The 52,686-nt window shown below is 73.5% G+C and carries 65 protein-coding genes and 1 pseudogene (2 of these 66 only partly in view); 26 read left to right on the forward strand and 40 right to left on the reverse strand.

Annotated elements, in window-relative coordinates:
• Both ABZ934_RS00270 and ABZ934_RS00275 read right to left on the reverse strand, forming a co-directional pair.
• Positions 1-141, reverse strand: partial view of a VWA domain-containing protein gene (locus ABZ934_RS00270; protein ID WP_361306881.1) — the 5' portion only. The gene continues 1,134 nt to the left of window position 1, outside the view; only the first 141 of its 1,275 coding nucleotides appear in the window; the start codon lies at positions 139-141; the stop codon falls past the left edge of the window.
• A gap of 234 nt (positions 142-375) precedes the next feature.
• The gene (locus ABZ934_RS00275) at positions 376-615 is read right to left on the reverse strand and encodes a chaplin (protein WP_361306883.1); all 240 of its coding nucleotides are present in this window, start codon (positions 613-615) and stop codon (positions 376-378) included.
• A gap of 268 nt (positions 616-883) precedes the next feature.
• Between ABZ934_RS00275 and ABZ934_RS00280 the strand changes: the two genes are divergently transcribed.
• The gene (locus ABZ934_RS00280) at positions 884-1,657 is read left to right on the forward strand and encodes a 3-hydroxybutyrate dehydrogenase (RefSeq protein WP_361306885.1); all 774 of its coding nucleotides are present in this window, start codon (positions 884-886) and stop codon (positions 1,655-1,657) included.
• A gap of 75 nt (positions 1,658-1,732) precedes the next feature.
• Here ABZ934_RS00280 and hypE read toward each other — a convergent pair whose 3' ends face one another.
• From hypE to ABZ934_RS00355, 15 genes are all read right to left on the reverse strand, one after another.
• Positions 1,733-2,818 carry a hydrogenase expression/formation protein HypE gene (hypE, locus tag ABZ934_RS00285; RefSeq protein ID WP_361306887.1) on the reverse strand — a complete coding sequence of 362 codons (1,086 nt, stop codon included), beginning with the start codon at positions 2,816-2,818 and terminating at the stop codon, positions 1,733-1,735.
• Positions 2,811-3,980, reverse strand: coding sequence for a hydrogenase formation protein HypD (hypD, locus tag ABZ934_RS00290; RefSeq protein ID WP_361306888.1), 1,170 nt, complete (start codon positions 3,978-3,980; stop codon positions 2,811-2,813). The genes hypE and hypD overlap by 8 nt, the downstream gene beginning before the upstream one ends.
• Complete coding sequence (locus ABZ934_RS00295) at positions 3,977-4,381, reverse strand: HypC/HybG/HupF family hydrogenase formation chaperone (RefSeq protein ID WP_361306889.1); 405 nt, start codon at positions 4,379-4,381, stop codon at positions 3,977-3,979. The genes hypD and ABZ934_RS00295 overlap by 4 nt, the downstream gene beginning before the upstream one ends.
• On the reverse strand, positions 4,350-6,782 hold the full coding sequence (gene hypF / locus ABZ934_RS00300) for a carbamoyltransferase HypF (RefSeq protein WP_361306891.1): 2,433 nt from the start codon (positions 6,780-6,782) through the stop codon (positions 4,350-4,352). Before hypF ends, ABZ934_RS00295 begins: the two co-directional genes overlap by 32 nt.
• A complete protein-coding gene (gene hypB / locus ABZ934_RS00305) occupies positions 6,782-7,597 on the reverse strand; it encodes a hydrogenase nickel incorporation protein HypB (protein ID WP_361306893.1) in 816 nt (271 codons plus the stop codon). Before hypB ends, hypF begins: the two co-directional genes overlap by 1 nt.
• A complete protein-coding gene (locus ABZ934_RS00310) occupies positions 7,576-7,998 on the reverse strand; it encodes a hydrogenase maturation nickel metallochaperone HypA (protein WP_361306895.1) in 423 nt (140 codons plus the stop codon). Before ABZ934_RS00310 ends, hypB begins: the two co-directional genes overlap by 22 nt.
• A gap of 138 nt (positions 7,999-8,136) precedes the next feature.
• Positions 8,137-8,280 carry a hypothetical protein gene (locus ABZ934_RS00315; RefSeq protein ID WP_361306897.1) on the reverse strand — a complete coding sequence of 48 codons (144 nt, stop codon included), beginning with the start codon at positions 8,278-8,280 and terminating at the stop codon, positions 8,137-8,139.
• On the reverse strand, positions 8,277-8,783 hold the full coding sequence (locus ABZ934_RS00320) for a hydrogenase maturation protease (RefSeq protein ID WP_361306899.1): 507 nt from the start codon (positions 8,781-8,783) through the stop codon (positions 8,277-8,279). Before ABZ934_RS00320 ends, ABZ934_RS00315 begins: the two co-directional genes overlap by 4 nt.
• Positions 8,780-10,201 (reverse strand): hypothetical protein, encoded by a 1,422-nt coding sequence (locus tag ABZ934_RS00325; RefSeq protein WP_361306901.1) that lies wholly within the window; start codon positions 10,199-10,201, stop codon positions 8,780-8,782. The genes ABZ934_RS00320 and ABZ934_RS00325 overlap by 4 nt, the downstream gene beginning before the upstream one ends.
• On the reverse strand, positions 10,198-10,917 hold the full coding sequence (locus tag ABZ934_RS00330) for a DUF6084 family protein (protein ID WP_361306903.1): 720 nt from the start codon (positions 10,915-10,917) through the stop codon (positions 10,198-10,200). Before ABZ934_RS00330 ends, ABZ934_RS00325 begins: the two co-directional genes overlap by 4 nt.
• A complete protein-coding gene (locus ABZ934_RS00335; protein ID WP_361306905.1) occupies positions 10,914-11,582 on the reverse strand; it encodes a DUF5947 family protein in 669 nt (222 codons plus the stop codon). Before ABZ934_RS00335 ends, ABZ934_RS00330 begins: the two co-directional genes overlap by 4 nt.
• Positions 11,579-12,100, reverse strand: a complete 522-nt coding sequence (locus tag ABZ934_RS00340) for a hypothetical protein (protein ID WP_361306907.1) — start codon at positions 12,098-12,100, stop codon at positions 11,579-11,581. Before ABZ934_RS00340 ends, ABZ934_RS00335 begins: the two co-directional genes overlap by 4 nt.
• On the reverse strand, positions 12,097-13,875 hold the full coding sequence (locus tag ABZ934_RS00345) for a nickel-dependent hydrogenase large subunit (RefSeq protein WP_361306909.1): 1,779 nt from the start codon (positions 13,873-13,875) through the stop codon (positions 12,097-12,099). Before ABZ934_RS00345 ends, ABZ934_RS00340 begins: the two co-directional genes overlap by 4 nt.
• 90 nt (positions 13,876-13,965) lie before the next feature.
• Positions 13,966-15,021, reverse strand: a complete 1,056-nt coding sequence (locus tag ABZ934_RS00350; protein ID WP_361306911.1) for a hydrogenase expression protein HypE — start codon at positions 15,019-15,021, stop codon at positions 13,966-13,968.
• Positions 15,022-15,087: 66 nt separating this feature from the next.
• Positions 15,088-16,857: an enoyl-CoA hydratase-related protein gene (locus ABZ934_RS00355; protein WP_361306913.1), complete on the reverse strand. Its 1,770-nt coding sequence runs from the start codon at positions 16,855-16,857 to the stop codon at positions 15,088-15,090.
• Positions 16,858-17,149: 292 nt separating this feature from the next.
• Here ABZ934_RS00355 and ABZ934_RS00360 point away from each other — a divergent pair, with 292 nt between their 5' ends.
• The 4 genes from ABZ934_RS00360 (at position 17,150) to ABZ934_RS00375 (ending at position 19,703) form a co-directional block, all read left to right on the forward strand.
• Positions 17,150-18,097, forward strand: coding sequence for an NmrA/HSCARG family protein (locus tag ABZ934_RS00360; RefSeq protein ID WP_361306915.1), 948 nt, complete (start codon positions 17,150-17,152; stop codon positions 18,095-18,097).
• A 165-nt stretch (positions 18,098-18,262) separates the two neighbouring features.
• A complete protein-coding gene (locus ABZ934_RS00365) occupies positions 18,263-18,466 on the forward strand; it encodes a cold-shock protein (protein ID WP_136215879.1) in 204 nt (67 codons plus the stop codon).
• 338 nt (positions 18,467-18,804) lie between these two features.
• The gene (locus ABZ934_RS00370; protein WP_361306917.1) at positions 18,805-19,326 is read left to right on the forward strand and encodes a DUF5133 domain-containing protein; all 522 of its coding nucleotides are present in this window, start codon (positions 18,805-18,807) and stop codon (positions 19,324-19,326) included.
• A gap of 62 nt (positions 19,327-19,388) precedes the next feature.
• Positions 19,389-19,703 carry a hypothetical protein gene (locus tag ABZ934_RS00375; protein WP_361306919.1) on the forward strand — a complete coding sequence of 105 codons (315 nt, stop codon included), beginning with the start codon at positions 19,389-19,391 and terminating at the stop codon, positions 19,701-19,703.
• A gap of 407 nt (positions 19,704-20,110) precedes the next feature.
• Here the strand turns inward: ABZ934_RS00375 and ABZ934_RS00380 are convergent, their stop codons facing one another.
• Positions 20,111-20,404, reverse strand: a complete 294-nt coding sequence (locus ABZ934_RS00380; protein WP_361306921.1) for a hypothetical protein — start codon at positions 20,402-20,404, stop codon at positions 20,111-20,113.
• A 171-nt stretch (positions 20,405-20,575) separates the two neighbouring features.
• Between ABZ934_RS00380 and ABZ934_RS00385 the strand changes: the two genes are divergently transcribed.
• Both ABZ934_RS00385 and ABZ934_RS00390 read left to right on the forward strand, forming a co-directional pair.
• Positions 20,576-20,782, forward strand: a complete 207-nt coding sequence (locus tag ABZ934_RS00385) for a hypothetical protein (protein ID WP_361306923.1) — start codon at positions 20,576-20,578, stop codon at positions 20,780-20,782.
• Between the two features lie 110 nt (positions 20,783-20,892).
• Positions 20,893-21,585, forward strand: a complete 693-nt coding sequence (locus tag ABZ934_RS00390) for a UdgX family uracil-DNA binding protein (protein WP_361306925.1) — start codon at positions 20,893-20,895, stop codon at positions 21,583-21,585.
• A gap of 38 nt (positions 21,586-21,623) precedes the next feature.
• Here ABZ934_RS00390 and ABZ934_RS00395 read toward each other — a convergent pair whose 3' ends face one another.
• The 6 genes from ABZ934_RS00395 to ABZ934_RS00420 form a co-directional block, all read right to left on the reverse strand.
• Entirely contained in the window at positions 21,624-21,938 is a 315-nt protein-coding gene (locus ABZ934_RS00395) for a DUF3040 domain-containing protein (RefSeq protein ID WP_361306927.1), read from the reverse strand.
• A gap of 35 nt (positions 21,939-21,973) precedes the next feature.
• Positions 21,974-22,522, reverse strand: coding sequence for a DUF6328 family protein (locus ABZ934_RS00400; RefSeq protein WP_361306930.1), 549 nt, complete (start codon positions 22,520-22,522; stop codon positions 21,974-21,976).
• A 23-nt stretch (positions 22,523-22,545) separates the two neighbouring features.
• The gene (locus ABZ934_RS00405; RefSeq protein WP_361306932.1) at positions 22,546-22,896 is read right to left on the reverse strand and encodes an STAS domain-containing protein; all 351 of its coding nucleotides are present in this window, start codon (positions 22,894-22,896) and stop codon (positions 22,546-22,548) included.
• 128 nt (positions 22,897-23,024) lie between these two features.
• Positions 23,025-23,426 carry a hypothetical protein gene (locus tag ABZ934_RS00410; RefSeq protein ID WP_361306934.1) on the reverse strand — a complete coding sequence of 134 codons (402 nt, stop codon included), beginning with the start codon at positions 23,424-23,426 and terminating at the stop codon, positions 23,025-23,027.
• Positions 23,427-23,466: 40 nt separating this feature from the next.
• Positions 23,467-24,387, reverse strand: coding sequence for a Rieske 2Fe-2S domain-containing protein (locus ABZ934_RS00415; RefSeq protein WP_361306936.1), 921 nt, complete (start codon positions 24,385-24,387; stop codon positions 23,467-23,469).
• Between the two features lie 28 nt (positions 24,388-24,415).
• A complete protein-coding gene (locus ABZ934_RS00420; protein ID WP_361306938.1) occupies positions 24,416-24,925 on the reverse strand; it encodes a DUF5709 domain-containing protein in 510 nt (169 codons plus the stop codon).
• Positions 24,926-25,176: 251 nt separating this feature from the next.
• Between ABZ934_RS00420 and ABZ934_RS00425 the strand changes: the two genes are divergently transcribed.
• On the forward strand, positions 25,177-25,377 hold the full coding sequence (locus tag ABZ934_RS00425; RefSeq protein ID WP_361306940.1) for a hypothetical protein: 201 nt from the start codon (positions 25,177-25,179) through the stop codon (positions 25,375-25,377).
• A 39-nt stretch (positions 25,378-25,416) separates the two neighbouring features.
• Here ABZ934_RS00425 and ABZ934_RS00430 read toward each other — a convergent pair whose 3' ends face one another.
• The 3 genes from ABZ934_RS00430 to ABZ934_RS00440 all read right to left on the reverse strand — a co-directional run bounded on the left by ABZ934_RS00430 (position 25,417) and on the right by ABZ934_RS00440 (position 26,675).
• Positions 25,417-25,791 (reverse strand): hypothetical protein, encoded by a 375-nt coding sequence (locus ABZ934_RS00430; protein WP_361306942.1) that lies wholly within the window; start codon positions 25,789-25,791, stop codon positions 25,417-25,419.
• A 91-nt stretch (positions 25,792-25,882) separates the two neighbouring features.
• Positions 25,883-26,257, reverse strand: a complete 375-nt coding sequence (locus ABZ934_RS00435) for a hypothetical protein (RefSeq protein ID WP_361306944.1) — start codon at positions 26,255-26,257, stop codon at positions 25,883-25,885.
• A gap of 106 nt (positions 26,258-26,363) precedes the next feature.
• Positions 26,364-26,675 carry a plasmid stabilization protein gene (locus tag ABZ934_RS00440; protein ID WP_361306946.1) on the reverse strand — a complete coding sequence of 104 codons (312 nt, stop codon included), beginning with the start codon at positions 26,673-26,675 and terminating at the stop codon, positions 26,364-26,366.
• A gap of 252 nt (positions 26,676-26,927) precedes the next feature.
• Here ABZ934_RS00440 and ABZ934_RS00445 point away from each other — a divergent pair, with 252 nt between their 5' ends.
• A complete protein-coding gene (locus ABZ934_RS00445; RefSeq protein ID WP_361306948.1) occupies positions 26,928-27,203 on the forward strand; it encodes an isoamylase early set domain-containing protein in 276 nt (91 codons plus the stop codon).
• Between the two features lie 45 nt (positions 27,204-27,248).
• Here the strand turns inward: ABZ934_RS00445 and ABZ934_RS00450 are convergent, their stop codons facing one another.
• Positions 27,249-28,262 (reverse strand): DNA topoisomerase IB, encoded by a 1,014-nt coding sequence (locus tag ABZ934_RS00450; protein WP_361306950.1) that lies wholly within the window; start codon positions 28,260-28,262, stop codon positions 27,249-27,251.
• Between the two features lie 107 nt (positions 28,263-28,369).
• Here ABZ934_RS00450 and ABZ934_RS00455 point away from each other — a divergent pair, with 107 nt between their 5' ends.
• The 6 genes from ABZ934_RS00455 (at position 28,370) to ABZ934_RS00480 (ending at position 31,482) form a co-directional block, all read left to right on the forward strand.
• Positions 28,370-28,756, forward strand: a complete 387-nt coding sequence (locus tag ABZ934_RS00455) for a VOC family protein (protein ID WP_361306952.1) — start codon at positions 28,370-28,372, stop codon at positions 28,754-28,756.
• 173 nt (positions 28,757-28,929) lie between these two features.
• On the forward strand, positions 28,930-29,436 hold the full coding sequence (locus ABZ934_RS00460; RefSeq protein WP_361308630.1) for a hypothetical protein: 507 nt from the start codon (positions 28,930-28,932) through the stop codon (positions 29,434-29,436).
• Between the two features lie 205 nt (positions 29,437-29,641).
• Positions 29,642-29,860 (forward strand): hypothetical protein, encoded by a 219-nt coding sequence (locus tag ABZ934_RS00465; protein WP_361306954.1) that lies wholly within the window; start codon positions 29,642-29,644, stop codon positions 29,858-29,860.
• A gap of 98 nt (positions 29,861-29,958) precedes the next feature.
• Positions 29,959-30,120, forward strand: coding sequence for a hypothetical protein (locus ABZ934_RS00470; protein WP_361306956.1), 162 nt, complete (start codon positions 29,959-29,961; stop codon positions 30,118-30,120).
• Positions 30,121-30,665: 545 nt separating this feature from the next.
• Positions 30,666-31,199 carry a type 1 glutamine amidotransferase domain-containing protein gene (locus ABZ934_RS00475; RefSeq protein ID WP_361306958.1) on the forward strand — a complete coding sequence of 178 codons (534 nt, stop codon included), beginning with the start codon at positions 30,666-30,668 and terminating at the stop codon, positions 31,197-31,199.
• A 16-nt stretch (positions 31,200-31,215) separates the two neighbouring features.
• Positions 31,216-31,482, forward strand: a complete 267-nt coding sequence (locus ABZ934_RS00480) for a GlsB/YeaQ/YmgE family stress response membrane protein (protein WP_361306960.1) — start codon at positions 31,216-31,218, stop codon at positions 31,480-31,482.
• Positions 31,483-31,579: 97 nt separating this feature from the next.
• On the opposite strand, the gene ABZ934_RS00485 is transcribed toward ABZ934_RS00480, so the two are convergent.
• The gene (locus ABZ934_RS00485; protein ID WP_361306962.1) at positions 31,580-32,815 is read right to left on the reverse strand and encodes an aromatic acid exporter family protein; all 1,236 of its coding nucleotides are present in this window, start codon (positions 32,813-32,815) and stop codon (positions 31,580-31,582) included.
• 166 nt (positions 32,816-32,981) lie between these two features.
• Here ABZ934_RS00485 and ABZ934_RS00490 point away from each other — a divergent pair, with 166 nt between their 5' ends.
• A complete protein-coding gene (locus ABZ934_RS00490; RefSeq protein WP_361306964.1) occupies positions 32,982-33,542 on the forward strand; it encodes a hemerythrin domain-containing protein in 561 nt (186 codons plus the stop codon).
• A gap of 61 nt (positions 33,543-33,603) precedes the next feature.
• Here the strand turns inward: ABZ934_RS00490 and ABZ934_RS00495 are convergent, their stop codons facing one another.
• Together ABZ934_RS00495 and ABZ934_RS00500 are read right to left on the reverse strand one after the other, a co-directional pair.
• Positions 33,604-33,741 (reverse strand): hypothetical protein, encoded by a 138-nt coding sequence (locus ABZ934_RS00495; protein WP_361308747.1) that lies wholly within the window; start codon positions 33,739-33,741, stop codon positions 33,604-33,606.
• Between the two features lie 137 nt (positions 33,742-33,878).
• Positions 33,879-34,280 (reverse strand): annotated as a pseudogene (locus ABZ934_RS00500) (GAF domain-containing protein); the annotation flags it as partial.
• A gap of 92 nt (positions 34,281-34,372) precedes the next feature.
• Here ABZ934_RS00500 and ABZ934_RS00505 point away from each other — a divergent pair.
• Positions 34,373-34,777: an ATP-binding protein gene (locus ABZ934_RS00505; RefSeq protein WP_361306966.1), complete on the forward strand. Its 405-nt coding sequence runs from the start codon at positions 34,373-34,375 to the stop codon at positions 34,775-34,777.
• A 142-nt stretch (positions 34,778-34,919) separates the two neighbouring features.
• The gene (locus ABZ934_RS00510; protein ID WP_361306968.1) at positions 34,920-35,504 is read left to right on the forward strand and encodes a DUF5133 domain-containing protein; all 585 of its coding nucleotides are present in this window, start codon (positions 34,920-34,922) and stop codon (positions 35,502-35,504) included.
• Between the two features lie 64 nt (positions 35,505-35,568).
• Here ABZ934_RS00510 and ABZ934_RS00515 read toward each other — a convergent pair whose 3' ends face one another.
• The 4 genes from ABZ934_RS00515 to pgm all read right to left on the reverse strand — a co-directional run bounded on the left by ABZ934_RS00515 (position 35,569) and on the right by pgm (position 38,787).
• Entirely contained in the window at positions 35,569-35,754 is a 186-nt protein-coding gene (locus ABZ934_RS00515) for a CsbD family protein (protein WP_361306970.1), read from the reverse strand.
• A gap of 58 nt (positions 35,755-35,812) precedes the next feature.
• Positions 35,813-36,079, reverse strand: a complete 267-nt coding sequence (locus ABZ934_RS00520; RefSeq protein ID WP_361306972.1) for a DUF4235 domain-containing protein — start codon at positions 36,077-36,079, stop codon at positions 35,813-35,815.
• A gap of 112 nt (positions 36,080-36,191) precedes the next feature.
• Positions 36,192-37,076 carry an oxygenase MpaB family protein gene (locus ABZ934_RS00525; protein WP_361306974.1) on the reverse strand — a complete coding sequence of 295 codons (885 nt, stop codon included), beginning with the start codon at positions 37,074-37,076 and terminating at the stop codon, positions 36,192-36,194.
• A gap of 70 nt (positions 37,077-37,146) precedes the next feature.
• Entirely contained in the window at positions 37,147-38,787 is a 1,641-nt protein-coding gene (pgm, locus tag ABZ934_RS00530) for a phosphoglucomutase (alpha-D-glucose-1,6-bisphosphate-dependent) (RefSeq protein ID WP_361306976.1), read from the reverse strand.
• 326 nt (positions 38,788-39,113) lie between these two features.
• On the opposite strand from pgm, the gene ABZ934_RS00535 reads away from it, so the two are divergent.
• The 3 genes from ABZ934_RS00535 to ABZ934_RS00545 are packed head-to-tail and all read left to right on the forward strand — an operon-like array spanning position 39,114 to position 41,712.
• Positions 39,114-39,965 carry an SDR family oxidoreductase gene (locus ABZ934_RS00535; protein WP_361308632.1) on the forward strand — a complete coding sequence of 284 codons (852 nt, stop codon included), beginning with the start codon at positions 39,114-39,116 and terminating at the stop codon, positions 39,963-39,965.
• 28 nt (positions 39,966-39,993) lie between these two features.
• Positions 39,994-41,196 carry an amidohydrolase gene (locus ABZ934_RS00540; protein WP_361306978.1) on the forward strand — a complete coding sequence of 401 codons (1,203 nt, stop codon included), beginning with the start codon at positions 39,994-39,996 and terminating at the stop codon, positions 41,194-41,196.
• Between the two features lie 15 nt (positions 41,197-41,211).
• Positions 41,212-41,712 (forward strand): YfcE family phosphodiesterase, encoded by a 501-nt coding sequence (locus ABZ934_RS00545; RefSeq protein ID WP_361306980.1) that lies wholly within the window; start codon positions 41,212-41,214, stop codon positions 41,710-41,712.
• 31 nt (positions 41,713-41,743) lie between these two features.
• Here ABZ934_RS00545 and ABZ934_RS00550 read toward each other — a convergent pair whose 3' ends face one another.
• The 5 genes from ABZ934_RS00550 to ABZ934_RS00570 form a co-directional block, all read right to left on the reverse strand.
• Entirely contained in the window at positions 41,744-42,106 is a 363-nt protein-coding gene (locus ABZ934_RS00550) for an STAS domain-containing protein (protein ID WP_361306982.1), read from the reverse strand.
• 77 nt (positions 42,107-42,183) lie between these two features.
• Positions 42,184-43,410 (reverse strand): PP2C family protein-serine/threonine phosphatase, encoded by a 1,227-nt coding sequence (locus tag ABZ934_RS00555; protein WP_361308634.1) that lies wholly within the window; start codon positions 43,408-43,410, stop codon positions 42,184-42,186.
• A 125-nt stretch (positions 43,411-43,535) separates the two neighbouring features.
• Positions 43,536-45,128 carry an NAD(P)/FAD-dependent oxidoreductase gene (locus tag ABZ934_RS00560; protein ID WP_361306984.1) on the reverse strand — a complete coding sequence of 531 codons (1,593 nt, stop codon included), beginning with the start codon at positions 45,126-45,128 and terminating at the stop codon, positions 43,536-43,538.
• Positions 45,115-45,570, reverse strand: coding sequence for an SRPBCC family protein (locus ABZ934_RS00565; RefSeq protein WP_361306986.1), 456 nt, complete (start codon positions 45,568-45,570; stop codon positions 45,115-45,117). Before ABZ934_RS00565 ends, ABZ934_RS00560 begins: the two co-directional genes overlap by 14 nt.
• A 60-nt stretch (positions 45,571-45,630) precedes the next feature.
• Entirely contained in the window at positions 45,631-46,692 is a 1,062-nt protein-coding gene (locus ABZ934_RS00570; RefSeq protein WP_361306988.1) for an SDR family NAD(P)-dependent oxidoreductase, read from the reverse strand.
• 1,070 nt (positions 46,693-47,762) lie between these two features.
• Here ABZ934_RS00570 and ABZ934_RS00575 point away from each other — a divergent pair.
• The 5 genes from ABZ934_RS00575 to ABZ934_RS00595 form a co-directional block, all read left to right on the forward strand.
• Positions 47,763-48,725, forward strand: a complete 963-nt coding sequence (locus ABZ934_RS00575; protein WP_361306990.1) for a UDP-glucuronic acid decarboxylase family protein — start codon at positions 47,763-47,765, stop codon at positions 48,723-48,725.
• 69 nt (positions 48,726-48,794) lie between these two features.
• Complete coding sequence (locus ABZ934_RS00580) at positions 48,795-50,471, forward strand: carbamoyltransferase C-terminal domain-containing protein (protein WP_361306992.1); 1,677 nt, start codon at positions 48,795-48,797, stop codon at positions 50,469-50,471.
• Entirely contained in the window at positions 50,468-51,544 is a 1,077-nt protein-coding gene (locus ABZ934_RS00585) for a glycosyltransferase (protein ID WP_361306994.1), read from the forward strand. Before ABZ934_RS00580 ends, ABZ934_RS00585 begins: the two co-directional genes overlap by 4 nt.
• Positions 51,545-51,570: 26 nt before the next feature.
• Positions 51,571-52,176 carry an HAD-IIIA family hydrolase gene (locus tag ABZ934_RS00590; protein WP_361308636.1) on the forward strand — a complete coding sequence of 202 codons (606 nt, stop codon included), beginning with the start codon at positions 51,571-51,573 and terminating at the stop codon, positions 52,174-52,176.
• Positions 52,173-52,686 carry the start of a glycosyltransferase family 9 protein gene (locus ABZ934_RS00595; protein ID WP_361306996.1) on the forward strand. 566 nt of this gene lie beyond the right edge of the window, so 514 of the gene's 1,080 nt are visible here — the first part of the coding sequence; it begins with the start codon at positions 52,173-52,175; the stop codon falls past the right edge of the window. Before ABZ934_RS00590 ends, ABZ934_RS00595 begins: the two co-directional genes overlap by 4 nt.

Genomic DNA, 52,686 nt, shown 5'->3' on the forward strand with positions numbered 1-52,686 from the left:
GCTGACGTCCAGGACCAGTTCGACTTTGGGGGGTTCCTTGGAGACGGGTTCACCGGCGGAGGCGGTCGCCGGGAAGAGCCCGACGGCCATTGTGGCCAGCAGGCCGCAGGCCCCGGCCGCCACCCATTTTCTTGTGATCATCGCCGGATCGTATTGAGGATGGTCCGCCAAACCAAAACGTCCGCGCCCGCGTTGACGGCGACGGTGCCCCGCGATCCGTGCGACGCGGTATCGGGCCGGCCCGATTCACCTGAGGGGCTCCGCGGCCCGCGGGGCGGGGGCGTCCCCGGGGAACACGCCCTCCCATGCGGCGGGCCCGTCACCCGCCGCCGGAGCGGTGGGTGACGGGCCCTTGAGCCACGACCGATCGAAGGGTCAGGCGTTGACGCAGACGGTGCCGCCCGCCGGGTTCAGCGCACCGATGACGCTGACCGAGTTGCCACAGAGGTTGATCGGGACGTGGATCGGAACCTGGACCACGTTGCCGGAGAGCACACCCGGCGAACCGACGGCCACGCCCTCCGCCTCGGCGTCGGCCGACGCAACCGAGGCTCCGCCGACGACCAGGGCACCGGCAGCCAGGGCCATGGCGACACTCTTCAGAACACGCGACACGAGGTGTCTCCTTCAGACGCATCCAGCGACCCGCGACAAGCGCGCCGCACGGCCCGGTTCAGGTCCGCACTCCTTCATTCGTCCGCTACCGGGTCCCGGCTTTACCCCTGGGGCCGCTTTCCCGCGAAGGGATGAGCCCGACCGGCGCAGCCTCGGACAGGCGTCCGGATCTCCCGCCACGGATGGCGGTGCGCGCCACAGCGGCCCGGCGGGCTGTGTGGGCGCACCCCATGGGCTCCGCCCGACGCCGCGCCTACTGTGTGCAGCCATGACGAGGACACTTCCCACCCCGCCCCCCTCCGATCTGCGCGGGCGGGTGGCCCTGGTGACCGGCGGCGGCAGCGGCATCGGGCGGGCCTGCGCCCACGCCTTGGCCGCGGCCGGCGCGACCGTACACGTGGTGGACATCGCCGAGGAGGCCGCGAAGACCGTCGCGGCGGCGATCGGCGGCCGGGCGCACATCGCGGACCTGGCGGACGCGGCGGCCATCGGCGCGCTGCCCCGCGAGGTCGACGTGCTGGTCAACAGTGCGGGACTCCAGCACGTCGCCCCGATCACGGAGTTCGCCCCGGAGCGGTTCGCGCTCATCCAGCAGGTGATGGTCACCGCGCCGTTTCTGCTCCTGCGGCACGTGCTGCCGCACATGTACGAGGCGGGCTGGGGCCGGGTGGTGAACATCTCCAGCGTGCACGGCCTGCGGGCCAGCGCCTACAAATCGGCCTATGTGGCGGCGAAGCACGCCCTGGAGGGACTGAGCAAGGTCGCCGCCCTGGAGGGCGCCCCGTACGGCGTCACCAGCAACTGCGTGAGCCCGGGATACGTCCGCACCCCCCTGGTGGAGGGTCAGATCCGGGACCAGGCGCTCGCGCACGGGATCAGCCCGGAGGACGTGCTCGGCGAGGTGCTCCTCGCCCGCTCCCCGGTCAAGCGACTCATCGAGCCGGAGGAGGTGGCCTCGGCGGCGCTGATGCTGTGCGGCCCCCACTCGGGGTCCATCAGCGGGAGCTCGTTGGTCATCGACGGTGGCTGGACCGCGCGCTGAGCGACCCCGCCGACACGCCGGCGAGCGGCCCCCGCGGACGGGGCCGCTCGCCAAGCGTGTCGGGCAGGGTCCGGCTCAACAGATGCGCGGCAGTTGCTCACCGATCGGCAGGTCCACCACCCGGGTGCCGCCGAGGCCCGTGCGGGCGACGACCAGGCCGGGATGCGCCTCCACGGCCTCGCCGATCACCGCCGCGTGACGGCCGAGCGGATGGGCGCGCATCACCTCCAGCACGGCGTCGGCGTGCTCCCGGGGGACGAACGCGACCAACTTGCCCTCGTTGGCCACGTACAGGGGGTCGAGGCCGAGGATCGCGCAGGCGTTGGCGACCGGGTCCGGGATCGGGACCGCGGCCTCCCGGATGACCACACCCGCACCCGAGGCGGCGGCGATCTCGTTCAGGGCGGCCGCCAGACCGCCGCGGGTGGGGTCCCGCAGGACGTGGAGGTCGGGGGTGACCGCGAGCATGGCGTCCACGAGGCCACCGAGCGCGGCGCAGTCGCTCTCGATGTCCACGCCGAACTCCAGGCCCTCGCGCACGCTCATGATGGCCACGCCGTGCAGTCCGATCTCACCGCTGACGATCACGACGTCGCCGGGGACGACGCGCTGCGGGCGCAGGTCCACGCCGTCCGGGATCAGCCCGATCCCGGCGGTGTTGACGTAGACGCCGTCGCCGTGCCCGGCTTCGACCACCTTCGTGTCGCCGGTCGCGACCTCCACCCCCGCCGCGCGCGCCGCGTTGCCGAGAGCCCGGGCGACCTGGGCCACCACCGACATCTCGACGCCCTCTTCCAGGATGAAGCCGCAGGACAGGTAGGCGGCCCGGGCCCCGCTCATGGCCAGGTCGTTGACGGTGCCGTTGACGGCGAGGTCGCCGATGCTGCCGCCGGGGAAGAACAGGGGGCGCACCACGTAGGAGTCGGTGGAGAAGGCGAGCCGGACCCCGCCCAGGGAGAGCGCGGCCGAGTCGCCGAGCCGCGCCAGCGTCTCACCCCCGTAGGCGGGCGCGAAGAGGTGCTGGACCAGTTCGGCGGAGAGCGCGCCGCCACCGCCGTGGCCCATGACCACACGGGGGCGGTCCCGCAGCGGGGCCGGGCAGGTCCACCCGGTGATGTCGGGCGTGGCCGCGGACTGCGCGGGCAGCGAGGTCTCAGGCAACGGGGCTCGTCTCCAGCGGTGCGGTGCTCGCCTGCGGGGCCGCGGGGGCGGGCGGCGTCGTACGGACGGGGGTGAGTTCCAGGCGTCGGTAGAGGTAGTACGCGGCGCAGGCGCCCTCGCTGGAGACCATGGTGGCCCCGAGCGGGGTGCGCGGTGTGCAGGTGGTGCCGAACGCCTCGCACTCGTTGGGCTTGATGAGGCCCTGGAGGACCTCGCCGCTGCGGCACTCGGCCGGCTCGCGGGTGGTGATGCCGGTCACCGCGAAGCGGTGCTCGGCGTCGAACTCCCGATAGCGCTCGGACAGTCGCCAGCCGCTGTCGGGGATGACGCCGATGCCGCGCCAGGCCCGGTCGGTGACCTCGAAGACGTCCTCCAGCATGGCGAGCGCGGCGGGGTTTCCCTCCGGGCGGACGGCGCGCGCGTAGGCGTTGTCCACGGTGTGCTCGCCGCGCTCCAACTGATGGACGGCGCGCCGCACGCCTTCCAGGATGTCCAGCGGTTCGAAGCCGGTGACCACGATCGGCACCCGGTGACGGGCGGCCAGTTCGGGGTACTCCCCCATGCCCATCACGCTGCACACGTGGCCGGCGGCCAGGAAGCCCTGCACGCGGCAGCTCGGCGAGCGCATGATCGCCTCGATCGCCGGGGGCACCCTGACGTGCGAGACCAGCAGGCTGAAGTTGGGGATGCCGAGCTTCTTCGCCTGGTACACCGTCATCGCGTTCGGCGGAGCGGTGGTCTCGAAGCCGATCCCGAAGAAGACGACCTCGCGCCCCGGGTTCTGCCGTGCGATCTTCAGGGCGTCGAGCGGGGAGTAGACGACCCGTACGTCACCGCCCTCGCCGCGCACCTGGAACAGGTCGCGGCCCGTTCCCGGGACGCGGAGCATGTCGCCGAAGGAGCAGAAGATGACGTCGGGACGGGAGGCGATCTCCAGCGCCTTGTCGATCACCTCCAGGGGCGTGACACACACCGGACAGCCCGGCCCGTGAATCAACTCAACCAGGTCCGGCAGGAGTTGGTCGATCCCGTGTCGGATGATGGTGTGGGTCTGACCGCCGCAGACCTCCATAAGCGCCCACGGCCGGGTGACCGTGGCATGGATGTCGTCCAACAGCCGGCGGGCGAGATCGGGGTCCTGGAACTCTTCGATGTACTTCACTGCCGCGCCTCCTGCGGTACGTGCTCTCCGGCCGGTCCCTCGATCCGACTCTCTTCCACGGCCCGACGCCCTTCGCCGGTCGCGCCCCCCGCATCGGGCGGGGCGGCCTCCTCGAACGGCCAGGCGCCGCCACCCGCCTGCGCCGCCTGCTCCCAGGGGTCACCGAACTCCTCCTGGAGCATCCCGAGTTGGGCGAACAGCTCCAGCGTCTGCCGGGCGGACTCCTCGTCCAGCCGCTGGAGGGCGAATCCGACGTGGACGATGGCGTACTCGCCCACCTGGAGGTCCGGCAGGTACTCCAGGCACACCTCCTTGACCACCCCGCCGAAATCGACGGTGGCCATGCGGGTGCCGTTCTCCTCCGCGATCTCAAGCACTCTGCCGGGTACCGCCAGGCACATGGGCTTCTCCTCGCTGTGGGTGTTCCGTGGTGTGGCCGTGCGCGTCCGCGGCGTGGCCGCTCACGACCGTGGTGTCGCCCCGCGCGGCGGCCACCATGAGCTGGCCGAGCGCCAACCCCCCGTCGTTCGGCGGGATTAGTCGGTGGCGAAGTACCGTGAAGCCGCTCTCCCGCAGCCCGGCGGCGCAGGCCGAGGCCAGCACGCTGTTGCCGAATACCCCGCCGGTGAGGGCGACGGTGTCCGACCCGTGCCGTTGGCGCGCCGCCGCGCAGACGGTGGTGACGAGCGAGGCGACCGCGCCGTGGAAGCGGGCCGCGATCAGTGGCGGTGCGGCGCCCGCCCGCAGGTCGGCCACGACGGCCCGCAGGAGGGGGGCCGGGTCGGCGACGAGTGGGGCGTCCGCCGCGGTGGGCGTCGCGGGCGTCAGGGCGAAGGCGTATCCGGGTTGCGCCTCGGGGGCGCTCAGCGCCGCGGACTCCAACTCGATCGCGGCCTGGGCCTCGTAGCCGGCGTGGTGGCAGATGCCCGCCAGCGAGGAGACGGCGTCGAAGAGCCGGCCCATGCTGGAGGTGGGGGCGCAGTTCACATTACGACTCAACTGAACCGCAAGCAGGCGCAGTTCGTCCGCCGGGCAGGCGTCGACGCACGGCAGGTCGGGGGTCCAGTCGATGCCGGCCGCGCGCAGGTGGGAGAGCGCCATGCGGTACGGGCGCCGTACGGCGGCGTCACCGCCGGGCAGCGGCACGTAGGCCAGGTGCGCGAAGCGGGTATAGCCGGCGTAGTCGGCGAGGAGGAACTCGCCGCCCCATACGGCGCCGTCGTCGCCGTATCCGGTGCCGTCGAAGGCGACGCCGATGACCCGCCGGCTGCCGGTCAGGCCGTGTTCGGCCATGGCGGACGCGATGTGCGCGTGGTGGTGCTGTACGCGGAGCAGTGGACGGGAGGCGGCATTGCGGGCCGCCCATCGTCCGGAGCGGTAGCCGGGGTGCCGGTCGGCGGCGAGCAGTGCGGGGGTGACCCCGGTGATGCTCTCCAACTGGCCGACCGCGCGCTCGAAGGCGTACTGCGTGGCCAGGTCGTCCATGTCCCCGATGTGGGCGGACGGCCAGGCCCGGCGCCCTTCTGCGAGGCAGAAGGTGTTCTTGAGGTCTCCGCCGACGGCCAGTGTCGGGGGGACGGGCGCGGGGAGCGTGAGGGGCAGCGGCGCGTACCCGCGGGAGCGCCGCAGGACCAACGGTTCGCCGTCGCAGACGCGCACGACGGAGTCGTCGCAGGGCACGTGGATGGGGCGGTCGTGCGTGAGCCAGGCGTCGGCCAGCGGGCCCAGTCGTTCCAGGGCTTCGGCGTCGTCGGTGACGATCGGTTCGCCCGCCAGGTTGCCGCTGGTCATGACGAGCAGTCGGGGGCCGGGCGGGTCGCCGGGCAGGCCGAGCAGCAGGTGGTGCACGGGCGTGTACGGGAGCATCACGCCGAGGTCGGGGCTGCCCGGGGCGACCCCTTGGGCCACCGCCGGGTCGCCCGGGGTTCCGGGGCGGCGGCGCAGCAGTACGACGGGGCGGACGCCGCCGGTGAGCAGGGCGCGTTCCTCGGGCCCGATCGTGACGAGGGCCGCGAGGTCGTCGAGGTCGCGGGCCATGAGGGCGAACGGCTTGTTCCCGCGGGCCTTGCGGCGGCGCAGGGCGGCCACCGCCGCCTCGTCGGCGGCGTCGCAGGCGAGGTGATAGCCGCCGAGGCCCTTGACCGCGAGGACAGCGCCCCCGGCCAGCAGCCTGCGGGCCTCGGCCACCGGGTCCACGTCGGGCACCTCCCGGGGCGGTGTCCCGGTCAGCAGCCGCAGCCGGGGTCCGCAGGCGGGGCAGGCGACGGGTTGGGCGTGGAAGCGGCGGTCGGCGGGGTCGGTGTACTCGCGGGCGCAGTCCGGGCACATCGGGAAGGGCGCCATGGTGGTGTGGGCCCGGTCGTAGGGCAGTCCGGTGACGATGGTGAAGCGCGGGCCGCAGTGGGTGCAGGTGACGAACGGGTGGCGGTGGCGCCGGTCGGCGGGGTCGGCCAGTTCGGCGAGGCAGTCGGCGCAGGTGGCGACGTCCGGGGAAACCAGCGTACGGGCGGGCCCGCCGCTCCTGGAGGCGATGATGGTGAAGCCGGCGCCGCCGGTGAGGGGGACCTCGCAGTGGTCGACGGCGTCGATGAGCGCGAGGGGCGGGGCGTCCGTCGCGAGCCGGTCGCAGAACTCGGTGACCGCCGCCCGGGCGCCTTCGACCTCCGCGACCACGCCGTCCGGGGTGTTGGTGACGTGTCCGGCCAGGCCGAGCGAGGTGGCGCGGCCGTAGACGTACGGGCGGAAGCCGACGCCCTGGACCACGCCCCGCACCGTGACCCGGCGGCGTTCGACGGCCTCCATCAGCGGGTCCGCACCACGGGAGGGCGCGCGGGGGCGGCGTCGTGGTGGTGGTGCCCATGGTCCGCGTCGGCGTCGGCGTCGTGACGGTGGTCATGGGTGTGGCCGGGGCCGTGATGGTGGTCGTGGCCCCGGGCCGCCATCACCGGTGTGTGAGCCGGGCCGCCGTCCCCGACGGCGAGCGCCCGCTCCAGCAGGGTGCCGAGGCCCTCTCCCGTGCGGGCGGAGGTGAGCGCCACCTCCACACCGGGGTTGACCTGCTGGACGTTGGCCCGGAAGGCGGCCTCGTCGAACTCCACGGCATCGGCGATGTCGGTTTTGGTGACCATCACGAGTTGGGCGAGCCCGAAGGCGGTCGGGTACTTGAGCGGCTTGTCCTCGCCCTCGGTGACCGAGGCCAGGACGACCCGCAGGGACTCCCCGAGGTCGTAGGAGGCCGGGCACACCAGGTTGCCGACGTTCTCCACGAACAGCAGTCGGGTGTCCTCGGGCAGCCACCCGTCCAGGTGCCTGCTCAGCATCGCGGCTTCCAGGTGGCACAGCCCGTCGGTGAGGACCTGCTTGACGGGGACGCCCGAACGGCCGAGGCGCAGCGCGTCGTTCTCGGTGGCGAGGTCGGCGGTGAGGGCGGCGACGGGTACCCCGCGCCGGCGGGCGAGGTCGAGCTCGCGCTCCAGCAGGGCCGTCTTGCCGCTGCCGGGGCTGGATAGCAGGTTGACCACGGTCGTGCCGCGTGCGGTGAGTTCGGTGCGCAGGCTCTGCGCGGCCGCCTCGTTCTTGGCCAGTACCGCCTGTTTCAGGTCGACCACTCGGCACATGGTTCAGCGCTCCTCGGAGATCGGTGGGCGGGGCCCGGTTCACGTGCCGGATCCTCTTCCCAGGTGACGCTGAGGATCTGCAGCTCGCGGCCGGAGAGCAGTTCGACGTCCGTTGCGGTGCCGCAGCCGGGACAGCACAGCGCAGGCGGCATGCCGACGGACCAGTCCCCCGGACACGAACGGCACCGAGCGCGGCCCGGTACGGACTCGGTGGTGAGCGCGGCGCCTTCCAGGACCGTCCCGGCGCAGGCCAGTTCGAAGCAGAAGGCGAGTGCGTCGGGTACGACTCCGGCCAGTTCCCCGACCTGGAGCCGGACCGCGGTCACCTCACTCGCGCCGGCGGCCCCGGCCGCCTCTTCGACCTGGTTGACCACGGCCATGGCGATCGACATCTCGTGCATGGGACTCCGTCCTGCCGGGCCTCATTAGACCGGCAGGAGGGGGGCGACACGCGCGGCCACGCCGACGCGCCGCACGCCCCGTACGCCATTCGGGCGCGGGGCGTGCGGTGGACGTGTGCGGGTCACCCCGTCACCGGGTCACATGCTGCGGATACGCAGATAGCGCTTGATGTCCGGGTACTGCGCGGCGATCACCAGCAGGGTCACGGCGGTGATGCCGAGGCAGAGGGCCTTGGTCACCGGGCCCTTGACCGCGTGGTTCTTGCTGCAGTGCTGCTTCATCGGATTCTCTCCTCGGTTCGCACCAGGTCTTCGTGTAGGAGTTCCACGAGCATCCGGACGGCCTCCGGCACCGCGGCGGCCACGACCGGGCTCAGCCCCATGCCCTCCTCGACTGTGGCGGGTTCGCAGCCCAGCACCAGGACCCGGCGCGGCGGGGTGCCGCCCGTGCCGGCGCACAGGGTGTCGAGCAGGGCCAGTACGGCGTCCGGGGACATGTGGTGGCCGTCCAGGACGGCCGCTCCCCCGATCCCGCCCGGCTCCGCCACCTCGATCAGGTAGAGGGTGCCGGGGGCGCCGCCGCGTGCGGTGGCGTCGACCAGGACGAGGGTGTCGTAGCCGTCGAGGAGCTGGTAGGCGAGGTGGACGCCGCGGACGCCGAAGTCCACCACCTCGACATGGTCGGGCAGCCGGTGTTCGGCCAGCCTGCGCACCGTCTCGACGCCGAATCCGTCGTCGCCGAGGAACACGTTGCCGATGCCGGCGATCAGCGTCCCGCCCGTCACCGTTCCTCCAGGGGTGCGACCTCGTCGGGCTGGAAGTAGAGGAAGCGGCCCTGTTCGCGTCGGATGTCGGCGCCGGGGTCCCCTTCGACGGTGACCGCGAGGTGCACGCCGCCGTCGACGTCGTGCAGGACGGCTTCGACATGGGCGGCCCGGCCCCGCACGAACAGGTCCTGGGCGTCGGTTCGTCGCAGGCCGGGCCGCAGCAGGACCCGGCTGCCGACGCCCACCGGGACGCCGTCGACGAGGACGTGGTCGGGGACCGGCCCGGCGGTGTCCCCGTGCGCCGGGTCCCACCAGGGGGTCTCCGGCCTGAACCCGGGTCGTCCGTCCGGCGGTTCGAGACCGGTGGGCGCGTCCGGCGGCACGTCGGGGTCGGTGATCTCCCGCAGGGCCCGGACCGCGCCGTGCAGTCGTTCGAGCACCTCGGGCGGCATGGATTCGGCGAGGTCGATCACGGCGGCGGCGCGGGGGTCCGTACCGCGCGCCTCACGCTTTTCCCGGTCGGTCAGGGCCGCGGTGCGCAGGGCGAGGATCTCGTCGATCTCGGTGGCGTCGTACATCGCGCCGATGCTCTCGGGGGCGATGCCGGGGTGGTCCTCCAGGATGATCGGGGAGGACAGGACGACGTCGGCACGGCCGGGTTCCCCGGCGAGGACGGGCCAGGTGTGTCGGTTGACGCAGCCCGCGGTGGCCGCCTTGGCCCATTCGGGAGGATCGGTCATGGACAGGAACCGGCCCGCGTCGAGTCCGAGCAGGAGGTGGGCGGCGACCAGGGAGCGGGCCAGGGCCGCGTCGCGGCCTGCGGCTTCGGCGCCCGGTCGCCAGTCGCCGGTGTTCTCCACTACCGCGGTGAGCTTGAACGCCCGGTAGGCGCAGTCAAGTTCGGTTACGCGCAGCCGCAGGACGCCGCTGATCGGCTCGGTGCGCCGCACCAGGCGGCCGACCGTCCGTCCGTCGGCGTCGAGGACCGGTTCGCTCTCCTCGCCGGCGGGGCGGGTGAAGGGCAGGGTCACCCCGTCACCCGCCAGTTCCCGCATGTCGACGGTGAGTTCGACGCGTTCCTCGGTGCCCTCGTCCCAGGGGACGAGGACGCGGTCGGCCAGGTGCAGTTCCTCCACGTCCGTGAAGGTGCCGTCGGGCGCCGCCCGTTGGACGGTGCGTCGCTGCGCGTGCAGGAACCGGAGTTCGACGGCGAGGGCGGCGTCGCCCTTGGGTTCCATCAGCAGTTCGGTCTGTTGGAGGCAGTGCTCGCCGTGCGCGGGCGCCCAGGCCGGTGGCACGAGCACGCCGAACTGCCAGCGCAGCCGGTTCTTGGCGGCCGAGGCCCGGTAGGGGTAGAGGACGTACCCCTCGAAGAGGACGGCGTCGGCCACCTGCCGGGCCGTCTCGAAACGCGCGTCGAGCGCGGTGGTCGTCATGGCGCGGTCCGTTCTCCGACGCGGGGCAGCAGTCCGGCGCGCAGCCGCTCCGGTGGGGAGGGCCGGGCGGCAGGGGCGGCGGGGGTGGCGGCCCCGGCCTCGGCGAGGAGGGCGCGTACGGTCGCCTCCCAAGAGGCCAGCGCGTGTCGGGAGCGGTAGGCGAGCAGCTCGTCCATGGCGTCGCGGGGCAGGCGCAGCCAGCCGCAGCCCGGGAAGTGCTGTTCGATCATCTCCTGCCACACCGTCACCGGCATCCGGTAGGCGGCTTCGCGGTCCCAGGGGACGGGCTCGACGTGGAAGCCGCCGGCGCCCGTGAAGGCGGTGCCGGAGAACAGCATCAGCAGGGGTGCCTCACCCTCGTCCAGGGCGGTGAAGTACCGGGTCGCCGCGATGTCCATGTCGTAGGTGCAGGGCACGACCAGGTCCACCTCGGTGGAGCCGGTGAAGCTCGGCACCATCAGCGTCACCTGGGCGAACTGGACGGGCTGGAGGGTGTTGCCCCAGCGGGAGCGCTCGCCGAACAGGTCGGCCAGGCCCTCGGCCTCGGCGTCCCCGTAGCCCCGGCGCGCCGGTTCGATCCGGATCTGGCAGCGCAGGGCGAGCGCGTGGACCCGGGTGTCCCCGGAGGCGGTGACGGCGAGGCGGAAGACGAGCGTGGGACCGGCGGCGTACGGGGCGGCGCGCACCCCCGTGCAGGTGAAGCCGAACTCCGTCACGGCGCGACCTCCCCGGCCGGGACCTTGGCCCGGCGTTCGACGCCGTCGAAGAACGCGTCGAGCGCGGCGCGGGCCTCGGCGCCGCCGTCGAAGCCCTGCCACAGCAGGCGCATCCGGCCCACCAGCTCGTAGCAGACGTCGATGGGGACGAGGTAGCAGTCGGTGCGTCCCTCACGGCGGCGCAGCAGCAGCGCCTCGACGTCCGGTCGCAGCAGGCCGGCCAGGGCGCTGTCGCCGAGCGCGTTCTGCCAGGTGGCGGGGTCGAGTTCGCTCTCGGTGGCCCCGGCGGGGCTCGGGTAGAGCGCGACGAGCCGGTCCAGGGCGGCGTTGCGGAAGAAGAACGCGACACCGACGGGGATCTGGAGGAGTTCCCAGGCGCCGTCGTCGAGTCGGTGGGCGGGGTCGTGGAGGTAGCGGTCGGGGACGGCGCGGTAGCGGCCGGTGGTGGCGCCCGGCCGGTCGAACAGCAGGGCGCAGGCGGTGCAGGCGCAGACCAGCGCCCGCCTCTCGGGCTCCACGAGGTGGCGGTGGGCGTCCTCGGCGACCGCCACCCCGCACAGTTCGCAGCTCTGCGGGCGGGGCTCCCTCGGCCGCGTGAACCGGCGCAGGCCGGGCGGCCCCGCCGTCTTCGCGGACGGCGGGGCCCAGGTGCCGGGCGCGCTCACGGGACCCGGACCGGGGCCTGCGGGCGGGTGCCGATCTGGAGGAGCGGCTGCGGCGGTGCGCCGGCCGGCTCCAGTTCGACGGTGGTCACCTCGGGGGCGAAGGTGGCCAGCGCGGCCTCGGCGTCCTGCCGTACGCCGTCGCCGGTGCCGCCACAGCCGCAGCCGCCGCTCGCGGCGGCCCGTAGGCGCAGGGTGCCCGAGGTCTCGTCGAAGCCGAGCAGCTCCACGGGGTCGGCCAGGGTGTCCAGGGCGCGGGCGATCCGGGTGTGCACGTCCTCGGGGTGCAGGTCGTGCAGGGCCAGCAGGCCGGAGACGAGTTCGTCGTCCAACAGCGGGGTGAGGGCGGCCGGTTCCAGCCGCGCGGTGATGCGCGCGAGTCCGGCGCCGTAGAACTCCATGAGGACGCGCACGAGTTCCTCGGCGGCGGCGCAGACCTCGCGGTCGCCGGTGTCGGCCAGCCGGTCGAGGACCTCCTCGACCGCGCGGCCGGTCCGGGCGGAGTCGGCGGGGGCGCTCATCCGCCCAGCCCGCTCAGGCCGGTGGGCACGTGCATCTGCTTGACCGTCTGCCCGTTGCCGACGTACATGTGGACGCCGCAGGGAAGGCAGGGGTCGAAGCTGCGCACGGCCCGCATGATGTCGATGCCCTTGAAGTTCTCCGGGGTGTTCTCCTCGAAGATCGGCGTGTTCTGGACCGCGTCCTCGTAGGGTCCGGGGGTGCCGAAGGTGTCGCGGGTGCTGGCGTTCCACGGGGTCGGCGGGTAGGGGTGGTAGTTGGCGATCTTGCCGTCGCGGATCACCATGTGGTGCGAGAGCACGCCGCGTACGGCCTCGGTGAAACCGACTCCGATGGACTCGTCCGGGACCTCGAACTTCTCCCAGGTCTGGGTGCGTCCGGCGCGGACCTCTTCCAGGCCCTTCTCGGCGCAGTGCAGGGCGATGGCGGCGGCGTAGGCCTGGAAGTACGTGCGGGCGCGGTTGCGCTCCAGCGCGTTGCTCCACTTGGGGATCTTCCACTCGAAGGTGGTCTCCGGCTTGGTCATCGTCCGGGGCAGGTTGATGACGACGCTGTGGCCGGTGGCCTTGACGTAGCCGACGTCGACGAGTCCGGACAGGGCCGTGGACCACAGGCGGGCGATGGGGCCGCCGCCGGTGTCCAGCGCCAGGTGGTCCTTGCCGTCGAACCAGCGCGGTGACATCACCCAGCTGTACTTCCCGTCGAAGTCGCGCTTCTGCGGGGCGGGGATGGTGTGCTGGTTCCAGGGGTGGCGGGGGTCGACCGGGTTGCCGAGCGGGTCGTGGGTGACGAACTGCTCCTGGCCGGCCCAGTCGTCGTAGTACGAGCTGCCCAGCAGGATGCGGATGCCGAGGTTGATCTCGGTGAGGTCGTTGGTGACGAGTTTGCCGTCCACGACCACGCCCGGGGTGACGAACATCTTCCGTCCCCAGTCGGACATGTTGGCGTACGTGAAGTCGCAGTACTCGGGGTCGTTGAGGGCGCCCCAGCAGCCGAGCAGCACGCGGCGCCGGCCGACCTCCTCGTATCCGGGCAACGCCTCGTAGAAGAAGTCGAAGAGGTCGTCGTGGAGGGGGACGACGCGCTTCATGAACTCGACGTACCGCATGAGGCGGCTCATGTAGTCCGTGAAGAGCTGGACGGAGGCGATGGTGCCGACGCCGCCCGGGTACAGCGTGGAGGGGTGCACGTGGCGGCCCTCCATCAGGCAGAACATCTCGCGCGTGTAGCGGCTGACCTGGAGCGCCTCGCGGTAGAACTCACCCTCGATGGGGTTGAGGGAGCGCATGATGTCGGCGATGGTGCGGTAGCCGTGGTCGCCGGCGTGCGGGGCCTCGGTGCGCTCGGCCAGTTCCAGGACGCCGGGGTTGGTCTCGCGGACCATCTTCTCGCAGTAGTCGACCCCGACCAGGTTCTCCTGGAAGATGTTGTGGTCGAACATGTACTCCGCCGACTCACCGAGGTTGATGATCCACTCGGCGAGGTGGGGCGGCTTCACCCCGTAGGCCATGTTCTGCGTGTAGACGGAACAGGTGGCGTGGTTGTCCCCGCAGATCCCGCAGATGCGGCTGGTGATGAAGTGCGCGTCGCGGGGGTCCTTGCCGCGCATGAAGACGCTGTAGCCGCGGAAGACCGACGAGGTGCTGTAGCACTCCGCCACGCGCTTCTGCTTGAAGTCGATCTTCGTGTGGATACCGAGACTGCCCACGATCCGGGTGATCGGATCCCAGGCCATCTCCACCAAGCCGTCGCCGGACGCCTTCGTCTTCGGTGCCATCGTGTCTGCCGTGACCCTTCTTCGGAGCGGGCTCTGCGGGAACTGCGGGATTGCGGGGGGGGGTGCGGGAGCGGTTGGGCGGCGCGCCGGTCACCAGGGCGGGCGGTAGCCGGTGGTCAGCCGCTCCCCGGTGTGACGCCACTTCGGTTCCTGGTCCACGGTGCGCGCCGTCATCTGGCGCAGCTTGCGGACGACGGCGCCGTACGCGCCGCTGGCCTTGCTGGACACCTTGGCGCCGGGCGGCTCGTCCATGAACGGCATGAACTTGTCGGGGAAGCCGGGCATGGTGCAGGCGATGCAGATGCCGCCTACGTTGGGACAGCCGCCGATGCCGTTCATCCAGCCGCGCTTGGGCACGTTGCACTTGACGACGGGACCCCAGCAACCCAGCTTGACCAGGCACTGCGGCGAGTCGTAAGTGTGCGCGAACTGGCCCTGCTCGTAGTAGCCGGCCCGGTCACAGCCCTCGTGGACGGTGGCGCCGAACAGCCAGGTCGGGCGCAGCTTGTCGTCCAGGGGGATCATCGGCGCGGAGCCGGCCGCCTGGTAGAGCAGGTAGGTGAGCGTCTCGGAGAAGTTGTCCGGCTGGATGGGGCAGCCCGGTACGCACACGATCGGGATGCCGGCCTTCGACGTCCAGTCCCAGCCCAGGTAGTCCGGTACGCCCATGGCGCCGGTCGGGTTGCCCTCCATGGCGTGGATGCCGCCGTACGTGGCGCAGGTGCCGATGGCGACGACGGCGAGGGCCTTGGGCGCCAACCGGTCGATCCACTCGCTGGTGGTGATGGGTTGGCCCGTCTCGGGGTTGTCGCCGAAGCCGCACCAGTAGCCGTCGGCCTTGATCTTCTCATTGGGGATGGACCCCTCGATCACGAGGACGAAGGGGTCGATCTCACCGCGCTCGCCCTTGAAGAACCATTCGATGAACGTGTCCGCGCCGCCGACGGGCCCGCACTCGAAGTCGATCAGGGGCCAGTGCACCGCGATCTTGGGCAGACCCGGCAGCACACCCATCACGATCTCTTCGATGCTGGGCTGCATCGCCGCCGTCAGGGACACCGAGTCGCCGTCGCAGCTCAACCCCGCGTTGATCCAGAGGATGTGGATGGGGGGATCCTCTACCGTGCTCGGCGTTGCTGCATCCATCAGGATGCCTCCTTGGGCAGGAAATGGAGGTGGGGTGAGGGGGAGCCGGGGACGGGCACTCCGCTCTCATCCTTCTTCGTAACAGGGGCCGGCCGGCGGTGTGCTGTCTTGTACGGCCAGTGCGGTGACGGCGTCCGGCGCGTGGCGTCGGTCGGCGGGGACCGTACGGGCCAGGTGCGGCGGGGTCGCGGCGGCCGGCTCCTTGCGGACGAAGGCGCGGCGCAGGGCGTGGTACGGGGCCCGCGGGTCGAGGAAGGTGGCGCGCATCCGGGCCAGCTCCGCCTCCCGGTAGACGGCGAGCGGGGTCTTCGCCTCGTCCCGCTCCCGCAGCGCCTTCTTCGCCGCGATCCGGGACCGTACGGCGGGTGACGCGGCGAGCAGCCGCGCCAGCCGGACGGTCTCGTCGGCGAACTCCGCCGGCGCGCAGGGCACCGTACGGTCGACCAGTCCCAGCGCGGCGGCCGCGGTCGCGCTCAGCGGCAGCGCGTCGGTGGTGAGCCGCTCGGCGACGGCGGGACCCACGCGGCGGGGCAGCGTATACGTCCAGTACTCGGAGCCGTAGAGACCCATCAGCCGGTAGTGCGGGTTGAGGACGACGCCGGCGCGGCACCAGACCTCGTCGGCCGCCAGTGCCAGCATCGCGCCTCCGGCGGCGGCGTTGCCTCCGAGGGCCGCGACGACGAGTCGGTCTGTGGTGGTCAGGACGGCCTCGACGAGGTCGTCCATCGCGGTGATGTTCGCCCACGACTCCGCGGCGGGGTCGGCGGCGGCCTCGATGACGCCGAGGTGGATGCCGTTGGAGAAGAAGTCGCGGCCGCCCCCGAGGACCAGGACGGAGGTCGGGCGGGCGCAGGCGGCCCGGTAGGCGTCCAGCAGCCGCCGGCACCGGTCGGTGCTCATCGCACCGCCGGGGAAGGAGAACGACAGGAACCCGGCCTCTCCCACCTCCCGGTAGGTGATGTCGGACCACGTGCGCCGCGGCGGGTCCGCGAACGGCGGCGCGGGGTCTTCCGGCAGCGGGGGCAGCCGGTCGCCCAGCGCCAGGGTGGCGGGCAGCTTGACCGGGACGGGCTCCCCCGGCGCCCGGCAGGCCCGCAGTTCGGGGATCCACACGGCCCCGTCGCCGGTCGCCCGGCAGACGGCGCCCGCGCGGGTGGCCAGCAGCTCACCCGGGCGACCGCGCAGCCGGTCCTCGGGGTGGCCCCCGTGCAGGAACCACACGCCGCCGAGCAGTTCGTCGCGTACGCCGGGCTGGGAGTCGGCGGCCCGCAGGACCCGCAGCACCCGCTCGGTGGGGTCGTTCGCCCAGTCGATGCGGCGCTCGTCCTGGCGCAGGTAGGGCCGGGTACGGTGGGTGGTCTGCGGCGTGGGGACGTAGCTTCCCGAGGCGAAGCGTTCGACGGCGAGCAGGACGGCCCGCAGCGCCGCGTCGGCGATCTCGCCCCGGTAGACGTCGCTCTTGGCCAGCTCGGGCACGAGGCACTCGGCGGAGGCCCAGACGTCGCCCGCGTCCATCTCGGCGTCCGCCTGCAGGACCGTGACGCCCCATCGGGCGGCGCCCTCCTGGACGGCGCGGTCGAGCGAGGAGGGACCGCGGTCCCCGACCGGTCCGGGGTGGACGATCAGACAGGTATGGGTGGCCCAGACCTCTCGGGGCACGGCCGTCTTCAACATCGGCGCGATGATCAGATCGGGTCGGTGGCGTCGGGTGGCGTCGGTCAACGAGCCGCCCGCGAGCACGAGTTCGACCGCGACCCGGTGGCCGTGGTCGCGCAGCTCCGCGTGGACGCGCTGCGTCAGGCTGTTGAACGCGCTCGCGACGAGCAGGATGTGCACTCGGTCTCCCAGCGGCCAGGCGCCTTCGCGCACCGTGAGCCGGGGTTCACCGGCCGCCTGCGATGCTCGGGGACCAGCGGGCGGTGGGGCGTGACGCCGAGCGCTGACGTCACTCGAAAGCGGGCGGCACCCGCTGCCAGTCGGCGGTGCGGCGCCGCTCGGCGGGACCGCGCGATGGAGTGGAGTCGCCGTGCGTCGGGCGCGCCCGTTCCCGGACCGGCCGGGCCCCGCGCATACAGTCCGTAGCCATCCGTCCGATCGGGCGCGGAACGTTACGAAAAGGGAGGTCGGGATGGCTGGGTCACGCGTCATCACGGTGTTCGGCGCGACGGGCGCGCAGGGCGGAGGACTGGTACGGGCCATCCTCGACGACCCCGACAGCGGGTTCTCGGTGCGCGCGGTCACCCGCGACCCGGAATCGGACCGGGCCCGGGAACTGGCGCGGCTCGGCGCCGACGTGGTTCGGGCCGACATGGACGACGAGGCGAGCCTCGGGCCCGTCCTCGAAGGCGCCTACGGGGCCTACCTGGTGACCAACTTCTGGGAGCACCTGTCGGCGGAGCGGGAGAAGCGGCAGGCCGCCTCGCTGGCCCGGGCGACCGGGCACGCGGGGGTGCAGCACGCCATCTGGTCGACGCTGGAGGACACCCGCGAGTGCGTCCCGCTCGACGACGACCGCATGCCCACGCTCCAGGGTTCGTACAAGGTGCCGCACTTCGACGCCAAGGCGGAGGCCGACCACTACTTCCCCGAGGCCGGCGCCCCGACCACCTTCCTGCGCACGACGTTCTACTGGGAGAACCTGTACGGGACCTTCGCCCCACAGCGGGGCGAGGACGGCACCCTGCGGCTGGTCCTCCCGATGGGCGGCAGCCGGCTGTCGGGCATCGCCGTCGACGACATCGGCAAGACCGCGCTGGCCGTGTTCAAGCGCGGCACCGACCTCATCGGCGCGACGGTGAGCATCGCAGGTGAGCACCTGCCGATCGCGGACATCGCGGCGGCGCTGTCCGAGGTCGTCGGTGAGCCGGTGCGGTACGCGCCGATGGAACCCGACGCCTACCGCGCCCTCGGGTTCCCGGCGGCCGACGAGGTCGGCAACATGTTCCAGTTCTACGCCGAATGCGAGGACCGCTTCACCCACGCGAGGGATCTGACGGCCATCCGGGCGCTGAACCCCGAGCTACAGGACTTCGCCACCTGGCTGGCCGGGCACCGCGAGGCGTTCCGGTCACTGTGACGGGCCAAGGGGCCGGCGCGCGGCGTCCGCCGGTGGTGGGCCGGACGGGTGAGGTCGCGTGTGGCGCCGTTTTGTGTTCGGAACCGGTGCGCCGGCGTTGTACCTTCCCGTCGTTCGGGCGTTCCGCGCGGTGCGGAAGGCCGACCGTCGAGGAGAGGGACCTGTGTGGCTACCGGAACGGTGAAGTGGTTCAGCGCGGAAAAGGGCTTCGGTTTCATCGCGCAGGACGGGGGCGGCCCCGATGTCTTCGCCCACTACTCAGCGATCAACGCTACCGGTTTTCGGGAACTGTGGGAGGGGCAAGCGGTGACCTTCGACGTCACCCAGGGGCAGAAGGGGCCGCAGGCCGAGAACATCGTGCCGGCCTGATCGCGGTACGCCCCCGGTCGCCCGCCGGGCCGCTTGCCGGACCGCCTGCCAGGCAGGTCCCCCGTCACCGGCCGGACGCCGGGGGCCCTTTCGCCGCGGGAGCGGACCCTCGGGTCTCGGGGTCCGGGGGCCCGCTCTGCGTCATCATGTGCCATGCGCGTTCGCCCGGCCGGTACCACCGGGCGCCCGGCGGCGATTCTCACCCCTTCGGCCACTTCCCCGCCGCGCGGGTGCGTCACGGCACGGACCGGCCGGGCCGGGCACACCGATCGAAGGAGTCGGCGGATGAACGACACACCAGCAGGTCACCGGCCCCGGCGCCCGTCGCTCCCTCCGCCATGACCCGGCCGGAGGAGGCCGCCGCCGCTGTCGTCGGCTCCGCCACCGGGGTCCTGATGGCGTTCGTGCCGTGCGGCCACGACACCGCGCGCCGCATCCTCCCGGACACGGCCCGCAGGGCGGGCGTGGGACCGACGGTGGCCGCGCACGCCGTGATGGCGCTGCGGGGTGACGGGGAGGGCCCCGGCCCGGGTGGTCGTCGCAGGTGGGAACGGGTGCTCCGGTCGTTGATCGACGACACCCTGTCGGCGCCGGCCCCGCTCTCGGATTGCGCCGGCCCCGGCCTGCTCCCCGACCTCGCGGTGCTGCGCAGGCGCCTGCACCACTTCCGTGCGCTGCGCCGACGCACCTTCGCCGCGCCGAACGACGCGGTGCTGCGCTGCCGGCTGGAAGACGCCTCGTACACCCTGTGCGTCCTGATGGGCCGGCGCAGCACCCACCTGGCGCTCCGGGCGGCCGAGGAACTGCTGACGGCCGACCGCCTCGACCGCCCCCACCGCTCGCAGACGCCCTACCGATGAGGCCGCGCCGGTCCCCGGCATGCCGGCGGGTCGGCCCGCCCGTTTCGCCCTACTCTCGCCGGATGACCGAGAACGAGATCAAGCTGAAGGCCATCGCGGTGCTCACCGGGGTGCGCGGCGACGTCGGCACGGACTACGTCTCCGCCCTGCTCGGCGAGGTGACGCCGGCGGAGTTCCTGGTGCCCGCCGAGGCCGATCCGGCGGAGATCGGGCTCGCCGTGCTGGACCAACTGTCCGGGCCGTGGAGCGCCTTGGTCAGCGGTTTCGTGCTGGCCTTCGAAGCGGTGGCGGACGCCTACGACGAGGGTGACCCGGAGATGTCCGCGCAGGAGATCCTCCAGGCGCTCGCCCTCGAACTCGCCGCCGGGGACGACTGAGACTCGGGCCGACCGCGGGCGGCGCGCACATCGTGATCGGCCGTCGTGTCAGGGGACGCGCTGCGGGTAACCGCCTGACGAGCACGCACCGTCAGCGCCGGTCCTCCGTGGCCGGCCCCAGTCGAGAAGGGCACCATGACCACCCCTCCGAACGATCCCGTACCTCCCAACCCGACGCCCGCGCCGGGTCCCGGCCCGGGGCCGCAGCCGGGACCCCTCCCGGGCCCGGTCCCGGGGCCGGGAGGCCCCGACCCGGTACCTCCGGCGCCGCCCCAGCCGCAGCCCGATCCGCGGCCGGAGCCCGCGCCCGGCCCCGATCCGTTCCCGGCGCCCGGTCCGCTGCCCGGCCCGGTGCCGGCTCCGGACCCCGTGACCTGAGGCCGCCGTCCGCGCGGAGGCGGCCCGTTTCACACCGCGTGCCCGGCCCACTCGGCCGGGACGCCGGCGCCGCCTCCGCCGCGGAGCGCCTCCACCACCGCTTGGTGCAGGTCACGGCTCTCCCGCTCGGAATCGCACTCGACGGGGCTGCCGGACAAGGTGAACCAGTCCGACGAGCCGCTGTACTGGACGGCCACCTGGGCCGCCGCGCCCGTCCAGGTCGTGTGCACCGTCAGGTTGCCCGAGATGACGCCCGCTTCCTTCGTACGGACGCCTCCGGCCCCCGGATAGATCCCCGTCGTCGTCCACGACGCCCAGGCCATGGGGCACCCTCCTCCCGTGCGGATCCTCGGTGAAGCCGATCTGTGCGCCAAACCTCCCCCGCCTCGTTTTCCTCCTCCTGGTCTACCCCCATTGGCCCCTTTCCGCACGGCGCGCTCTGATGGACAGCAGGCCGTTCCCTCTGCCGCGTCGAGCATGAAAGAGGTACGCCCATGTACGAGATGCGCGCCGAGTCCAGCGCCGAGCGGGGCCAGCTCCTGTGGCACGTGATAGCGAAGGACACCACCTTGAGCACGCTGTGCGGGTCCCTCCTCAGCCCCGGCCGGCCCCCGGTCCCACCGACGGAACCCACCGCCGACCACTACTGCGCCGCCTGCATGCACGCCGTCCGCGCCCAGGGCGAACCGGTGGCGGACTAGCACGGGGGCGGGTTTGGCGGCGGTGGTCGCGGGCAGAAGCCGCGTGCCGCCCTGCGGTGACGACGCGGGGCGGACCAACGTCCCGAGGGCACGGCAGGGAGGTGGGCCCCATGGCCGACGGTACGAGTGCCAACCCCGGCACCCTGCCCTCCGTGGGGCGGCAGTACGACGCCGGCCCCTACGTACCGCGCCACGGCGGTCTCGGCGCCCTGCGCCGGGCCGCCGCCGGCTGTCAGGGCTGCCCCCTGTTCGAGCACGCCACCCAGACGGTGTTCGGCGCCGGGTCAGCCCACGCCCGCCTGCTTCTGGTGGGTGAGCAACCCGGGGACCAGGAGGACCGTCAGGGGGAGCCGTTCGTCGGCCCCGCGGGCCGGCTGCTGCACCGGGCCCTGGAGGAGGCGGGCCTCGGGGACGAGGACACGTACGTGACCAACGCGGTCAAGCACTTCAAGTTCACGACTTCCGCCGGGGGCAAGCGCCGCATCCACAAGGCGCCCACCCTGCGGGAGATGACCGCCTGCCGGCCGTGGCTGGAGGCGGAACTGCGCCTGGTGACGCCCGAGGTGGTGGTCGTGCTCGGCGCCACCGCGGGGCGCGCCCTGCTCGGGAGTTCCTTCAAGGTGGGCGAGCAGCGCGGCGTCCTGCGCCCAATGCCCGCTCTCGGGGACGACCCGGCGGACGCGTGGCAAGGTCAGCTGCTGGCAACCGTGCATCCCTCGTCGGTGCTGCGTTCCGACGACCGCGAGGCGGCGTTCCGCGGCCTGGTCGGCGACCTCTCGGTGGCCGCCTCCGCGTTGGGCTGAGGACGCGCCGCCTGGGAACCGCCCGGCCGGGCCACCGGCTAGCCGGGCCCGGCGCGCCGGCACCAGTGGACGAGGCGCCACCCGGCGAGCGCCAGGGTCGCGGGCCATACGACGGCGAAGGCCGTGATCCACACCGGTGAACCGGTGGCGACAGCCGTGACGAGGAGGACGAGGGACCCGGCGGCGCCCAGGACGAGCAGGACGCGGGGCCACCTCGCCTCCACCCCCGTCCAGGACCTGACGCCCCGGCGCATGGTGCTCAGTCTCCGCTCCAGCCGCCGGTCCCGGCGCAGACGCTCTTCGATGACTTTCAGGGTTTGACGTTCCCGGTCGGTGAGGTGGGGCGGGTCCATGGCCGGCCGCCTCCCTTCGAGGGGCGCGGTGTGTCTCACGTGGCGCGGCGGGCCGCCCGGCGCCGCAGTCGCACGGGCAGCACGTACCAGAGGAGGGTGAACCACAGCATGACGGTGCCGACGATCACCTCCGCCAGCGGGGCGGGGAGCACCACGTCCAGGATGAGCAGCAGGGTGCAGCCGATCGTGAGCGCGAGGAGCACCAGCCCGCAGACCATGAGTCGTCCGGCGGTCTCGACCACCTCGTCCTTCATGCGCAGCCCCGACAGACAGCGGTGGATGCACACGGGGGCGATGAGCGCTCCGGTCGAAGAGGCGCCGAGCGCGACGGTGACGACGTAGAGGACGCGGTCGAAGGTCCTCAGGTGCTCGAACTGCGGGCTGAAGGCGATGCTGAGGAGGAAGCCGAAGAGGATCTGCACACCCGTCTGGGCGACGCGGGTTTCTTGGAGCACCTCGCCCCAGCGGCGGTTCACGCGCTCCCGGGCGGTTTCCGGCGTCTCCCCGGCCGTCACGGGTGGCGGGTCGAGGGCGCGCTCCTCACCCGTTCGGAATGCGGGCGGGCCGCTCGTGATGTCGGTCATGGTGTCCTCCTCGGCCATACCGTTCACCCTTGTGGGGGAATCGAGCGGGCGCGGGCCTCGGCGAGCGTCGGGGCGATCTCCAGCTCGGACGCCGCGCCGAAGAGCATCAGGAGTTGCGCGAACTGCTCCGGCACGGGACCTGCCAGGACGAGATGGTCCTCGCGGTCGCCGGTGAGCAGGATATTCAGCAACGAGGAGTCGGCGAAGGTGACCCGGGCGATGTCCACCACCCGTCGTACGCCCTCGCGCGCCGCGTCGGCGAGCACTTCCGCCACCGGCCCGACGCTGTCGATGTCGAACTCCCCCGACAGCACGACCACCCGGACGTCCTCCTCGTCGAGGAGGACGCGCACTCTCGGGTGGTCGTACGTCACGGTCGTGCCTGTTTCATCGTGCCTGTTTCGTCGTGCGTGTTTCGTCGTGCGTGTTTCGTCGTGCGTGTTTCGTCGTACCTGCTTCCATGAAGCCGTTCTACGGGGCCAGTTCCGGGAAGGCGGCGGGGTCAACTGCCGCGACGTCCGCCCCCTCGCGGTTCCTGCGGGTCGACGCCGGTGTACGCGGAGGCGTCCTTCGTCCCGCTGGGACGCTGCGAAGCGCCCTTCTCGCCCATGTCGTGGTGGCCCTTGTCCCCGGAGCGCATTCCCTTGCCCTTGTGCTCCCCCCGCCGCCCGCCGGTCTTGACCGGGGTGCCCTCGTCGGCCTTGGCCGGTGCGGCCTTGGTCTCGGAGCGCCGGTCCGGGCCGTCGTCCGCGTACGTGTCGGGGTGGAAGGAGCGATGCGCGCTCGGGTTGTCCTGTTGCCGGGTGGCGTCCACGTCTGGGGACCACCCGTGCTGTTCGGTCCCTTCGTGCCGACTGGGACCCTCACCGTGTGCCGGGTGTCCCGACTTCCTGTTCTTGGACATGCACTACACCTCCTGGGCTCTTGCGGCCCTGGGCCCCGGTTCAGGGGGAGGACGACCGCCGGGTGTGGAAGGGGCGCAGCCGCGCCTCGACGTGCCCGTCGACGACGCGCGTCTCGAACGACGGCTGCGGCGCGGTGGCCGGCCCTTCGACGTTCCAGCCGTCGGAGAGCCGGAAGACGCTGCCGTGCCATGGGCAGCGTACGCACCCGTCGGTGATCTCGCCTTCGGACAGCGGGCCGCCCATGTGCGAGCAAAGGTCGGCGAGGACGTTCACGGTGCCGCCCGAGGCCCGCAGGACGAGCACGTCGACGCCGTCCACGCGGGCCCGGACCGGTTTGTCGACGGCGAAGTCCGCCACCGGGCCGACGCGGTGCCAGCCTTGCGCCACCAGGTGCGTCACCTGTTCGGCGTGGTTGGCGCCCGCGGCCTGGCGGTAGGCGAGGTGGCCGCCGAGTGCGCCGCCCGCCGAGACGGCCGCCAACCCCGCCATGGACAGCGCCCGGCCCTTCCAGGTCCGGCCGCGGGCGCGGGCCAGAAAGGAGCCGGCGTAGAGGCAGAGCCCGGCGCTGTTGGTGAGGGCGTGGACGAGTCCCACGCGGGCCTGCTCGGGCGGTAGCTCGGCCCAGTCCGTCCAGCCCGCGAGGGCCGCGGGCACCGCCGTGACCACCCCCACCCCGATCAGGGCGTGGGCGGCCCGGCGCTGGCCGGGCAGCAGGTCGAGCACGGCGGAGGAGAACCAGGCGCCGAGCGGCACCTGGACGAGCGGCGGGTGCGCCGGGTGGCCCAGTGGGCGCCCGTGCAGCACGTCCCGGGCCGCTCCCAGCGGGAGGGCGCGCACCGCGCGACGGACGGTCTCGATGAGGCCGTCCGCCACCGTGGTCTGCTCCAGCCGCTCCAGGGCGGTCAGGACGGGCCCGGGGCCGTCGCCGGCGGTGCCGAGTGCGGTGTGTCGTAGGTCCATGGCGGGCGCCTACCCCGAGCGCGGCGCGCTATGGCGTCCCGCCGGGGAACGGTTCCTGTTCTTCCCGGCGGGGCGCCTGCTCACGGCGGGCGTGCTCGCGGGGTTCGGGGGCCCTATTGCGGCCCACGACGTGCATCGCCGCCTCCTCCGCCGACTCCGCTCCCCCGTCGGCGCCGACATCGTGGGCCAGGACGTCGATGGAACGTCGGGGGTCGTCCTCCACGGGGGCGAGCCGGCCGACGGTGTCGCCCGGGAGGGGCTCGGGGTGCGGGCCGCTGTCCGTGCCGTCCTGGCCGACGTCGGGCGTCTCCTGCGCGAGGCGCTGGTCCAGGGTCTCGCCCTCGCGCTGCTCGGCCGCCGTGGTGCCGTGGCGGGAGACGGCGCGGGGCCGGTCGGGGGTGTCGTACCCCTCGTCGAGGCGCTGGTCGGCGTCCGGCTCGTCCAGCGCGTTCTCCATGTCGGGCTGGTATTCGGCGCGCTGGTCGCCGTTCTGCGGCTGGTACACCTCGTCGCCCTGTGTGTTGCTGTCCTCGGCCATGATCGTCGCCTCTCCCGGGTCTGCCGTGACGGCCCTCGGCGGGCGCCTACCCCGTCCTGAAGGGCCCACACGGTCGCCGGCCCCCGCCCCGGCATGTCCGCCCGGAAGGTGGGTAGCCGCCCACCGGCGACGGCCGCGGTCCGCCGGGGGCGGGGCCGCCGGGCCTGCCCGCGGGAACCCACAGGGCCACGCACCGCTGAGGGCCCACACGCAGCCCCCGCACGCAGCCCCCACACACGAAGGGGAAGGCCATGGACGACCAAGGCGGCGCGGGAGGCGCGCCCCTGCACCACGACGAGGGCGAGGCCGAGCGCCGCAAGCCCCACGTGGACCGGCCGGTGAAGGCCGGACCCGCGAAGGGCGGCGAACCGCCCGACCGGCGGTTCGAGCACGGCGAGCGAGAGCACGACCGTGACCGGGAGGGAAGGAGCCCGGCGAAGGGCCCGGAGTAGGTCGGACGCCGCGGCGGGCGGCGGGGGCGGGCGGCGGGTTCAGCGTTCGGAGAAGCTGAAGTCGCCCATCGTCCAGGCACTGACGTCCTTGATCGCGATCCGGTACATCCCGCCGGTCTCCGGGATACCGACGGTGCCCTGGAGAATCCGGGCCACGTGGAAGTGGAGGTAGGCGGGCGGCGCGACCCGCGGGGACGGCGACATGGTCCCCGCGTCGAGGAAGATGTTCGCGAAGGCGCCGAGCTGGTCCGAGTCCTTCAGGACTTCCGCCACGCGCTGGCGCCATACGCTCTCCGGTGCGAGGCGGCCCGTGATCACCGCGCCGTGCACCACCACGGTCAGGGCCATCTGATTGGTCGGCTCGGACTCCACGGCGGCGGCGATGGCGACGAGCAGGTCGTCAGGCTTCGACATGGGCACGGAGTCTACAAGGTCCCGCCCGCGGGACCCACCCCGGTGTGCGGGAACGGGCCCGGCCCGCGCAGCCGTTGGCCGGGCGCGCGCGTCACGCGGAGCTCAACAGCAGCTCGACCTCACGCTCCTGGTCCCCCGCGACGGTGCCCTTCGCCTCGACGGTGAATGCTTCCGACAGGGCGAACAGGATCCGGTCGACGGCGCGCGGGCCGCCCTGGACACCCACCCGGACCGTGCCGTCGAGGGTGACGGGGCCGGTCTGTGCGGCCGGACGCCCGGCGTCGATGGTCGTGCTCCAGACGGTGGGGTGACCCGCGTGGTCCCCGGTCGGGGGCTCCTTCTCCTCCGTCACCTCGCCGGGGAAGGCCCGTTCGAGGAAGTCGATGAGGGTCCGGGCGCAGTCCGGGGAGCAGTCGGTGGCCGTCACCAGCACCGCGTCGTCCGCGTGCCGTGCTTCGCTGTTCATCACGTCGCCTTTCCTTCGGGTCCTCCTGGACCCTTTCGGGGGCCGGTCACGCGCGGCGTGGCGGACCGGCCTGGGCCGGCCCGCCACGGCGGCGGCGTTCCACCGCTCAGCGCCCGAGGGCTTTCTTGAGCTGCTCCTTGTTCATGTTGGAGCGGCCCTCGATGCCCCGCTTCTTCGCCTCTTCGTACAGCGCCTCGCGGGTGGGCCCCGAGGAACCGCTCCCGGAGCCGCGGCTGCCGCCGCCCGACCCCGACGAGCCGCGGCTGGTGGACTTCGTCTCGCCGGACCGCGCCCGCTCCTTGTTCACCGTACGGCCGGCCATTTCCTTCGCCCGGCCCTCCGACATGCCGCGTTCCTGGCCGGACTCCTTGATGTGGTCGTACTGGCGCTCGCGCTTACCGCTGGAACCTCGGGGCATCGCTGTTCTCCTCAACGCTCGGGATGGACACGGCCATGCTGCGGCCCGGCGCCGACTCCCGCACCCCGGATCGGCCACCGGAGGTACACCGTGCCACCGGTGCCCCCCGTCCGGCCCCGGCAGGCAAGACCGGGCGTCCACAACGGCTTTGGCGTACGGGTGAAACCTTCCGCCGATCCACGCGCCCCCGGCCGTCGCCGGTCACCCCGCCGGCACAGTGGCCGCACCCACCTCCGGCCAAAGGAGTTTCACGTGCTCGAACGCAAGCGGCGCAAGAACGGCACCGAGGTCACCTTCGTCCTTCCGGCCGACACTCCGCCCGGGCCGGTCAGCGTGGTGGGCGACTTCAACGACTGGCAGCCGGGCACGCATGTACTGGAGCCCCGCGAGGACGGCCTGCGTGCCGTGACCGTCGCGCTCAGCGGTAAGAAGACCCACACGTTCCGGTACCTGGCCGCCGGGGACTACTGGTTCGACGAGGAGCACGCCGACGGCCACGACGGCACGAACAGTCACCTGCGTACCTGAGCGCGCGCTACCCCCGGGCCGGGCACCCGGCACGCCGCGACCCGGTCAGCCGAGCAGCTCCAGCACCGCCGCCTCCACCTCGCCGTGGGTGGCCGGGTGCCCGTAGACCACGTCGGCGCCGAGCCGGTCCAGCGCCGGCCTGATCGTGACACCGTTCTCGTAGAGCTCGAAGAGCCTGGGGTTGATGTACGAGGAGCGGCAGACCGCGGGCGTGTTGCCCAGGTAGCCGCTCACCTCGCGCACCGCCCGCGCCACGGCCTTCGTACGCCGGGCCCGGGATTCCCCGGAGACCTCGACCGACACGGCGAGCGCGACCGCGGCCAGGACCGTGGCGTGCCAGGTCCGGAAGTCCTTCGCGGTGATGTCGGTACCGGACCTGCTGCGCAGGTAGTCGTTGACGTCACCGGCCCGGACGTCGTGCCAGAGACCGCCCTGCCAGTACACGAAGAGTTGTGACTGGTCGTCGCGCCGGCGCAGCAGTGACCTGACGACCGCGTACGCGGCGGGGTCCACCAGGGCGCGGGTCTGCTCCTGCCCGGACTTGCCGGGGTAGCGGAAACAGACCTCGCCCCGGCTGCAGACGGCGTGCTCGCGCAGCAGCGTGGTCAGCCCGTACGCCTGGTGGTCGCGCCGGTACGCGGCACCGCCCACGCGGAAGAAGCCGAGGTCGAGCAGGCGCGCGGAGCACGCCAGGACCCGCTCCCGGCCGAGGCCGCGCGCCGCGAGGTCGCGCACGATGCCCTCGCGCAGGCGCGGCAGGCGCGTGGCCACGTCCAGGACGTGTTCGTGCTTCGCGGCCTCCTGCCGCTCACGGAACGCCGGGTGGTAGAGGTACTGCCGGCGGCCCGCCTCGTCGGTCCCCATGGCCTGGATGTGGCCGCCGGGCCAAGGGCAGATCCACACGTCGCTCCAGGCGGGCGGGATCACGAGGGAACGCAGCCGCTCGCGCTCCGAGGGGTCGGTGATCGGCGCCCCAGTCGGGTCGAGGTAGCGAAAACCCCGGCCGTGGCGTACCCGGGTGTAGCCGGGCCGGTCGGGGTGACTCGTGCGCAGCCGCATGGTCCTCCTCCGCAGGTGCCCGGCGTCTGCCCGGTTGCGCCCCGGATACTCCCGGGTACGCGCGTCCCGCCCCCGCACGGGGCCGGTCGGGCCCTACATTCGTCGGCATGGTGCACGTACTGGGCAGCAGGGTCCTGCTGCGCCCCACCGATCCGGAGCGCTCGCGCGCGTTCTACGGCGGGGCGCTGGGCCTCGCCGTGTACCGGGAGTTCGGTACGGGGCCCGAGCGCGGGACGGTCTACTTCCTCGGCGGCGGGTTCCTGGAGGTGTCGGGTCGCGCCGAGAGCCCGCCGGCGCCGGGTCTGCGGCTGTGGCTCCAGGTCGCGGACGTACAGGCCGCGTACGGGGAACTGCTGGGGCGGGGTGTCGTGGTGGCGCGTCCGCCGCTGCGCGAGCCGTGGGGGCTGATCGAGATGTGGATCGAGGACCCGGACGGCGTGCGGATCGCCGTCGTGGAGGTACCCGAGGACCATCCGTTGCGGTTGCGCGTCTGAGGCCCGTCCGGGCAGCGGGGAGAGGTACGGGCGGTGGCGCCCGTGGCGTACGCCACGATCCGGAGCAGGCCATTCCAATGGGATGGATGCGGCCGTTATCGTGACGATTCACTCTTTCTTCCTCTTCGCCCGGATGGTCACCCGTGCCCGCAGACTCCTCCCTGTCCCCGCTGATGGCGGCGACGACGCACTGGCTGACCCGCGCCTACCCGGCCGGCGCCGGCGCTCTCCAGCGCGGCCTGGCGGAGGCCCAGGCGCGGCAGGCCGTCACGGTCGCCGCCTGGCTGCGGTATCCGACGGACCTCGACGCGGAGCTGGTCGCGCTGACGGGGCCGGGCGGCTCCGGCCGCCTGGACTGGATCAGCGGGGCGGACGCCCCCTCCGAGGATCAGCACGAGCGGGAGTACGGGTGGCGCAGTTGGGTCGACGAGGTCGTGGCCAGTTGGGCGGCCTGTCTGCTGACCACGCCGTCGCTGGCCGCGGCGGCGGTGGCCGCGCTGGCGGGGACGGACCACGCCGACGCCGTCCCGGTGGCCTTCCGCCGCCTGACGGAGCCCGCGGCGGGCGACCGGGACGCGGCGGCGCTGCTGCGACACCCGGATCTGCTGGCGCCGATAGCGGACCTGCACCGCCCCGGGCTGCTGGACTGCCTCGGCGCGGACACCGCGCTGGCGGGCTGAGCGGGGCGCGTCCCGGACGGCCGTTTCCGGGGGGCCGCGCCGGGTAGGGGCGGCCGTGCGGGGTGCGGTCTTGGCCGACCCGGCCGCGACGGAGACCGCACCCCGCCCGGATTCCGGCTGCCGGGGGTGTCGCGCGTCCCCCGGCCGTCCACCCGTACGCGCGACTGCGGGCGCCGCACGCGGCGTCAGGACCGAGGATGGGGGCATGTCCGCCCGACTGGTCATCTACCCTCCCGACGAGAACGGCTGGCGCCGGGTCCGCTACGACGGCGTCGCCATCGGCGTGGCCCACAAGCCGTCCGACATCCTCGTCTTCCTCAGCGCGGCCGGGATGCAGGACCCCGAGGAACTGGACCTCACCGATCCCGAGCTCGTGGACTGGCGCGGCCCAGGGCCGGAGTCCTGGGCGGAGTCGCCCCCTTGAGCCCGGCTCCCGGTGAGGGGCCGCGCCGCGTTCCGGCCGACGTGAGGGTCGATGTGAGGGCCCATGTGAGGGCGGACATACGAGAGGAAGGCCACCCAGTGCGACAGCCGAACGAGGACGTACCGCCCCAGCCGGCCCGCGAGAAGGCGACCCAGCTCGCCCTCTCCCTCCAGGACAGCCGGCGGACTGTCCTGGCGGCCGCCGCGGCGCTCGCGGCGGCCGCCGCCCTCCTCGCACACCGACGCCACTGCCGGCCGTAGCCAGGTCCGGGCCGGTCTCAGGCCGGGCGCCGCCCCGTGCCGAAGCGCCGGGCCGGGCCGGGCCGCCCGAACGCGGTGGCGCCCCAGGAGGGCCCGCACACCCGCGGCGATCCGCGCCACCGGACCGACGGCCGGACGAAACCGTCCCGCCAAGGGTGCGTTCGGAAAGGGTGACGGGGCACGCGCGTCAGGGACACGCCCGTCCGACGCAAAGGACTCCCATGCTCGCCGTCGCGCTGCTCACTCCCCCCGCCCTGCTGGCCGTCGTGCTCGCCCTCGGGCGGTACGAAGAACGCCTCCTGGGCACACCGCCCGTCTCGCCGTCCGCCGCCGCGCCCGCACCCCGCCGGCCGTCACCTCCCCCTCCCCCTCCCGCACGGGCCCATCGGCCGCCCGGCGCGCCGGCCCGGCACGCGGCCACCGGCAGGATCACCCGCTTCCCCACGCGAAATCAGCTGGTTTGAGATGCCCCTCGTCCGGCAAGGGGCGATGAACGAAAGCCGAAATACACATCTCGACCCGATTCGCACAGGAAGGACCGTCCCATGCGCGTGGCGTTTTTGACGGCTACGGAGGGCGTCGAGCAGATCGAGCTCACGGAGCCGTGGCAAGCGGTGATCGACGCCGGCGGAAACCCGCAACTGGTCTCCACCGAGCCGGGCCAGGTCCAGGCGTTCAACCACCTCGACAAGGCGGACACCTTCCCCGTCGACCTCGTCGTCTCCCAGGCCTCGGCCGAGGACTTCGACGGACTGGTCCTTCCGGGTGGCGTGGCCAACCCGGACGCGCTGCGGACGGACGCCGAAGCGGTGGCCCTCGTACGCAGCTTCTTCGACGCGGGCAAGCCGGTCGCGGCGATCTGTCACGCGCCCTGGACCATGGTCGAAGCGGACCGCGTCCGGGGCCGCACGCTGACGTCGTGGCCGAGCCTGCGCACGGACATCGAGAACGCGGGCGGTACGTGGGTCGACGAAGCCGTGAAGGTGTGCACGGCGGGCCCCAACACGCTCGTCACCAGCCGCAAGCCGGATGACCTGCCGGTGTTCTGCAAGACCTTCCTGACCGAGTTCAACCGCTGAAAGGACACGTGTCCGCATGGGCATCATCGCCTGGATTCTGATCGGCCTCCTGGCCGGGCTCATCGCCAAGGCCATCACCCCGGGGCGGGACCCCGGTGGCTGTCTGATCACGATGGTGATCGGCGTCGTCGGTGGTCTGCTCGGCGGCTGGCTCGGCAAGGTCATCTTCGGGGTGAACTCGATCAACGGTTTCTTCCACCTTTCGACGTGGATCGCGGCCGTCGTCGGTTCCGTCATCGTGCTCCTGATCTACCGGCTGATCGCCGGGCGCCGGCGCGCCTGACGGCGTCCCGCTCCGAGCCGGCCCCCGCCCTCGTGTGGGGGCCGGCTCGCGTCGGTCCGGCCCCGGAGCCGTATCCGGTGTCCCCGCCGGTCTCCCGTCACCACCAGCGCAGCAGCCGACGACCCTCCTCCGCTCCGGGGCGGCCACGCAGTTGGCCGGCCAGGCGGTGCAACCGGGGGAAGCGCTCGCGGCGCATCCGCGAGTGCCGGTCGAGCTCCTCGATGAGCCGCTCGGAACGTTTCTCCACACCGAGTTCGTCCAGGACCCGGTCCGCCTCGGCGAGCAGTGCGCCCGAGAGCTGCCACTGGCCGGCATGGGTCCGGACTTCCTCCAGCAACAGGTCGGCGAGCCGGTCCCGGCTCACGCGGGCGGTCTTCAGCTCCTCGGTAAGCCGGCTCTCGGCCTCCTCGGCGTTCGCGCTGACCTGTGCGGTGATCAACTGGGCGAAGCTCTCGACGGCGACGGCGGTGTGCGCGTACAGCTCGCGCAGCGCCTGCGCGATGTGCGGTTGGAAGAGCGGTTGCGCGGGCCGCGCCTGGGCCAGATCGGTCAGCGTCCGACACGAGACGCGCAGCACCACCGCGCAGATCTCCAGGGTGTCGAGCCCGGTGCGCAGCACCAGGCGGAACAGGAGCCCCTCGCGCACGCGCGGGTTCAGCCGCAGACTGTCCTCCGCCTGCCGCAGCGCGGCGTCGACCTGGGCGATGTCGTTGTCCAGCCGGCGCGCCTCGTGCAGGCGGGCCGCGGCCTTCTCCACCGGGATGTGTTCTTCGAGTTCGTCGGTGATGTGCGTCATCAGGGCCCGCATCCGCCGGGCGAGGTCGGTGATCGCCTCGCTGGCCGGCCCGACCCAGACGGGCGGCACGAACAGGACGTTGAACAACAGGCCGACGGCGGCGCCGATCAAGGTCTCCAACACCCGGTCCCAGGCGGTGTCCGCCACCCGGGTGACGCCGAGGACCAGCATCGCGCTGATCGCCACCTCCGGCACGAACTCGCCCGCCTTCACCAGGGGGCCGATGGTGAGCGAGACCAGGATGATCAGGCCGAGGCTCCACCAGGTCAGCCCCACCAGTGCGCTGAACCCGATCGCGAGCAGCACCCCGGCCACCACGGAGTTCACCCGGCGGATGCCGGTGGTGAGGGTCGAGTAGAGGGTGACCTGGACGACGAGCAGCGCGGTGAGCGGGGCGGTCAGCGGGGCGGGTTCACCGCTGAGCCGCAAGGCGACGACGTACGCGATCACGGCGGCCGCGGTGGAGCGGACGGTCTGGACGACGGCGGGCTCCCGGTGCCGGCGCACCAGCTGACGCAGTGGAGCAGAGAGTGACATGACCCGCCCTTTCCCCTTCACGTGAAGATCAACGCCGCGCGGCACGAGCGGTACACACCGGATATGTCACGACACGCTACGTGAGGACCAATCCGCCGACCGCTCACCGTGCGGCGCTTCACTGGGTGGCCTGGACCGGACCGGTTGAACGAGCAAGGAGAGACGTATGGGACACGGCGGCGACGTCATCGCGGAACTGACCACGGACCACGAGGAGGTGGAAGAGCTCTTCACCAACATCCAGGAGCTGCCGACGGGCGACGCGCGCAGGAAGCACTACGCCGACCAGGTCATCATGGAACTGGTCCGACACTCCGTGGCCGAGGAGTCCTACCTCTACCCGGCCGTCCGCGAGCACCTCCCCGAGGGCGACAGCATCGCGGACAAGGAGTTGGAGGACCACGCGATGGCCGAGCGCACCATGAAGGACCTGGAGGGCTGCGACGCGGACGACCCGCGTTTCGACGCCCTGATGACCAAGCTCATGGCGGAGATCCGCGCCCACGTGGCCGACGAGGAGAACAACCTGTTCCCGCAGCTGCGTGCGGCCTGTACGCCGGACATGCTGAACAAGCTGGGCGACAAGGTGCGCCAGGCGAAGAAGATGGCGCCGACCCGGCCGCACCCCTCCGCGCCCGACAAGCCGCCGGCCAACAAGCTGCTCGCTCCCGGCGTGGGCCTGGTCGACCGGCTGCGCGACGCGATGAGCGGACGGGGCAAGGACTGACGCTCCCGGACACGGCGCCCGGAGACCGGTTGTCCCGGTCTCCTGGCGCCGTGCGCGCGGGTCAGGTGCGCGGAGCGGCCGAACGGCTCAGCACTTCGGCGGGGGCGAGGGTGCGGTGGAGCAGGGCGTGCGCGGTGTCGACGGGGCGGCTGCGCATGTCGTGGCTGTAGCGCCGCAGGGCGGCCGCCGCTTCGGACACCGTCGGTTCCCCGGCCGCCGCCAGCATGCCGACGGCCGGTGTCCAGGGCGGCCTTTCCGGCGAGGGCCGCGTGGCTGCGGGTGAGGATGTCCTGGGGGTCGCAGCGGGTCCGCCGTCCACTGCATGACGGCGGTGGCCGTGACCCGGGCCAGGGCGCTGAGGAGGGCCAGTTCGCCCTCCGGAAGGGCCACGCTCTGCCGGGTGAGGAGGTTCAGGGCGCCCATGGCCTGCCCACGGATCTCGATCGGCACGGCGTAGGCGCCGACGAAGCCGGCCGCGCGCGCGAGCGGCACGAAATCCGGCCATACGGTCGCCTGGGCGGCGAGGTCGGGCGCCCGCACGGTCCTCCCGGTTTTCCAGCTTTCCACGCTGGGACCTTGTGAGGTCCGGAGCTGGAACATCTCGGTGAAGGCGGTCTGCCGGTCGCTGACGGCCATGCTGCGCAGGCCGCCGCGCGCCGAGACCAGCATGACGCCGGCCGCGTCGGCGGCGCTGAGTGTCCCACCGGATCGGTGCGGCATCGCCGAAGGAGGTGGCATGAAAAGTACCCGCACGCGCGGCACATGGCCCGCACGCGCGACGGGCAGGCGGGTGAGCGGGACACCGACGGCGCCAGCAGGGAGACCGCGCCATGGACATCGCACTCACCCGGCACCACGTCACGCTCACCCCGGAGCCGGGGGCGAACGCCGTGGCCCGTGACACCGCACACCGCTTTCTGGCCGACGCGAAGGAGCACGGCCGTGCCGTACCGGACCCGGCCCCCGACACGTTGCTGCTGCTGGTCACCGAACTGGTCACCAACGCGTTGCGCCACACCGACGGTCCCTGCACGCTCAGCCTGACGCTCCACCCGGACGCCATCGACATCGACGTCACGGACACCAGCCCCCACCCGCCCACGCCCCGCCGGCCGGACCACGCGGGGCGGGGCGGCTGGGGGTGGACCCTCGTCCACCGCCTCACCGAATCCGTCGTGATCCGGCCGACCCCGGAGGGGGGCAAGACGATCCACGCCCGGATTCCCCTGGAGTGACACACTGGAAATGCCTCCCGAGTGCCCTCCGAACCGGCCGGAACCCACCACTGACCGCGATTTGACCGCATACCGGGATACGGGTTGCCCGATACCGGGCAGTCTGGCGTGTAACGGCAGGAGAAGCGGAGGCGACGAGCGGATGACCGAGACACCGACACCCCACCGCCGCCGGACGTCCGCGGCGGCCGGTGACCCTTCCGCAGGCGCCACGATGGCGGCGCGGGCCCGCACGGAGCGGGCGACGGGCGTCCTCATGGCCCTGGTCCCCTGCAGTGCCGATACGGCCCGGCGGCTGCTCATCGCGGCCGCGGAGGAAGCGGGCGCCACGGTGGAGGAGAGCTGCGAGGCGGCCGTCGCACTGCTCTCCGGCCGGGACGAGCCCACCGAGGTCCGGCAGGCCCTGCGCACGGCGATGCGCCGCGCCCGTTCCGGGCCGGAGCACGGGCCCGGGGCGCGGCTGCTGCCCGGACCCGAGGCGCTGCGCGAGCACGTCGCGCGCTACCGCTCGTTGCGCCGCGAGGTGTTGGGCGCCCCGGAGGACCTCACGCTCCAGAGCCGACTCGACGACGCCACGTACACGTTGTGCGTGATGATGGGCCGCAGAACGCCCCACGACGCGCTCAGGGCCGCCGAGGCGCTGATCGAGACCGGCCCGGGGCCCGGCGAGGCCGCCCGTGGCATCGAATCCGTGGTGGCGAAAAGGACCGACACGACAGAGGGCTGATTCGACGACGGCTCCGCCCGGTGTGTGCCGGGCGGAGCCCTTTCGCCGTCGGGTCGTGCCGGGGTCAGAGCGAACCCTTGGCGCCCTTCGTGCCCTTGGCCTTGGCCTTGGTGTCCTCCAGCGCGCTCTTCGCCTTTCCCTTGGCCTGGTCCATCTTGCCTTCGGCCGCCATCCGGTCGTTGCCTGTGGCCTTGCCCGCGGCTTCCTTCATCTTGCCCTTGGCCTTGTCCATTCCGCCCTTGCCGGCCATGGTGACCTCCTTCTCGGCTCGAATTCGAGTGGGTGCGTCGTCAGGGTCTGCCGGCCCGTCAGGCGGGCCAGGTGCCCGAAACACGTCGTACGGCGGTGGCCCCTCCGCGTTCGACCGCGGCCTTGACCACGGCGAAGATCGCCCCCTGCACGGCGGCGGCGAGCAGGATCTCGCGCCACGCCCTGCCCTCGTCCGTGGCGTTCGGGGCGTCGTCCTCGTGGCCCGCCAGCTTCCAGACCTGCTTGAACGCCACGCCCGCCAGCATGCCGGCGCCGGCGCCGAGCGCCAGTCCCACCGGCTTGTAGGCGATCTTGGCCTTGTTCACCGTCCGCGCTCCTTCCGTCGGCCCCGTGATGGTCTCCGGAGCGACCTCCGCAGCGGCGTCTGCCCCGCCGCCGCCCGGTTAAGCCCGGGTCCCCGCCGGGATTCGCGCGCCCTCAGCCCGCCCCGCCGGGTTCCTCGCGGGGCGGGAGGGACCCCATCGCCCACCGGACCGTCCCGGTCAAGGCCCGGCCGGACAGGCGTACGAGGTCGTCGGACAGGTAGGGCACGGCGCGCAGACCCAGCAGCGAGCGGGCCCACGGGGGCAGCAGCCGGACGGCGTTCGAGGCCAGGACGGCGTAGGGGCCGCGGGCGACCCACGGCAGCGGGGGCTCGCGGAGGATGAAGTGCGCCGCGTCCCGCGCCTCCGGTGTGGCGCGCAGCTCGGGGCGGTAGGCGGCGAGCCGGGCCGCGAGGGCGGCACGGTCGCGCGGTGGATCGGGCACGCCGAGCGCCCGGGCGACCCGGGCCGCGTCGGCCACGTACGCGTCGCAACCGGCGCCGTCCAAGGGGTGGGCGCCGAACCGCTGGTGGGCACGGAGGAAGCTGTCGACCTCGGCCACGTGCACCCAGCACAGCAAGTGCGGGTCGGCGGCGTGGTACGGCTCCCCGGAGGCGGTGGTGCCCCTGATCCGTTCGTGCACCTCGCGCACGTGGTCGACGGCGCGCTGGGCGTCCTCGGCGGTGCCGTAGGTGGTGAAGGCGAGGAAGGTGCTGGTGCGCTGGAGGCGGCCCCAGGGGTCGCCGCGGAAGCCGGAGTGTGCGGCGACGGCGGCCATGGCTCGCGGGTGCAGGGACTGCAGCAGGAGGGCGCTCAGGCCGCCGATGAACATGGAGGCGTCCCCGTGGACGGTGCGGATGGGCCGTTCGGGGCCGAACCAGCGGGGGCCGGGGGTGCCGTGGATGCGGGCGCGGTTCTGCCGGCCCGCGGGCCCGGCCACGTGGCTGAACAGGCTGGTGCCGACCCGCTCCCGCAGGCCCTGGCCCGGCCGCTCGGACATGTTCACGCCTCCATCCTCCCGCGCGGCCGGGCCGACGGGGAGCCCCCGGACCGCCCGGCTCGCACCGGGATCAGGCCGACAGCGCCGCGGCAACCACCGAGCGCGCCGCTTCCTGGACTTCGGCGAGGTGCTCGGGGCCGCGGAACGATTCGGCGTAGATCTTGTAGACGTCCTCGGTGCCCGAGGGGCGGGCCGCGAACCAGGCGTGGTCGGTGGTCACCTTGATCCCGCCGAAGGCCGCGCCGTTGCCCGGGGCGCTGGTGAGCACGCCGGTGACCGCGTCGCCCGCCAGTGTGTCCGCGGTGACCTGTTCAGGGGACAGCCGGGCGAGGACGGCCTTCTCCTCCCGGGTGGCCGGGGCGTCGACGCGGGCGTACGCCGGCTCGCCGAACCGGGCGGTGAGCCCGGTGTACCGCTCGGACGGGCTCTGACCCGTCACGGCGAGGATCTCGGAGGCGAGCAGGGCGAGGAGGATGCCGTCCTTGTCGGTGGTCCACACCGAACCGTCACGGCGCAGGAAGGAGGCGCCGGCCGACTCCTCGCCGCCGAATCCGAGGGTTCCGTCGGCCAGTCCGTCCACGAACCACTTGAAGCCGACGGGGACTTCCACCAGCTCCCGGCCGAGGTCGGCCGCCACCCGGTCGATCATCCCGGACGAGACGAGGGTCTTGCCGATGCGCGCGGCGGCCGGCCACCCCTCGCGGTGGCGGTAGAGGTAGTCGATGGCGGTGGCGAGGTAGTGGTTGGGGTTCATCAACCCGCTGTCCGGGGTGACGATGCCGTGCCGGTCGGCGTCGGCGTCGTTGCCGGTGGTGACGTCGAACCGGGCCCGCCCCTCGATCAGCGAGGCCATGGCGTACGGGGAGGAGCAGTCCATCCGGATCTTGCCGTCCCAGTCCAGCGTCATGAACCGCCAGGTGGGGTCGGTGTGCGGATTGACGACGGTCAGGTCCAGGCGGTGCTCCTCGGCGATGCGCCCCCAGTAGGCGACCGAGGCGCCCCCGAGCGGGTCGGCGCCGATGCGCACGCCCGCGGCGCGGACGGCATCGAGGTCGAGCACCGACGGCAGGTCGCGGACGTAGGTGTCGAGGAAGTCGTACCGGCCGGTGGTGGGGGCGGCGAGGGCCCGCGCGTACGGCAGTCTCCGCACCTCTTTCGAGCCGCCGGCGATGATCTCGTTGGCCCGGTCCTGGATCCAGCCGGTCGCGTCCGATCCGGCGGGGCCGCCGTGGGGAGGGTTGTACTTGAACCCGCCGTCGCCCGGCGGGTTGTGCGAGGGGGTGACGACGACCCCGTCGGCGAGGGCGCCGGTGCGTCCCCGGTTGTGGGTGAGGATGGCGTGGGATACCGCGGGCGTGGGCGTGTAGCCGTCGGCGGTGTCGATGAGGACGTCCACCCCGTTGGCGGCGAACACCTCGATGGCGGTGACCCGGGCGGGTTCGGACAGCGCGTGCGTGTCGGCGCCGAGGAACAGTGGGCCCTCCACGCCCTGACGGGTCCGGTACTCGCAGATGGCCTGGCTCGTCGCGGCGATGTGGTCCTCGTTGAAGGCCGTGGCGAGGGACGATCCGCGGTGTCCCGAGGTACCGAAGGCGACGCGCTGCGCCGGATCGGCGGGGTCCGGGTGCAGGGCGTAGTACGCGGTCACCAGCCGGGACACGTCGATGAGGTCCTCCGCTCGCGCCTGCTGTCCCGCTCGCTCGTTCGGCATCCGTTCGCTCCTCCGTTACCGGTCGGACTCCCCACGGGGTCCGCGCCGCTCCATGGTCGTGCCGGGGGCGGACACGGCCGGGCCCCGCGCCCCGCCGCTCCGATCCGCCCCCCACACGGCCTACCCAGCGGGGACGACTCCTACCGGCCGCGTTCGCCGTCTCCGTCCGGGTTTGGGCCGGCGGTCAGTGGTTAGCCGCAGCGTGCCGGGGCACGCGCGGCAGGGTCCGCGCGCTCCGGCCGGCCCCCGAAAACGGGGCGTCGGAGCGCTTTTCGAGGAGGTTGTGCCACGTGGAACGCAGCAACGGGGCCCCTGACCCCACCACCATGTACCCCCGCCCGGAATTCCCGCAGCAGGAACAGGAGCACCCGGGACGGACCGGATCGATGGATCCGGTACCCGACCACGGCGAGACGTCCTACCGGGGCCACGGCCTGCTGGAGGACCGCAAGACCGTGATCACGGGCGGTGACTCCGGCATCGGCCGGGCGGTCGCGATCGCGTACGCCCGCGAGGGCGCAGACGTGCTCTTCACCTACCTGCCCGAGGAGGAGGAAGACGCCCGGCAGACCGAGCGGCTGGTGGAGGAGGCGGGCCGCAAGGCGGTCGCCGTGGCCTGTGACATCCGCGAGGAGGAGCAGTGCCGGGCCGTGGTGGAGCGGGCGGTGACCGAGTTCGGCCGGATCGACGTGCTGGTGAACAACGCCGCCTACCAGATGGCCCAGCCGGAGGGGATCTCCGCGATCACCACCGAGCAGTTCGACCGGGTCGTGCGCACCAACCTCTACGGGATGTTCTGGCTCTCGAAGATGGCGCTCCCGCACATCCCGTCGGGCGGCAGCATCATCAACACCACCTCGGTCCAGGCGTACAAGCCGAGTCCCCCGCTGCTGGACTACGCGATGACCAAGGGCGCCATCGTGACCTTCACACAGGGGCTGGCGCAGATGACGGCGTCCGACGGCATCCGGGTCAACGCGGTCGCGCCCGGGCCGGTCTGGACCCCGCTGATCCCGGCCACGATGCCGGACACCAGCGAGTTCGGCGCCCAGTCGCCGCTGGGCCGCCCGGCCCAGCCCGCCGAGCTGGCCCCGGCCTACGTCTTCCTGGCGTCGAGCCGAGCCGGTTACATCACGGCGGAGATCCTCAACGCCACCGGCGGTACGCCGCTCCCCTGAGCGCCGCTCCCCTGACATCGGAGGACATGTGTCACACGACCGAGAGGCCGACGAGGCCCTGTACGCCCGGATCGACGAGGAGGTGGACCGGCGCGCCGACCGGCTGTGGGACGTCAGTTGCGCACTGCACCGGGACCCCGAGACGGCCTACGCGGAGCACCGCTCCTCCGCGCTGCTGAGCGCGGAGTTCGAGCGGGAGGGCTTCGCCGTCGAACGGGGCACGGCCGGACTGCCGACCGCGTTCGTGGCGCGGTCGGGAAGCGGGGAGGGGCCCCGGGTGGCCCTGCTGATGGAGTACGACGCGCTGCCGGGGCTGGGGCACGCGTGCGGCCACAACCTGATCGCGGCCGCCGGGTTGGGTGCGGCGGCCGCCGTACGGGCGGTGCTCGGGGACGGCGGGGGCACGGTGCTGGCGGTGGGCACCCCGGCCGAGGAGCGTGGCGGCGGCAAGGTGGAACTGGTGTCGGCGGGCGTCTTCGACGGCGTGGACGCCGCGCTGATGTTCCATCCGGGGGTCCACAGCTGGGCCTGGGCGCCGCTGACGGCGCAACGCCAGATCCGGGTGGGCTTCCACGGCCGCGCCGCCCACCCCACCGGCAACCCGACCGAAGGCATCGACGCGCTCGCCGCGCTGGTGCAGTTGTTCAACACCACCGCCGTCCTCAGCCGGCGGTTGCCGTCCGGCTCGCACGTCCAGGGCATCGTGACGGACGGCGGCGAGTCCACCAACGTGGTCCCCGCCTACGCCGAAGGCCTGTTCGGCCTGCGCGGTGCGACGACGGGCGCGCTGGAGGAACTGGCGGCGGAACTCGACTCCTGCGCCCAAGGGGTGGCCAGGGCGACCGGCACCAAGGCGGAGGTCACCCCGGTCGGTACCGGCTACCGGCACTTCCGCAACAACCGGGCGCTGTCGGACCGGTTCACCCACCACATCGGGCGGGCCGGGGTCACGGTCGGCGATCCGGCGCCGGGGGTGTACCTGGGCTCGTCGGACATCGGTGACGTGAGCCACCGGGTCCCGGCCATCCACCCGTTCGTGGCGATCATGGACGAGTCGGGTTCCGATCACACTCCCGGGTTCGCGCTCGCCGCGGCCGACCCGCGGGGGCGGCGGGCGATGCTGGCCTCGGCGCGCGCGCTGGCCTGCACGGCGGCGGACGTGCTGTTGGACGCCACGTTGAAGGAGACGGCCTGGGCGCAGTTGCGGCAGCAGGCCGCCACGGGAGCGTGACCGTACGGTGGCGGCATGCGCCTGTTGCTGATCTCCGACACGCACCTGCCCACCCGTGCGAAGACGCTCCCGGCCGCCCTGGTGGAGGAGCTCGGGCGGGCGGACGTCGTCCTGCACGCCGGTGATTGGGTCGACGAGGCGGCCTACGCGCTGGTCGCGGCGCACGCCCGCGAACTGGTCGGGGTGCACGGGAACAACGACAGCCCGGCGCTGTGCGAGCGGCTGCCCGAGGTGGCGCGGGTGGTGCTGGCGGGCGTCCGCGTGGGGGTGGTGCACGAGACTGGGGGCGCGGCGGGGCGGGAGGCGCGGTGCGCCCGGCGGTTCCCGGACCTTGACGTCCTGGTGTTCGGCCACAGCCACATCCCCTGGGACACCACCGCCCCCGGGGGTCTGCGGCTGCTGAACCCCGGTTCCCCGACCGACCGGCGCCGTCAGCCGTTCCACACGTACATGACGGCCCTGGCCGCCGACGGGGAGCTGACCGACGTACGGCTGCACCGGTTGCCGCCGCGCTGATCGCCTGACACGGACGGCTCCGCGCCCGGTCTCACCAGAGGTCGTGCGGGCCGTCGGGCTCCTCGGGCTCCTCGGCGCCGTCCCCGAGGAAGACCGGGCCCAGGCCGCTGATCTCCAGCAGTTTCAGCAGGTGGGCGGGCACGCCGGCGAGAACCACCGACCCGCCCGCGTCGAGGGCCCGGCGACGCAGTTGTACGAGAGCGCTGAGGCCGGAGGAGTCGCAGAAGGTGACGGCGGAGACGTCCAGGACGAGCCGCCGGTCGGCCGCGATCAGACGCGTGGTCTCCTCGCGCAGTTGCGGGGCGGTGTGCCAGTCCATGGCGCCGGCGAGCGCCGCGACCAGCCGGGGCCCGTCCGACTCACGGACGCTCAGGCGCAGGACGCTGTGGTTCACGGGCTGACTCCTGACGGGCTCCCGGGACGGGTGTGCCGGGATCGGGCTTCGGGCTGTCGCTCCGCTGACACCGGTTGTCACCCGTCGGCCGTGCCGGTGTGTTCCGCCGCCTCGCGCGTGTGCGCCGGTGTGGGCCCCAGCCATTCGCACAGCAGGATCGTGGCGTCGTCGTTGAGGCGGCCCTCGTGGTGGTCCATGACCGCCTGGGTGAGGCGCCGCAGGGTCTCCGGGACCGGCAGCCCGTCGGCGTGCCGGCGGATGAGGAAGTCGGTGAACCGTTCGAGGCCGAACTCGTTCGAGCCGGGGCGGCGGGCCTCGGTGATGCCGTCGGTAAACAGCACCAGCCGGTCGCCGGGCTCCAACTGCTCCCGGCACACGGTCACCGGCAGTTTGAGGTCGGTGCCCATGGGGTGGGCGGGCGGACACGCCAATTGGCTGGTCCACCGCCCGCCCCTGATGACGAGGGGCGGATGGTGGCCCCGGTTGACCCAGGTCAGCTCGCCTGTCGCGGTGTCGAGGTCGGCGAGGATGCCGGTCACGTAGGAGTCGTGGCGGAACTGCTCGATCAGCAGTTCCTCGACCCGTTCGCTCGTGCCCACCAGGTCCGCTCCCTGGCGCCGGGAGTTGCGGCAGGCGCCGACCGCGAGGTTCGCCGCCAGTCCGGCGGCGGTGTCGTGCCCCATCGCGTCGAAGATCGACAGGTGCACCACCGGGCCGGCCATGGCGTAGTCGAAAGCGTCGCCGCTGATCTGGTAGGCGGGTTCCATGGCGGCCGCGATCACCACCCGGCCGTCCGCGTAGGTGCGCGGCGGCATCAGGTGCCACTGCATCTCCGCCGCGACGTTCATGGGCGCGGTCCGCACCAGGCGGGCGTAGGAGTCGCTGTGGTCCCGCTTGGTGACGACCAGCAGGGCGAGGAGCGAGGCGAGGGACTCGGCGTCCTCCCGGGCCAGGTCGTCGGCGTACGAGGTGGTCAGCCTGAGCAGGCCCAGCCGCTCCGTGCCGTCCAGCATGGGCACCCACCACTGGAGGCCGTCCCGCCCGGTCACCGGGACGATCTCGCCGTACTGGTAGGAGCGGCCGGCCAGGGTGCCCTCGATAGGCACCTCGGCCTCGGCCGCTGCGGCGGGGGATGTCGGCACGTCCAGTCCCTCGCCGGTGAGCAGTCGCAGCACTCTGCCCTGCACGTCGGCGACGTAGACGCACACTTCGGTGAATCCGGCGTAAGCGCCGTGGACGCGGGCCTGCTCCGGTACGAGTTCCATCGGCATGAGGTGGCTCGCCGCCAGCAGGCCCATGAGCATGCTCCGGCCGCCCCGCTCGCGCTCGATCGTCACGAAGTCCTCTCCCGCGTCGTCCGCGTCCCAGGTCACCGCGTCACAGCCTCAGTGCAGCACACGGTGAGCGGCCCCGCCTTCCAGGGCACCGCTCACGACGCCGGGCTGCCCCGGAGCCTGAGGGACCGCAGGGCCGTACGGGCGGCGTTGGCACCGGGGGCGCCGTGCACACCGCCGCCGGGGTGGGCGGTCGCGGAGGCGAGGTAGAGGCCGCGGACGGGAGTGCCGGGGCGGCCGGTGCCCGGCACCGGGCGGAAGAGCAGTTGCTGGTGCAGGTTGGTGGTGCCCTGGTTGACGGCTCCGCCGATCAGGGCCGGGTTGAGGCGTTCCAGGTCGGGGGGCGCGAGGACGCGGCGGGCCCGGACGGTGGCACCGAAGCCGGGGGCGTAGCGTTCGATCTGGGCTTCGACGCGGGCGGCGATCGCCTCCTTCTCCCGTTCGTCCCACTTGCCGGTGATGGCGCCCGGGCCGTCGTCTCCCGCGTCACCGACGACGGCCTGCGGGACGTGGGTGTAAGCCCACGCCGATTCGGTGCCCTCGGGCGAGCGGGCGGCGTCCGCCGTGGTCATCTGACCGAGCACCACGAACGGGACGCGGGGCACCCGGCTCATGGCGATCTGCGCCGAGAAGAGGGTCAGTTCGTCCAGGCCCTCGGCGAGATGTACGGTCCCGGCGCGCCGGGCCCCCTCGGACCGCCAGGGGATCGGCCCGGACAGGGCCCAGTCCACCTTGACCGTGGCGAAGTCCCATTGGAAGCGCCGCAGGTCGGCGCGCAATCGCGCGGGCAGGTGCTCGGGCCCGACCAGCCGCTCGTACAGGAGCGGCGCGGGCACGTCGGCGAGGACGGCCCGGCGGACGGGGATCTCGACGCCGTCGACGGTGCGCACGGCGACGGCTCGGCCGCCCCGCACCACGACTTGGGTGGCCGCCCGCGAGCAGTACAGGGTGCCGCCGCGCGCCTCCAGGCGGCGTACCAGGGCCTCGGTGAGTGCCTGGGCGCCGCCGACGGGCACGGGGAAGCCGTACGCCTGGCCCAGCATGCACATCAGCCAGCCGAAGCCGCCGCCGAGGGCCGATTCGGGACCGAGGTCGGCGTGCAGGGCGTTGCCCGCGATCAGCAGCCGGCCGCCTTCGCCGGCGAACTCCTCCTCGCCGAGTCGGCGGGCGGGCAGCAGCATCCTGCGGGCCAACCGCAGCCCTTCCGCCGCGCGCAGCCGCGCCGCGAGTCGCACACCGGCGCGGACGGGCGGGAAGGGGGTGAACAGGCAGCCCAGGATGTCGTCGCCGGTGCGCTCCCAGAGGGCGTAGAGCCGCTCCCAGGCGGCTCCGTCCCCCGGGGCGAAGGCCTCGACGGAGGCCGCGGTGTCGTGGACGGTGGCGCCGAGGACGGCGCAACGGCCGTCTTCGAGGGGGTGGGCGACGACGGCGGGGGCTCGGCTCCAGCGCAGTCCCTGCTCTTCCAGGCGCATGTCCCGGATGACGGGGGAGGCCGCCGCGAGCGGATAGAACGCGCTGAACAGGTCGTGGACGTAGTCGGGGTGGAGTCCCCGGTCGCTGCGGACCGCCCCGCCGGGTTCGGGGGCCGCCTCCAGGACGACGACCCGCCAGCCCGCGTCGGCCAGGACGTTGGCGGCCACCAGACCGTTGGGGCCGGCGCCGATGACCACCGCGTCAGGAGTCGTCATCGGGCCGCGCTCCCTTGGATTCGACGGCCTTGGAGAGGCGCCCGAGCATGGTGCGGTGGCGCAGCTGGACGAGGAGGTCTATGGCGGCGTTGTGGAAGGAGCCGTTGCGGCCGCGCAGGGGGTGTTCGTCGATGATGACGAGCGTGTCGTTGCCCCAGGGCTTGATCTCGATGGCGATGCGGGCGCTGCCGCCCTTGCCGGCCATGGCCTCCAGTTCGAGCCGGTCCGGTGGCGCGCAGACGCGGACGACGGTCTGTCCCTCGTAGGTGATCGGGCCGACTTTGATGCGGTAGCCGAGGGTGGCGCCTTCCATCGGCCAGTGTCCGCCGTCCTCCCAGGATTCCCGCGTGCCGACCACCCAGTCGGCGTACCGGCTGCCGTCCTTGAGGATGTCCCACACCCAGGCGGGCGGACGGCGTATGAGCCGGTGCTGCACTGCCATGGCTCCTCCAGGGGGCTCGTTGGCGCGTCGGTGTCCGGCGCCTACCCCGGGCGCCGGGGTTCATACGGCATGCGGTCCGGGCGGGACGGAGAGGCCCGTGCGTACGGCTTGCGCGTGGCCGGCGCCGCACCGGCGTCTGGCGGCGGCGCGGGCGCCGAGCAGGAGGGCGCAGCCCGCCGCGGCGGCCGCCGCGGTCCGCCGGGCCGCCGTGCGCGGGCCGCTGTGGCGTCCGCCGTGGACCGCCGCGGACCGCCCCGACGGTGCGTGCAGGGTGCCCGGGGCGTCCGGCGCGGTGCCGGCGGGGCCCAGGTACGCGTGCTCGGTGCGCCAGGCGAGCGCACGACGGGTCGGGCCGGGGGCGAGGGTGTGGGCGGCCGCCAGGGAGCGGGCGTAGGGGCCCACCAGCAGGCGCGGCCTGGGGCGGCGCATCGCGGAGACGAGGGCGCGGGCGACCCGCTCGGGCGTGGCCACGGGCGGCAGGGAGCGCAGTTCACGGCCGGTGTGGTTGGCGGCGTGGCGGAAGAACGGGGTGTCCACGCCGGCGGGCAGCACCGTGCACACGCGGATGCCGTCCGCCCCCATGAGCGCCAGTTCCGCGCGCAGCCCTTCGCCGAAGGTCACGAGGGCCGCCTTGGACATGGCGTAGCCGGACATGTACGGGGCCTGCACCACCGCGCCGAGGAGGGAGGCGACGTCGATCAGGATGCCTTCGCCCTGTCGGCGCATGACGGGGACCGCGGCCCGGGCGCCGTTGACGGCGCCGAGGACGTTGACGTCCAGGAGGCGACGCAGTTCCTCGGGGGGCGTCTGGTCGAACCGGCCGAGGATGCCCACCCCGGCCACGTTGGCCCAGACGTCGATCCGCCCGAAGCGGGCGGTGGCCGCCGCGGCGAGGGCGGTCACGGCCGCGGGATCGGTCACGTCGGTGGGAACGGCGAGCGCCTGCCCACCGGCGCGCCGGCACCGCCGCGCCACGCGGTCGAGTTCGCGGGTGCTGCGGGCGGCGAGGACGACGTGCGCACCGCGCCGGGCGCAGGCCACGGCGGTGGCGCGGCCGATGCCGCTGGACGCCCCGGTGATGACGACGACACGGTTCTTGAGCTTCACACCGGGGCGTCTCACCGGTCCGGCGTGATTCATGCCTACCGACGGCGCGCGTCCCCGCCGAAGCCGTCCCGCGCCGGTCCGGCGGTGGCCGGTGCGCCGCACCCCGGCCTCGCGCGGCCCCGCCGAAGCCGTCCCGCGCCGGTCCGGCCGGTGGCCGGTGCGCCGCACCCCGGCCCCCCTGGGGTGCCCAGCCCCGGGGCGGAGCCGGGCCCCTACGGGGGGAGGCGGGGCCCTGCGGGTCCCTGTGGGGCGTTGGCGGGGTCCCGGCCGGGCTTGGGCGGGGGCAGGCCCCTTCCAGGGTTTGCGCCGGAATGCCGCCGGTGCCGGGCCCGGCGAGGGCGGCCCCCCGGGGCTGGGGCCGGGCCCGGCCAAGGCCCTCGGCGCGGACCCGCGTGGGGCTGAGGCCCGGATGCCGGCCGGGCTGCAGCCGGGCGGCGCTCCCGGGCGGGCGGGCTCTCGGTGCCGGCCGAGCTGGGGCCGTGCGGATACCCCCCTTGCCGGGCGCGCGAGCGGGACCCTGCCGGCGGGCCCAGGCGCGTACCCCCCGTGAGGGGCCGAGGCTCGGCCCCGGGCGGGCTGAGGCCGGCACGGGTACCCGTGCCGGGCTGGGGCGGTACCCCCCGCCGGGAGCTGGAGCCGGGGCCCCTGCCAGCGGCCCGGACGCCTACCGCCGCCGGGGACTGAGGCTCGGGCCCTCGCCGGGCCGGGGCCAGGGGCCCCCGGGGGCCGGGCGGCGGGCTGAGACTCGGGGGCCCCGGCCCCGGCCCCGGCCAGGGGCGGGGCCCGGGGGCCGGCCGGGGGTGGGGCCGGGGGGCCGGCCGGGGCTGGGGCCCGGGGGCCGGCCAGGGGTGGGGCCCGGGCGGAGCCGTGCCCGGCCCGGGAGGGTACCCCAGCGGGGCGCCGCGCCCCCGGTCCGGGGCTGCTCACGCTGCGTGATTCACCGGAATGCAGTGCTTCCGAATGCCCCCTTCTCACGGCCGGCGGAGGCTGGTGCCAATTCCCGGGGCGTCGGCCGCCCGCCGCCCGGTGCGGGACCGCCGAGGGAGTTGCCCCGCCCGCGACCCGCCTGCCAGAGGAGACCTTCGATGAGCGCCGTCTCGATACAACGCTGGGAGCACGCCGTCGTCACCGGCGGTGCCGGTTTCGTGGGTTCGCACCTGTGCGCCGCGCTGCTGGACGCGGGCACGGCGGTGACGTGCGTGGACGATTTCAGTACCGGCCGGCCCGAGAACGTCGCCGCGCTGGCGGACAGGCCGGGCTTCACCCTGTGCCGGGCCAACGTCTCGGAGCCGTTCACCGTGCCCCGTCCGCCGGACCTCGTACTGCACCTGGCCTCCCCCGCCTCCCCGGCGGACTACCTGCGGTTGCCGCTGCACACCATGGAGGCGGGCAGCCTCGGCACCCGCAACGCCCTGGAACTGGCCCACCGGTCCGAGGCGCGCTTCCTGCTCGCCTCCACCTCCGAGGTCTACGGTGATCCACTGGAGCACCCGCAGAGCGAGCGCTACTGGGGCAACGTCAACCCGGTCGGGCCGCGCAGCGTGTACGACGAGGCGAAGCGCTTCGGCGAGGCGCTCACGACCGCCGAGGCCGGCTCGAACGGGACGGACACCGCCATCGTGCGGCTGTTCAACACCTACGGGCCGCGGATGCGCGGCTACGACGGCCGGGCCGTGCCCACCTTCATCCGCCAGGCCCTGGCCGGCGAGCCGCTCACGGTCACCGGTGACGGGCTCCAGACCCGGTCGCTGTGCTACGTGGACGACACGGTGGCGGGCATCCTCGCGATGGCGGCCCACGGCATGCGGGGCCCCGTCAACATCGGCAACCCGACCGAGATCACGATGCTGGAACTGGCCCGGGTGATCATCGAACTCACCGGCTCCGATTCCGAGATCCGCTTCATCGAACGGCCCACGGACGACCCGAGCGTGCGCTGCCCGGACATCACGCTGGCCCGCGACAAGCTCCAGTGGGAGCCGAAGGTGGCCGCCGAAGACGGTCTGCGGCGCACCATCGCCTGGTTCCGCGCCCAGCCGGAGGGCTGACGCCGAAGCACCGGGGCGCGTCCCCGTCCGTACCCGCGCCGCTCCCCTCCGCCGGAAGGCCCGACAGACATGCGCATTCTCGGAATCAACGCCCTCTTCCACGACCCCGCCGCCGCGCTCGTCATCGACGGTCACATCGTGGCCGCCGCCGAGGAGGAACGTTTCTCCCGACGGAAGCACGGCAAGCGCCCGGTTCCCTTCTCCGCCTGGGAGCTGCCGGTACAGGCCGCTTCCTGGTGCCTGCACCGGGCCGGTCTGCGCCCCCAGGACCTCGACGCCGTGGCGTACTCCTTCGACCCCGACCTCGCCCGGCCCGCCGCGGAGATGGGCCTGGACGACCCCTGGGACCACCTGCGGCTGACCTACGCGCGCGAGGCGCCGGGCTTCCTGCGCAGCGCCCTGCCGGGGTTGGACCCCGCCCTCGTCCGGTTCGTGCCGCACCACATGGCGCACGCCGCCTCCGCCGCGTTCGCCGCCGCCGACGCCGGAACATCTTCGGTGCTGGTCCTGGACGGGCGCGGCGAGCGGACCTCCCACCTGGCGGCCCGCCGGATCCACGACCGGCTGGAGCCCCTGCACTCCCAGGACCTCCCCCACTCGCTGGGCCTGGTGTACGAGGAACTCACCGCCCACCTGGGTTTCCTGCGCTCATCCGACGAGTTCAAGGTCATGGCCCTCGCCTCGCACGGCACCCCGCGGATGCTGGCGGAGCTGCGCCGGCACGTGTACCCGACCGGCGACGGCGGTTTCCACGCGAGCGGCGTCCCCTGGCACGAACTGTGCGCCCCCCGGGGCCCGGAGGAGCCGTGGACGCGCGACCACGCCGATGTCGCCGCCAGCGCGCAGGCCGTGCTGGAGGAGACACTGCTGGACCTGACGCGCTGGTTGCACGGCAAGACCCACGACAGCGTCCTGACCCTGGCGGGCGGTGTAGCGCTGAACTGCGTCGCCAACTCCCGGATCGCCCGCGAAGGTCCCTTCTCCCGGGTGTGGGTGCAACCCGCGGCCGGTGACGCGGGGACCGCGCTGGGCGGGGCCCTCCTGCTGGCCGCGGGCGCCGGGGACGATCCGGAGCCGATGGCCGGCGCCGACCTGGGGCGCGACTGGTCCGACGCCGAACTGGGCGCCTGGCTCAAGACGGCCGCCGTACCCTTCGAGCGGCCTCCGGACATCGCCGAGACGGTCGCCCGGGCGCTCGCCGACAACGCCATCGTCGCCTGGTTCCAGGGGCGTTCGGAGTACGGGCCACGGGCCCTGGGCCACCGTTCGCTGCTCGCGCACCCCGGGCACGCGGGCAACCTGGAGCGGCTCAACGACGTGAAGGGGCGCGAGCAGTTCCGGCCGGTGGCGCCCATGGTGCTCGCCGACCGCGCCGCCGAGATCTTCACCGGGCCCGTCCCCAGCCCGTACATGCTGTTCGTGCACGACGTGGCGCCCGAGTGGCGCGATCGGATCCCCGCCGTCGTGCACGTCGACGGCACCGCCCGCATCCAGACCGTCGACCCGGCCCACGAGCCGCTGGTGGCCCGGATGCTGAGCCACTTCGAGCGCCTCACCGGGGTGCCCGTGGTGGTCAACACGAGCCTGAACACGGCCGGTCGGCCCATGGTCGACGATCCGCGCGACGCGCTGGAGTGCTTCGGTTCCTCGCCCGTCGACCTCCTCGCGATCGGACCGTACGCGATCCGGCGCGGCACGTTCTTCCACACCGACGACCGCCCCGACGACGAAGGCTGGTCCCGATGACCGCGTACGCCCCTGCCCGCACGGCCCCGCCGTACGCCGTGGTGGTACCGACCCTGGGCCGGCCGAGCCTGAGCCGGTGCCTTGCGGCGCTGGCCGCCTCCACCGGGCCCAAACCGGTCCGGGTCGTCCTCGTGGACGACCGCCCCCGGGCCGAGGGGACGCCCCTGCCCGTCGACATCCCCACGTCCCTGCGCGGCGTCACGGTGACCGTGTCCGGCGGCGGCCGGGGTCCGGCCGCCGCGCGCAACACCGGCCGCCGCGAGGCGGGCGGCGTCGCCCACTGGATCGTCTTCCTCGACGACGACGTGCTGCCCGGACCCGAGTGGGGCGAGGAGCTGGCCCGTGACTTCGCGGCGGCCTCCGAGCGGACCGGCGGGATCTCCGCCCGGATAGCGGTGCCGCTGCCCGGCGACCGCCGCCCCACCGACTGGGAGCGCGGCACGGCCGGGCTGGCCACCGCGCGCTGGATCACCGCCGACATGGCCTACCGGCCCGAGGTCCTGGACGCCGTCGGCGGCTTCGACGAACGGTTCCGGCGGGCCTTCCGCGAGGACGCCGACCTGGCGCTTCGGGTCCTGGACGCCGGCTGGAGCCTGGACGAGGGCCTGCGCCGCACCAACCACCCCGTGCGCCCGGCCGACCGCTGGGTCTCCGTGCGCCAGCAGGCCGGCAACGCCGACGACGTCCTGATGAACCGGCTGCACGGCGGCGGCTGGTGGAGCCGGGCCGGCGCGCCGCGTGGCCGGCTGCCCCGCCACCTGCTGGTGACCGGTGCCGCCGCCGGGGCGGTGTCCTGCGCCGTACTCGGCCGGCGCGGCGCCGCCGTCGCCTGCGCGACCGGATGGCTGGCGGGTACGGCCGAGTTCGCGGGGGCACGGATCGCCCCGGGGCCGCGCACCCCGCAGGAGGTGCTGTCCATGGCGGTGACCAGCGTGCTGATCCCGCCCGTGGCCACCTGGCACTGGCTGCGCGGACAAGTGCGGCACCGTCGGGCGCTGCCCTGGCGCCCCCGGCCGGAGAAGGCGCCGACGCGGGCGCCGCGGACCCCGGTCCGGGAACGGGTGCCGCGGTGACCCGGCCGCTCCCGCCCGGCCCCTGGCTGTTCGAGGCGTCCCCCCGGGCCGGGGCGGACCACGGGGCTCATCCGGCGCTCCCCCGGGCGGTGCTGTTCGACCGGGACGGCACCCTGGTGGCCGACGTGCCCTACAACGGCGACCCGCGCCGGGTGACGCCGATGCCGTCGGCGCGCGAGGCGGTGGCCGCCGTACGCGCCCTCGGCATCCCGGTGGGTGTCGTCAGCAACCAGTCGGGCGTCGCCCGCGGCCTGTTGACGCGCTCCCAGGTACTGGCCGTGCGCGAGCGGGTCGACGGGCTGTTCGGGCCCTTCGCGGTATGGGCGGTGTGCCCGCACGGTCCGCGTGACGCCTGCGGCTGCCGCAAGCCCGCACCCGGTCTGGTGCTGGCCGCCTGCCGGCACCTCGGGGTGTCCCCGGGGCGGACGGTGGTCATCGGCGACATCGGGGCCGATGTGGAGGCGGCGCGCGCGGCCGGCGCCCGGGGTGTCCTCGTACCGACCGGGCGGACCCTGCGCGAGGAGGTCGCGGCGGCCGGCGAGACCGCGCCCGACCTGCTCGCGGCGGTCCGGCTGGTGTTGGGCGACCGCACCCCGGCGGTGGCGGCCACGGTTCCCCGGAGCGCCCCGTGAGCGGGCCCCGGACGCTGGTCGTGCGGCTGGACAGCGCGGGCGACGTACTGCTGGCCGGACCGGCCGTGCGGGCGGTCGCGGCGGGCTCCTCGTACACCGCGATGCTCTGCGGGCCGCTCGGCGAGCAGGCCGCCCGGATCCTGCCGGGCGTGGACGAGGTGCTCGTGTACGACGCCCCCTGGGTCGGTCTGGAACCGGCCCCGGCCTCCTACCGGGAGTGCGCGGGGCTGCTGGAGGCGGTCTCGGCGGGGCGTTTCGACCGGGCACTCATCCTGGTGTCCTATCACCAGAGCCCGCTGCCGGCGGCCCTGCTGCTGAAGCTCGCGGGCGTCCCCTGGGCCGCCGCGGACTGCGAGGACTACCCCGGCTCCCTGCTCGACCTGCGGCACCGGCGCCTGCCGCACCGTCATGAGGCGCTGGCCGCGCTTGACCTGGCCCGGCACTGCGGTTTCGCGCTGCCCCGCGGCGACGACGGGGCGCTGCGCGTGCGCACCCCGCCCGACACCGCGC

The organism is Streptomyces sp. NPDC046557 (assembly GCF_040645975.1).
In the GTDB taxonomy this organism is placed as follows: Bacteria; Actinomycetota; Actinomycetes; order Streptomycetales; family Streptomycetaceae; genus Streptomyces.

Excerpts from the sequence above, each read along its gene's own strand:
- ABZ934_RS00280 (WP_361306885.1), top strand. The coding sequence starts at position 884 with ATGACGAGGACACTTCCCACCCCGCCCCCCTCCGATCTGCGCGGGCGG.
- ABZ934_RS00295 (WP_361306889.1), bottom strand. The coding sequence starts at position 4,381 with ATGTGCCTGGCGGTACCCGGCAGAGTGCTTGAGATCGCGGAGGAGAAC.
- hypF (WP_361306891.1), bottom strand. The coding sequence starts at position 6,782 with ATGGAGGCCGTCGAACGCCGCCGGGTCACGGTGCGGGGCGTGGTCCAG.
- hypB (WP_361306893.1), bottom strand. The coding sequence starts at position 7,597 with ATGTGCCGAGTGGTCGACCTGAAACAGGCGGTACTGGCCAAGAACGAG.
- ABZ934_RS00310 (WP_361306895.1), bottom strand. The coding sequence starts at position 7,998 with ATGCACGAGATGTCGATCGCCATGGCCGTGGTCAACCAGGTCGAAGAG.
- ABZ934_RS00315 (WP_361306897.1), bottom strand. The coding sequence starts at position 8,280 with ATGAAGCAGCACTGCAGCAAGAACCACGCGGTCAAGGGCCCGGTGACC.
- ABZ934_RS00325 (WP_361306901.1), bottom strand. The coding sequence starts at position 10,201 with ATGACGACCACCGCGCTCGACGCGCGTTTCGAGACGGCCCGGCAGGTG.
- ABZ934_RS00340 (WP_361306907.1), bottom strand. The coding sequence starts at position 12,100 with ATGAGCGCCCCCGCCGACTCCGCCCGGACCGGCCGCGCGGTCGAGGAG.
- ABZ934_RS00345 (WP_361306909.1), bottom strand. The coding sequence starts at position 13,875 with ATGGCACCGAAGACGAAGGCGTCCGGCGACGGCTTGGTGGAGATGGCC.
- ABZ934_RS00350 (WP_361306911.1), bottom strand. The coding sequence starts at position 15,021 with ATGGATGCAGCAACGCCGAGCACGGTAGAGGATCCCCCCATCCACATC.
- ABZ934_RS00360 (WP_361306915.1), top strand. The coding sequence starts at position 17,150 with ATGGCTGGGTCACGCGTCATCACGGTGTTCGGCGCGACGGGCGCGCAG.
- ABZ934_RS00370 (WP_361306917.1), top strand. The coding sequence starts at position 18,805 with ATGACCCGGCCGGAGGAGGCCGCCGCCGCTGTCGTCGGCTCCGCCACC.
- ABZ934_RS00375 (WP_361306919.1), top strand. The coding sequence starts at position 19,389 with ATGACCGAGAACGAGATCAAGCTGAAGGCCATCGCGGTGCTCACCGGG.
- ABZ934_RS00380 (WP_361306921.1), bottom strand. The coding sequence starts at position 20,404 with ATGGCCTGGGCGTCGTGGACGACGACGGGGATCTATCCGGGGGCCGGA.
- ABZ934_RS00385 (WP_361306923.1), top strand. The coding sequence starts at position 20,576 with ATGTACGAGATGCGCGCCGAGTCCAGCGCCGAGCGGGGCCAGCTCCTG.
- ABZ934_RS00390 (WP_361306925.1), top strand. The coding sequence starts at position 20,893 with ATGGCCGACGGTACGAGTGCCAACCCCGGCACCCTGCCCTCCGTGGGG.
- ABZ934_RS00395 (WP_361306927.1), bottom strand. The coding sequence starts at position 21,938 with ATGGACCCGCCCCACCTCACCGACCGGGAACGTCAAACCCTGAAAGTC.
- ABZ934_RS00400 (WP_361306930.1), bottom strand. The coding sequence starts at position 22,522 with ATGACCGACATCACGAGCGGCCCGCCCGCATTCCGAACGGGTGAGGAG.
- ABZ934_RS00410 (WP_361306934.1), bottom strand. The coding sequence starts at position 23,426 with ATGTCCAAGAACAGGAAGTCGGGACACCCGGCACACGGTGAGGGTCCC.
- ABZ934_RS00415 (WP_361306936.1), bottom strand. The coding sequence starts at position 24,387 with ATGGACCTACGACACACCGCACTCGGCACCGCCGGCGACGGCCCCGGG.
- ABZ934_RS00420 (WP_361306938.1), bottom strand. The coding sequence starts at position 24,925 with ATGGCCGAGGACAGCAACACACAGGGCGACGAGGTGTACCAGCCGCAG.
- ABZ934_RS00425 (WP_361306940.1), top strand. The coding sequence starts at position 25,177 with ATGGACGACCAAGGCGGCGCGGGAGGCGCGCCCCTGCACCACGACGAG.
- ABZ934_RS00430 (WP_361306942.1), bottom strand. The coding sequence starts at position 25,791 with ATGTCGAAGCCTGACGACCTGCTCGTCGCCATCGCCGCCGCCGTGGAG.
- ABZ934_RS00435 (WP_361306944.1), bottom strand. The coding sequence starts at position 26,257 with ATGAACAGCGAAGCACGGCACGCGGACGACGCGGTGCTGGTGACGGCC.
- ABZ934_RS00440 (WP_361306946.1), bottom strand. The coding sequence starts at position 26,675 with ATGCCCCGAGGTTCCAGCGGTAAGCGCGAGCGCCAGTACGACCACATC.
- ABZ934_RS00450 (WP_361306950.1), bottom strand. The coding sequence starts at position 28,262 with ATGCGGCTGCGCACGAGTCACCCCGACCGGCCCGGCTACACCCGGGTA.
- ABZ934_RS00455 (WP_361306952.1), top strand. The coding sequence starts at position 28,370 with ATGGTGCACGTACTGGGCAGCAGGGTCCTGCTGCGCCCCACCGATCCG.
- ABZ934_RS00460 (WP_361308630.1), top strand. The coding sequence starts at position 28,930 with ATGGCGGCGACGACGCACTGGCTGACCCGCGCCTACCCGGCCGGCGCC.
- ABZ934_RS00465 (WP_361306954.1), top strand. The coding sequence starts at position 29,642 with ATGTCCGCCCGACTGGTCATCTACCCTCCCGACGAGAACGGCTGGCGC.
- ABZ934_RS00475 (WP_361306958.1), top strand. The coding sequence starts at position 30,666 with ATGCGCGTGGCGTTTTTGACGGCTACGGAGGGCGTCGAGCAGATCGAG.
- ABZ934_RS00480 (WP_361306960.1), top strand. The coding sequence starts at position 31,216 with ATGGGCATCATCGCCTGGATTCTGATCGGCCTCCTGGCCGGGCTCATC.
- ABZ934_RS00485 (WP_361306962.1), bottom strand. The coding sequence starts at position 32,815 with ATGTCACTCTCTGCTCCACTGCGTCAGCTGGTGCGCCGGCACCGGGAG.
- ABZ934_RS00490 (WP_361306964.1), top strand. The coding sequence starts at position 32,982 with ATGGGACACGGCGGCGACGTCATCGCGGAACTGACCACGGACCACGAG.
- ABZ934_RS00505 (WP_361306966.1), top strand. The coding sequence starts at position 34,373 with ATGGACATCGCACTCACCCGGCACCACGTCACGCTCACCCCGGAGCCG.
- ABZ934_RS00510 (WP_361306968.1), top strand. The coding sequence starts at position 34,920 with ATGACCGAGACACCGACACCCCACCGCCGCCGGACGTCCGCGGCGGCC.
- ABZ934_RS00515 (WP_361306970.1), bottom strand. The coding sequence starts at position 35,754 with ATGGCCGGCAAGGGCGGAATGGACAAGGCCAAGGGCAAGATGAAGGAA.
- ABZ934_RS00525 (WP_361306974.1), bottom strand. The coding sequence starts at position 37,076 with ATGTCCGAGCGGCCGGGCCAGGGCCTGCGGGAGCGGGTCGGCACCAGC.
- pgm (WP_361306976.1), bottom strand. The coding sequence starts at position 38,787 with ATGCCGAACGAGCGAGCGGGACAGCAGGCGCGAGCGGAGGACCTCATC.
- ABZ934_RS00535 (WP_361308632.1), top strand. The coding sequence starts at position 39,114 with ATGTACCCCCGCCCGGAATTCCCGCAGCAGGAACAGGAGCACCCGGGA.
- ABZ934_RS00545 (WP_361306980.1), top strand. The coding sequence starts at position 41,212 with ATGCGCCTGTTGCTGATCTCCGACACGCACCTGCCCACCCGTGCGAAG.
- ABZ934_RS00555 (WP_361308634.1), bottom strand. The coding sequence starts at position 43,410 with ATGCTCATGGGCCTGCTGGCGGCGAGCCACCTCATGCCGATGGAACTC.
- ABZ934_RS00560 (WP_361306984.1), bottom strand. The coding sequence starts at position 45,128 with ATGACGACTCCTGACGCGGTGGTCATCGGCGCCGGCCCCAACGGTCTG.
- ABZ934_RS00565 (WP_361306986.1), bottom strand. The coding sequence starts at position 45,570 with ATGGCAGTGCAGCACCGGCTCATACGCCGTCCGCCCGCCTGGGTGTGG.
- ABZ934_RS00575 (WP_361306990.1), top strand. The coding sequence starts at position 47,763 with ATGAGCGCCGTCTCGATACAACGCTGGGAGCACGCCGTCGTCACCGGC.
- ABZ934_RS00580 (WP_361306992.1), top strand. The coding sequence starts at position 48,795 with ATGCGCATTCTCGGAATCAACGCCCTCTTCCACGACCCCGCCGCCGCG.
- ABZ934_RS00585 (WP_361306994.1), top strand. The coding sequence starts at position 50,468 with ATGACCGCGTACGCCCCTGCCCGCACGGCCCCGCCGTACGCCGTGGTG.